We start from the raw sequence: 54343 nt of genomic DNA, 5'->3' as shown, positions 1-54343 counted from the left end.
ATCTGCGGGGGGTATCTCGCGGGCTTTGAGCTCCGTGCGGAGCTCGCCGGAGAGCTCGGCCATGGCACCGGCGCCGTCGATTTCGGATTCGATCCGCTCGCGGAGCGCCTTCGAGAGCGCCGGGCTCGCTCCGCCGGTCGAAAGCGCGACGCGAACCGGGTCGTCGTCGACCGTCGCGGGCACGACGACGCTGCCGACCGCTCGCTCGCCCGGGACATCGGTTCGATTAACGAGCGCGCCCGCGTCGAGCGCGCCCGCTTCGGCCGCCGCGTTGACCGCCGCGTCGTCCGTGGCGGCGACGACGAGTGCCGGAGCGAGGCGATCGATCCACTCCCTGACCGCGTCGGCGTCGGGAGCGGCCCGAACCAGTTCGACCGGTTCGCTCCCTTCGGCTGCCGACGACCCGCCCGCGAGGTCGGTAAGCCGCTCGTCGAACGCGGGGCTCACCACGACGACACGCGCCTCGTCGGCGAACCGGACCGCCTTCCGCGCGCCGACCGCGCCGCCGCCGAACACGAGCACCGTCTCGTCCGAGAAGTCGTGGTACAACGGGATCACGTTGATACCCCCCGGATCCGGATTCGGTGGATCACGCCGTGTTGCTGTCCGCTCGGTCGGCGATTCGGATTCCGGTCTTCTTGAGGATCCGAGTCGAGAACAGCGTGTCCCAGTCGCTCGCGCCGACGTCCCAGTACTCGTCCATGAGCGCTTTCACCTCCGCGATCCGGCGCTCGCTCTCCGCCTCCGTCCGCCCGTGCGTCATCGCGAAGAAGTTGTACTCCCAGACGCCCTCGTGGCGCGGGCGCTCGTAGCAGTGCGTGACGAACTCGAGGCCCGCGACCGCGGGGCCGACCTCGTCGAGGGCGTCCTCGGGCACGTCCCAGACCGTCATGCCGTTCTCCGTGTAGCCGAGCGCGTAGTGGTTCGGAATGACGCCGACGCGCCGCACCTTCCCCTCCGCGTCGAACCGCTTGATCGTCTCGGTCACCCACTCGACGTCCGTGCCGAGACGCGCGGCGATATCGGCGTACGGCGCCTCCGTGATCGGGAGTCCCCCCTGAATCTCCACGACGAGGTCCCGCTCCGCGGGAGTGAGCGTCGACCGGTCCGTGGGCGACACGTCGGGGCCGAGATCCGACAGATCGATATCGCCTTCCGGAACGGGTCCGTCGACGAGGAACTTCGCGCCGACGTGGAACTCCCGCTGTTTCGGGAGGTTGTACGTCTCCTGGCCCGTCGCGTCCTCGATCTCGGCGAGCACCTCCTCGACGCGGTCGCTCCCGTCTTTGTCCGGATCCGGGTGATCGGCGACGCTCACGACGAACCAGACGTTCAGATGCGGGTGCTCCCGCTCGTAGTTGTGCGCGACCTCGGTGAACTCGTTGAGGCGCTCGACGATCTCGTCGAATCGGTCGGCCGGTGCGTGCATCGCGACCAGCGACGCCGCCCCGCCGATCTCCTCGGCGTTGACCAGCGCGCCGAACCGCGAGAGCGTCCCCGCGTCGTCGAGTTCGCGGACCCGCTCGCACAGTTCCGACCCCGTGACGTCGACGCCGCGGTCTCGCAGCGCCGCCGCGGCCGGCTCGAACGGCCGCGTCGTCACCGGAAATCCGCCCTGAAAGGCGTTGATGATCGCCCGGTCGAGCGTCGACAGCTCCGCGTCGACCTCTTTCATGACTCCAGATCGGTGCCGAGCGAGAATAAGGGATTCGACCCGCGGGGAGCCGCCTGGGAAAACGGACGACGCTGGAACGCGGATCGGAACCGAGGAGCCGTGGAAACGCCCAGCTAGCCGTCCCGAGGCCCTGAGTTAGCTGTCGAGGTCCCGTGCGATATCCGACAGCGACGACGGCGGTCCGCGAGTCGCCTCGTACATCGCACGCTCGCCCGGGATCCGGAACCCGTACAGTTCGCCGGGAACCACGACATCGAGGACGACGCTGTCGCCGGGCTCGCGGTCGTTCGCGTCGAGCCACTCGACGAGCCGGTTCGCCCCCTCACCGGCTTCTCGCGCGAGTCGCCGGTTGTCGAATGCACTGCGAACCAGTCGGCCACGACTGTCCTCGGTCACGGGCGCGTGGCACTCCTCGCGGTCGATGACGACGCGGATCACGTCGCCCGCGGTCAGTGACAGCGACTCACAGGTTCCGGACTCGACGCGTCCGTCGAGCGCATCGTCGTCCGGGATCCGGACGCAGGGACGTCGAGTGCCGCCGCTCCGCGCGAGCGAGACGCGTATCGAGGCGACACCCTCGTCGTCGGAGGGGACACGGGGCATCGAAAACGGGCGTTACTCGTCGTCCGCGTCGGCGTCGTCGCCCTCGCCGAGCGCGGCGGCGACGTCGTCGCCGTCGACGACCGAGACGTTGATCTGCGCGACGTCGTTGTCGATCTCGCGGCCGCGGACCGTGATCCGCTTGCGCTCGCCCTCGCGGGACGGCTTGAAGCCGACGCCGCCCTCGAGGAGAAGCTCCTTCAGGCGGGTTCCGGAGACGTCCTCGCGCATCGGTCGACCCGTCTCGTCGGAGCCGCCGGTGATCGCGACCGTGTGTTCGGAGAGGCCGACGGCGTCGCCGTCGATCTCGTCGCCGATGTCTCGACCGAGGAACCGGTTGGCGTCCTGTCCGTCGACTTCGCGCTGGAACGTCTCGCCGGTATCGGGGTCGGCGATGACGACTTTGAATTCGGCCATGGGCGAACGGAGACCCCCGCGAATAAAAAGCACGTCGAAACCGCGGTCCGTTCGTCGCCGACGATTCGCGACCGTGTCAGACCGACCGTGGGCGAGCAGCCGCTCGTCAACCGTCAGACTCCGTCCGTCGAATTCGCCGTGCGCCGTCGCCCCACGACTCGACGAAGGCGTCTTCGAGGGCCCGAGCGACCCGTTCCACGTCGCTCGGTCCACCGGCCGCCTCGACGCTACCGACGGTCCCGGCGTCGAACGGCACGCCGAGCGCGTCGTACACCGGGTCCGTTACCGCGGCGATCGCGGCGGCGTCCTCCCGCTGGACGATGAGACACCCCGCGACCAGCGCCGCGTCAGCGCGGACTCGCTGCGCGATCCCCGAGAGCTTTCCTCCGTCAGCGACACGCACCGAGTGGTCCCCGGGACAGAACGACGCGTCCGGTTCGCCAGCGGTGACAGTGGCGCCGAGGGCCCGGACGGCGTCGACGACCGTCCGCATTGCGCAGTCGTACCGCTCGTCGATCGACGCCCACCTCGCGGTCGGCTTCTGGTCCGCGATCGACTCTTCGTCCGTGGTCGCCCCGCGGGTGGAGCCCCTCCCGAGCGGAATCGCGTGCGCGAACGCGAGGGTGGAGCCGGTGTACGCGACCGCTCGACCGCCGACATCCCGCTCGACCGGCTGGAAGCCCTTGTCGGCCGCGAGTCGCGTCGCTCGGTCGTAGCCGTCGACGCGCGCGTCGCGAGGGCCGAACGCGAACTGTTTCGGCGGCGTCCACACGCGGAGTCCCGGTGTCCCGTCCGCCGCGGCCGCGAGCAGCGACGCAGTTCGGTCCCGGTCCGCAGCGGGATCGTTCGTCGAATCCTGGGCAACGTCCCTCAACACGCGCATGGTCGAACTCATGTCGCGACGTGACAAGCCGCTTGCGCCCGTCCGCCGCATGACACAAACGTTTTGCCCGCCCTCGAAATGATACCGGTATCGATGAGTGACCTCGGCGCGTTACCGATTCAGGCATATCTCGCAGCTTGTCTGCTCGCCGGGGTCATCGGGCTGTGGCTTGGTCACGTCGCGTGGGAGGAGCGCGACCAGCCAGCCGGGACTGAGGCCGCGCTCTACCTGCTGTGTGGCGGCGGGATATCGCTGCTGTACGCAGTGAGAGTCGCCAGTACGAGCGAGGTGGTGATGATCGTCGCGCTCAACCTCGCGACGCCGTTACTTGCGGCGATTCCGCCGCTCTGGATCGCGTTCGTGTTGGCGTTCACCGGACGCGATAGCTGGCGAACCGAAGAACGGGTCATCGCGCTCACGACACCGGCGTTCGTCTGGCTCCTACTCGCGTGGTCGAGCGGGACCCACGGGCTTGCGCGGCAGGCACTCACGCCCGTCGTGGACGGTCCATTCACGCTGCTCTCGTACGGTCTCGGACCGGCCAGCGTCGCGTTCCTGCTGTACGCGTACGGGCTGTGCGTCGCCGGGGTCCTCCTCGTGATCGACCTCTATCGACGGACCGGGAACCGCTACCGGCTACAGACGTTCGTGATTCTCTTGGGTACGCTGCTCCCGTTTCTCGCCGGACTCGTGACGATCGTCGATCTCGGTAGCTACGCCAGCGTCGAGTGGTACCCGACGGCACTCGTGGTGCACGGCGTCTTCCTGTACGGGACCGTGTTCTGGCTCGGAACGCTCGACGCCGCGGTCGTGGCTCGTGACACCGCGGTCGAGGTCATGCAGGATCCCGTCATCGTGGCCGGCTCCGACGGGCGAGTTCGCGATCTCAACCCCGCAGCCGAGGAACTTCTGCCGCCAGATTCCGTCGGCGAGTCGCTGTCGGCGGTGTTCCCACGCTTGGAAACCGGTGTCGAACACCCGATCGCCATCGGAGACCGTCAGTTCGACATCCAAGAGGATCCCATCACGGATCCTCGGGGGACCGACCGCGGTCACGTGTTCCTCCTGCGTGACGTGACTACGAGAGAGCGTCGACAGGCAGAGCTACAGCAGCGCGAGGCCGAGCTTGAACGACAGAACGAGCGGCTAGAGGATTTCGCGGGTGTCGTCTCGCACGACCTCCGTAACCCGCTCGCCGCGGCGAATGCGGCCGTCGAACTCGCTCGTCACAGCGACGACGAGAACGACGACGCGCTCAGCCGCGCGGCCAACGCTCACGAGCGAATGGATAATCTGATCGAAGGGCTGCTGTCGCTGGCGACCGCGGGCAAATCCGTCGACTCGGTCGACCGCGCGTCGCTCGACGGGACGGTTCGACGGGTCTGGTCGCGGCTCGAAACCGCGGACGCGACGCTGACCGTCGACGGCCCGGACGCGATCGTACTGGCGGACGCTGATCGGCTCGAACAGCTCGTCTCGAACCTGTTCCGCAACGCGATCGAACACGCCGGGAGCGACGTCGCCGTCACGGTCGACATCGACTGTCAGGCAGGCGGCGTCGCGCTCGCGGTCGCGGACGACGGCCCAGGCATCCCTCCCGAGCAGCGCTCGCAGGTGACGGAACGCGGGGTGTCGCTCGGCGGTGGGACGGGGCTCGGGCTCGCGATCGTCAGCGATATCGCCGAGGCGCACGGGTGGACGCTCTCCGTCGAGGAGTCGGCGTCCGGCGGCGCGCGCTTCGTGATCGGGGGAATCGAGCTCGCGAATGACTGAGACCGTCACGCTGCCGACCGCGGTTCTCGATCGCTACAGCCGGTTCTCGCGGTTCAACTCGCCGTATCCCTCCCATGACGACGGGAGCGCGATCGATCTGTATCCGGGTGGTGAGGCCGGGATCTCCCCGGTGACGGGGACCGTCCGCGAGACGCGAACCGTCGGCTGTCCGAAGCGGTCGTACGCCGCCGAGACGGACCACCTCATCGTCGTCGACCTCGACGACGACTGGTGCCGCCGAGCCGGCGTCGAGTTCGGGACGACCGCTCGTATTCTCCACGTGATTCCGCGGGTCTCGCCCGGCGACCGCGTCGTTGTCGGAGACGCGCTCGGCCCGATGACTCGTTCGGGATTTTTCGGCCAGTGGGTTGACGACCACGTTCACGTGGGGTTTCGAGCCCCCGGCGTGAACACGCTCCGCGCGAGCGGATCGCTCCCTGTCGACGTGGCGGGTGACGTCGAACCGGTGTCTTGGGACGGGACGGGCGTCGTCGTCGAACGAGGGCCGACCCACGTCGTGCTCGACGGGCCGCGTCACCCGGCACCCGGAGACGCGTTCGCGGCGATCGCGAGCGACGAGGGCGTGCCGCTCGACGGCGGGCTCGCGCACTACGCCGGGGGCGGGGCGTTCGCGACGCTGGCGGCCGGGCGCGCGGTTCGTCTCTGGGGCACGCGAGTCGGCGTGGCCACGGATCGGGGGATCGCGTGGGACTCGATCGACGTGCTCGCGAACGGCGAGCGCGTCGTCGGGCTGTCGCTGTTCGCGGCGCGAGACGCGGGATACGGCGCGAAGATCGTCTGCCCGGATCGAGAGTTCGCTCTCGGCGAGACCGTCTCCGTGAGCGTCGTGCCGAGCGAGGATCCGATCCGACTCGGCATCGGATAAGCGCGAGGCGGCGGGGAGTTGGTAACTCGCATGGCGAACAGCCGGCGCGAACGGCTCCCGCGGCGGTGCGCCGGGCTCCGGCCTCGGCCGCCGCGGGCGAGCAGTCAGGTCACGGGGTGGCTGAGTCGGCATCGGTGAAAAACGTCGGCCCGAGTGCGACCGTCAAACGGCCCAGATGCGGTCGATCTAACCTCGTCGAGACGGCCGCCCGCAACCGCTCATCGGTTGTCGGTCGTTTCGAGGGGTACAAGCCGAGGGGCACTGTGGACGGGATATGGACCGGAGCGACATCGCGGCGATGGATCCCCTCCCGGCGGCGGCGGTGGAGGTCATCGAACGGCGGATCGAGGAGGAGCACGGCTACCTCTCGTGGCTGAACACGTCGGTCGACGTCGTCGAGCGCGGGCGAATCGTGCTCTCGATCCCGTTCGACGAGAAGCTGACGAACACCGACGGCGGCACCATTCACGGGGGCGTGGCGGCGACGCTGATCGACACCGCCGGCGGCGTCGCACAGCGGACCGCGTTCGAGAACCCGTACGCGGGCGGCGTCGCCACCGTGAACCTCAACGCGAACTACCTCCGGCCCGCGACCGGCGACCTCCGCGCGGAGGCAGAGGTCGTGCGCTCCGGCGGTTCGATCGGCGTCAGCGACATGACCGTCACCAGCTCGGTGAACGGCGAGTCGAGCGAGGTCGTCGTCGGTCAGGGCTCGTTCCGGCTGTTTCGCGAGTAGCCCGCTAGCCCGTCGAGTAGACCGTCCTCCTCTGTTCCGATCGCGTCGATAGCTGCTGCGAGCGCCCTGACTGACTCCCGATCGGCTCGGTCGGGCGCAGCGCGGACGACGACCGACTGCTCCCCGAGAGACACGAACCCGCACCCGAGCCGCTCCGCGGTCGCACGGAGGCCGAGACCGGCGTCAGCGTCCCCGGCTGCGACCGCTCTCACCGGACTCTCGAACGCGCGTACGGTGCGCTGATAGCCGTCGATCCGCTCCGCGAGATCGCCGCGAGGCACCGATCGCTCGGCGGCGAGCGCGTCGACCGCCTCGTCGAGGCTCCGCCGAAGCCCCGAGTCGGTCGGTCGGTTGACGAACCGGAGGTCGCGGTCGACGAGCGTCCCGAGTCCGTCGACATCCGCCGGATTGTCCGCGGGGACGACGAGCCCCCACTCGCGCGTCCACCCGCCGAGCGCGACCGAATCGACCTCGCGGTCCGTCGGCCCGGCGACGACCGCGACGTCCGGGACGCCGTCCCGGAGCCGGCGGAGCCCCTCGCGGGAACCGACCGGGAGGTAGCGGGGGCGATCGAGTCGATCGAGGAGGCGGTTCAAGGCGGGGTCGTCCTCGCCGACGCCGAGGAGGGTTGGGGGACGGACGTCCGGGGAGAACAATTGGACCGTGACCCGCTCGCCGGCGTCGAGGTACTCCGTGTCCGGATCGACGGCGACGACGCCGTCCGCCTCGACGAGGCTCGTCGTCGCGCCCGACCCCTTGTCGACGGGATACACCAACGGGAGGGAGGCGTCGCCCGCCGGCGACTCGGCCGCCGGACCCCCGGCGAGATCGAGCAGGCCGACGGGCATCAACCGGAGGCGGCCCTCGCCGTAGCGCTCGCCGACCCCCATCCGACCCTCGACCGTCGCGGCGGCGGGCTCCGGCTGCCCGGCGGCCTCGCGTATCGCGGTCGCGACGAACGTCCGAAAGATGGTGAGCGCGGACACCGGGTAGCCCGGGAGACCGATGTAGGCGGAGGAACCGGCGGGAGCGTCGTCGTCGCTCTCGGTCTCGTCGTCTGTCCCCTCGCTCCCGCCGCGGTCCAGCCGTCCGACGAGCATCGGCTTGCCCGGTTTGACCGCGACGCCGTGAAGCAGGAGATCGCCGCGCTCCTCGATGACGCGGTAGATCACGTCGACCGCGCTCGCCGACGTCGACCCCGACGAGAGCACCAGATCGCACTCGTCCGCCGCTTGGCGAAGGAGCCGCTCCATCTGCGCGTAGTCGTCGCCTGCGTGCGGATAGAGTACGGGTTCCCCGCCGGCCTCGCTCACGCCGGCCGCGATGGTCGTCGAGTTCACGTCGTAGATCTCGCCGCGCGAGGGATCGAGCGGCTCGCCGGGTCGCACCAGCTCGTCGCCGGTCGAGACGATGCCGACCCGCGGTCGTCCCCGAACGGGAACCTCGTCGACGCCGAGCGCCGAGAGGAGCCCGATCTCGCGGGGCGTGAGCCGGGTTCCGGGACCGAGCGCGCGGGCACCGGCGGCGATGTCGGCGCCGGCGCTCATCACGTGGTCGCCCGGCGCGACGGACGTCCGGACCGCGATCCGGTCTGGATCGTCTGTGTCCGCGGCCTCGTGTTCCCGCAACTCGTCGGTCCGCTCGACCATCACCACGGCGTCCGCGCCGTCGGGCATCACGGCCCCGGTCGAGATCTCGGCGCAGGTCCCCGGTTCGACGACGACCTCGGGGGTCGCCCCCGCGTGGACCGCGCCGACGAGGTCGAGCTCGGCCGGGTCCGCCTCGTCCGCGCCGAAGGTGTCCCGCGCCCGTACCGCGTAGCCGTCCATCGACGCTCGGTCGAATCCCGGCACGTCGATCGCGGCGTCGATTCGCTCCGCGAGGACGCGTCCCCTGGCCTCCGACAGCGACACCGTCTCCGGCTCCGGCGCGAGGTCGAGCGCGGCGATGGCGTCGCGGGCGGCCTCGGGCGTGGCGAGGTCACGGAACTCCTTCCGGTCGCTCATGGCGTCACCTCCCACAGTTCGACGTCGACGACGGATCCCGCGTCGAGCCCCTCCCGCGGCTCGGGGACGACGACCCAGCCGTCGGCGAGGGCGACGCTAGAGAGGATACCGGAGCCGCTCGCGCGGGTCGGCGTGGCGGACGGGAGGTCGCTCCCGTTCTCGTCTCCCCCGATCGGCTCGTCGGGTGAGAGCGTTACCCGCGCAAACGTCCGCGTTCCCGGCTCGCTCGGGATCTTCCGGTCGAGGATCGCGCGTCGGGTCGGGAAGGGGTCGGCGCTCGCCCCGGCGATCCGCTTCTGGAGCGGACGGAGGAACTGCGCCGCGTTGACGATACAGGCGACGGGGTACCCGGGCAGCGAGACGACCGGCGTGTCGTCCGCCTGGCCGAGACACACGGGGTGTCCGGGTTTCAGCGCGACGCCGTGGACGAGGACTTCGCCGAGACCGTCGACGACCTCGGGGATGAGGTCGCGCTCGCCGACGGAGGACCCGCCGGTGGTGACGACGACGTCGGCGTCGAGGTCGCGTTCGACCGCCGCCGTCAGCGCCGCCTCGTCGTCGGTGACTACGTCTCGATACCGCGCCTCCCCGCCCCAGCGCTCGACGAGCCGAGAGACCGTCAGCCCGTTCGTCTCGATCACCTCGCCCGGTCCGGGATCGGACTGGACCAGCTCCTCGCCGGTCGGAATCACGGCGACCGTGGGGGGTTCGGCGACGACCACCGAGCCGATGCCGACCGATTTCAACAGTCCGAGGTCGGACGGGCGGAGGACGTGGCCCGCCTCGAACAGCCGCTGACCGTCGGCGACGTCTTCTCCCGCCTCGCCGACGTTCTCGCCGGCGGCGACCGCGTCGAACGTCTCGACCTCGTCGCCGACCGCCTCGACCTGTTCGATCATGACGACTGCATCGGCGCCGTCGGGGAGCGCACTGCCCGTGTGCACGCGGGCGGCCTCACCGGGAGCGACCGCGTCGGCCTCGGTCCCCGCTGCGCGGAGCACCGCCGGGGAGCGGTCTGACGCGCCGAACGTGTCCTCGGCGCGGACCGCGAATCCGTCCATCGCCGCCCGGTCGTAGCTCGGGACCGGCGCCGGCGCGTCGACTGACTCCGCGATGACCCGCCCGTCGGCCTCGGGCACTGCGACCGACTCGGTCCGCCCGTGCGGGTCGGCCGCGCCGAGTAGCGTCGCCAGCGCGTCCGCGACGCGGGTCCGTCGCTTGAATCCGGCCTCGCGTCTGTCGTGGCTCATACTCGTTCGTTTCGCGCCCGCGTGCAAAAACCCCGCTCTCCGTCGGGTCGCGTCCCCGCCTCGGGACCCTCCTCTCCGGCGATCCGCGTCCCCGCCTCGGGACCCTCCGTCAGGTCATCCACGAGAGCACGCGAGCGGTACGGTGGATCCCTTGGAACGCCGCGACGCGGACCGTCGAGACTGCCTCCGTGACCGCCCACTTCGCACCGGTCGCGGTGCGGTTCGCACCGGTTCGCGCGTAGTAGCCGGACTTGCGTGCGGCGGCGATAACGTAGTGTTTCGCCGCCATCGGGATCGGCGCGCGACGGCCGTTTACAGTGGTCGTTCCCTCGCGGATCGCGTCGATGACGTCGTCTGCGGTGACCTCGCCGACCGAGTCGCACCCCTCGATCTCCAGTTCGGTGAACGCGCGCCCGACGTACTCCAGCGTGTGCGCGTCGCTGGCGGCGACGCCGGGGTAGCCGTGCTCGTTTGCGAACCGGCGAGCGCGCCGGTTTCGATACCCCGTGAACAGCCACGCGTTGAACACTTCGATGGCGTCGACCTCTGAGAGTTCGTCGCGGGCGGCGGCGGCCGAGCCGTGTCCGTCGGAGTCGCTCACGCCAGCGCTCGACGGCTCGTCCGGTACCGGAATGTTCCGCTGTCGAACGCCGTGTCGCGAGCGCTGGAACGGGTGCGGGACGATCGCTATCCCGCCGTGATCGTGGATCCACTCGATCGTCTCCGCGTACGGCTTCCGGCGAGGTGGCATGCGCTCGACGCCGATCGCGAGCAGGTGGCCGTGCGCGGTCGACACCTCGACGCCGGGGATACCGATCAAGCCGTACTCGTCGGCGATCGCGGCGGCTCGCTTCGACTCGCCGATCACGTCGTGGTCGGTGATAACGACCGCATCGAGACCGATCTCGGCGGCGTGTTCGAGGATAAGCTCGATCGGCTCGTGACCGTCGTAGCTCTCGTCCGAGTGGACGTGCGGGTCGATGGTGACGGTGACGCCAGGCACGCCCAGATGTACGGTGGCGACGGTATATAAACGTCCAGAGATGTCGGCGTCGCTCGCCCTGTTAAAAGAGGTCCTTGATCCGACCGACGAGCGAGCCGCCGTCCGCCTCCTCCGCCTCGGCCTCGCGCCGCTGTTGTTCCCGAAGCTCTCGGAGCTTCGCGGCCTGATCGTCGGTGCCGGAGCCGCTCGCGGTCTTCGCCTCGCCGCCTTGGAGTCCCTTCAACTCGGAGACCGCGTCGTTGACCGTCCCGGAGGTCGTCCGCGTCTCGGTGGCGGAGCCGGCGAGCCGTTCGCTGTCGATGTCGACGTCGTCGACCGCGCTCGTGTTCAGCTCGAGCCGCCGCGTCTCGGAGCGCTCGACGCCGCCCCACGTCAGTTCGGCGTCGGACAGCTCGCGCTCGATGTCGGCGCGGACGTCGGCGTCGGTCACCGTCTCGCCATCGGTCGCGGAGCCGTCTCCGGACGCCGCCGCGTCGCTGGCCACCGCTCCGCTCGCGCCCGCGGCAGCGGCGGATCCGCCGACTCCGGCCGCGCCGGTTGCGCGCTCGACGCGGTGGGCGACCAGCGCGCCGCCGGTGGCGGCGATGACGGCGACGAGGCCGACGGTGTACACCGCGACCACCTGCGCGCTGTAGTCGGCGCCGGTGGGGACGTTCCAGTTGTGCGGGTACACCCGGACGAACAGCCCGGTGGCGACGAGGGTGACCGCGGTTCCCGCCCCCGCAAGGTACAGCATTCGGCGGTCGACCGGCAGGAGGACGACCACGCCGAGCAGGAGCGCGGGAAGCCCGACCGCGCCGGCGACGGCGGCGACCTCGCGGACCGCGTACGTCGACAGGGTGTTCTGCGGGAGCGTCGCGCTGTAGAGGAAGACGACGACGCCCATCAGACCGAGCCCGATCCCGGCGAAGAAGAGGCCGAACCCGGCGTACACGTCGATCGTCCGGTCGGGGTCGCCGACGTAGCGGCGGTAGTACCCCATCAGGGGATTTTCCGCGTTCGGTTCGCTCATACACGAACGGTTTCGACCGACGCTAATGATTGTTACCCCGCACAGACCGAGGCACGGACGGGAGCGCAGGGGGCGCGGAACGGAGCGCAGGGGGCGCGGAACGGAGCGCAGGGGGCACGTAACGGAGCACAGGGGGCGCGGAACGGAGCGCAGACGAGAGCAGTCCCCATATCCGCCAGCGGACGCGATCGGACGGGGGCGTTTATTATTCGCCCTGCCCACGGACCGGTATGAACGAGGCGGCGGTGTTCGATCACGTGGTGACCGCGCTCGACGAGCGGAACTACGAGCCGCTCGTCCACGTGCCCGAGGCGCACAGCGAGACGTACGCTGACGTGCTCGACCGCTGTCGCCGCCACACGATCACGATCCGCGGGCGGTATCCGGACGTGCTCGGGTTCACCGAGTCCGACCGCGTGTTCGCGATCGAGGTAAAGGGGTCGACGAACCTCCTTCGGGGTATCGGACAGGCGTTGACGTATCAACAGGGCGCGCACGTCTCGTACCTCGCGGGCGACGACGACGCCGTCGCACCGCACGCGAACCTGCTCCGATCGAAGGGAGTCGGCGTCATCGGCGTCGACGAAGGCGGAGAGACCTCGTGGACGGCGCCGCCGAGCGCGGAGTCGACGGAGGAGGTCGCGGACATCGAGGGCCAGCTCTCGCTCCGGCTCCGCGGCGACGAGTTCGGCGGCGACATCACGACGCTGAGCCTCGCCCAGCCGCTGAACTACCTCGCACCGGTCGTCGCACTCGATCGGTACGGGCCGCTCGCGCGTGACGACCTCGTCGACGCGATCACCGACGAGTACACCTTCGGCGCCGCCGCAGAGACCGTTTCGAGCGCGCGGACGCTCGGGCTGCTCACGCTCGGATCGCCACACGAGCTGACCGAACAGGGGACGCTGTCGGCGACGGTGCTCCGCGGCTACGGCATCGGGGACCTCGACGACCTGCGGCTGGCGAAAGGGGACGTCTCACGGAGCGCCCTCGCCGCCGTTCACCCACCGCTGGCGGTGCTTCTCCGAAACGCGTTTACCAGACATCCCGAGTTCGGGCTGCTGCTTGACGCACTTCGGAAGGAGGGCCCGCGCGTGCACTTCCTCGATCTGGTTCAACGGCTCGTTCACGAGTACCCGAACGTCTTTTTAAGCGCGTTCTGTACGACGCGAGGCGCCGCTCGCGCCCGAGAGCTGATCGAGCGCGGCGAGACGGCCCGACTCTATCGCGATCGAGGAGTCTGGACCGACGTGATCCGCACCAACGTGCTGTTCAATTTCGTCCAGCAGCTCAAGCACGTCGGCGTGCTCTCCCCGGAGACGCGGAGCCACAGCGGAGCGATCAGCGAGTACGATCCCGGCGAGAAGCCGTGGATCGTCGCCGATGTCGGCGACCGCGTCTGAGCCCTCGTCCGACGAGCCGCTGCCGGGTGACTTCGACCGACCGCGGTCAGTTCCGAACGCGTCTCCCGTCAGTTCCGAACGCGTCTCCCGTCAGTCCCGAACAAGTTCGCCGTCAGTCCCGAACAAGTTCGCCGTCGGCCGGGACGCAGATTTCCGGCACCGCCCTCCCCAGCTCGTCGCGCGTGAGCAGACAGTGGTTGATCGCCTCCATGTGAACCACGCCGACCGTCGCGTCGGTGGCGTCGCGGACCGCGGCGACGTCGTCGACGCCCATCGTGATCGGTTCGCCGTACTCGAACCGCGCTGCGCCTCCGTTGAGCACGACCATATCCGGACGATGTCGGTTCAGCGCCTCCGCGACGCCGTCGTACCAAACCGTGTCACCGGCGACGTAGACAGTCTCCTTGCCAGCGAAAGCGAATCCAGAGACGGGCCCCATCTCCTCGGCCAGTTCTCCGTGGCCGTGCCGACCCGGCGTTCGGCTGATCTGGACCCCGCGGAACGACACCGCGTCGTCGACCGGGCGGACGTCGGTGAAGCCGTCGGCGGCGAACGCGTCCGCCTCCGCCGGTTGACAGAAGAGCGGCACCGCTGGATCAAGCTCCTCGCGCGCCGCCTCGTCGAAGTGGTCGACGTGACGGTGCGTGACGACGACGGCGTCGTGCGACAGGTCGACGTCCGGAAGCGGAACGAGGGGGTTGTCTCGGTCGTTCGGCGTCTCCGGGATCGGCGGGATCGCCCCGGGTGCGGCGAGCATCGGATCGACGAGGAACGCCGTCTCGCCGACGGTGATCGAGAGCGTCGCGTGGCGGACGAGACGGACCTCAGCGGCGGAGCTGTCGGGCATACGTCGAGCTTCGGCGCCGACGGGCAAAAGGCGGCCGCAAAGACGACCACCGCGAACGGTGGTCGGTCACGGGCTCTGCGGTAGCGTGGGGTGGGTACCGTTTCTCACAGGAGGGAGCTGATGGCTACGCTCCGTTCGCCGGGCGCCAGTGGCGCTCCCGACCACCGGCACCCGTACGTATCGCGGCCAAACCCAAAGCGGTCTTCCCGAACCAATCAGGTACTCGGCGCCCTCGCCGGTTCGAATCCCCGTCGGAAGACGCGTCGAATCGGGGTGACAGGTATGGGTGTGGTCGAGGAGGCGGAGTCACGAACCGCTGCCGACGAGCCTCTCGCGAACGCCGCGCTTGAGCGCCCCCGAAACGTCCGGCGGGAGCCCGCTGACGAGGAGGAATCCGGCGAAGATGACGACGAAGCCGACGACCGCGAGCAGGGAGATCGTCTCACCCAGCAGGACCCAGCCGCCGACCGCCGACACGACCGGGACGAAGTAGAACAGCAGGTTCGCGCGGGTCGCCCCGGCCTCGTCGATGAGCGCGAAGTAGGTGAGGTAGGCGATCGCGCCCGAGAACACGCCGACGTACACGAGCGCCGCGAGCGCGACCGGCGGCATCGAGAGTCCGACGACGGGCTCGCCGGCGGCGTAACTGAGGCCGTGCGAGAGCACGGCCGCCAGCGGGACGCCCCAGATCGTCCGCGCCGTGCTCGACAGCGTCGCCTCGCTGCGGCGGATCATCACGGCGCCGAGCGCGCTCGTCACTGCGGCCGCGAACAGGAGCGGCACCCCGAGGCCGCCGCCGAGCAACGCCGCGGAGTCGGGGTTCGCGACGAGGACGACGCCGACGAGTCCGAGGGCCATCCCGGCGAACCCGCGGACGGAGAGGCGCTCTTCGGAGAGCAGAAGCGCTGCGAACACCGGGGTCAGAATCGGATTGAGGCTGAAAATGACGGCGGCCACGCCGCTCGTCACGTGCTGTTGGCCGACGAACAACAGCGCGTTCGTCAGTCCGATGACGATCACGCCGGTCGCGAAGATCCCGACGACGTCGCCGACGGTCCGAGGGCGTAGCTCCGCCCGAGAGAGGTGTGTCGCCGCGAAGGCCGCGAGGACGACCGCGCCGATATCGAAGCGGATCGCGACGAAAAGCAGCGGCGGGATATGCGCCAACCCCGCCTTCGCCGCGACGAACGTCCCGCCGAACAGGAGAGCCGAGACGAGGAACAGCGCGCCGGTCCGTCGGGTGAACACGCTACCGCGACACCCCGAGAACGGTTTCAGACGAATGATCGGTCAGGCGCGAGGATCTCGTCACGATTTCACGTAGAAGACGGATCTATATAACGAAATTCGGAAAATATTCCGCGTTGAGAAACGATCGACACGTCTCGACAGCCTTTCACGGCGTGAAACCCCGGCGGAGCGCGAACCAGCGGTCGGCGAGGAGCGAAGCCGGTTTATCCCGGTGGGCGCTGGATCGAGTATGGAGGCCCCGCTCGAGGAGATCGAGTTCCTCGCCCGCTCGACGAACCGCGTCGAGGTGCTTCAGCTGCTGGCGACCGGGTCGCACACGCGGCGAGAGCTCGCGACGGTCACCGGGGCGTCGCAGGCGACGCTGGGACGGATTCTCGAGGACTTCGCCGAGCGGTCGTGGGTCAGACGCGAGAACGGCGGGTACGTCGCCACGGCCACCGGAACGCTCGTGGCCGACGGGATCGACGGTCTCGTGTCGGTCCTCGAAACGGAGGCCAAGCTGCGCGACGTGGTGGCGTACCTTCCGACGGCGGAGCTCGGATTCGACCTCCGTCGCCTCGCCGACGCGACGGTCACGGTTCCGACCCGGACGCGTCCGAGCGCTCCGCTCCAGCGCGTGCTCGACGCGATGGACGGCGCCGATACCCTGTACGCCTTCTCGCACACGCTCAACGAACAGAGCCTCGCGACGGCTCACGATCGCGTGACCACGGGGGATCAGACGTTCGAGGCGGTCCTCTCGGCGAGCGCGATCGACGCGCTCGCGGCCGACGATCGGCTCTGGACCCAGTTGCGGGCGCTCGCCCGGAACGAGAACGCGGAGATTCGAGTTCGTCGCGAGGACATTCCCCTCGCGGTCACGGTCACCGACGGCACGGTGCACCTCCTCGTTCGGGACGACGGCGGCATCCTGCGGGCGTCGCTGCGCACCGACGACCCGACGGTCCGCGACTGGGCCGAGGAGACGTTCACGCGCTACTGGGAGAGCGCGAGTCCGTTCGATCCGACGGCGTTCGAGGAGTGAGCGCCGGACCGGAGCCAGTGGCCGCGGACGGCCGGACCGTCCCCACGGGCGACCGAGTCAGCGCGTGTCGAGCAGCGTATCGATCAGCTCCGACAGGGCCGCTCGATCTGTGCGCTCGGTCGCGACCGTCGCGTCGCCGGTACCGAGTTCCTTGAACCCGGTCCCGGTCGGCACGAGGACGACGGACTCGTCGGCGTCGATATCGCCGCGCTCGGACAGCCGACTCACCCCCGCGAGCGCCGCCGCCGAGGACGGCTCGACGCAGAAGCCGCCGTCGACGGCGAATTTCCGTTGTGCCGCGCGGAGTTCGTCGTCGTCGACCGACACGACGGCCCCGCCCGTGTCCCGGACGGCGGCGAGCGCCCGCCCGCCGCTGGGCGGATCGGGGTTGCCGATCGAGTGAGCGATCGTGTCCGTCGTCTCCGAGGGGTCGAGCGCCGTCGGGTCGTCGGCTCCCGACTCGAAGGCTCGCGTTATCGGGTCTGACGCGGCGGTCTGCACGAGATACAGCCGCGGCGTCGTCTCTAAGAGCCCCGCCGCGTCGAGGTCGCGGATCCCGCGCCACAGCCCCGACGCGAACCCCCCGGAACTCGTCGGGAGGGCGATCGCGTCGGGCACGTCGGGAGCGAACGCCTCGCAGATCTCGAAAAGCGCCGTCTTGTACCCGCTGATCCGTGACGGTGCGTCGCTGACGAGCATCGCAATCGGGGACTCCGCCGACAGCGCGAGCGCGTCGTCGTACAGCGCCGCGTACTCACCGGTCACGCGGACGATCGTGGGTTCGTACTGGGCGATGAGTTCCAGTCGGACCGCGGAGATGTCGTCGGGGACGAGGACCGCGCACTCGCGGCCGAGACTGGCCGCGTGCGCCGCGGTGCTCATCGCCATGTTTCCGTACGAGACGGTGCCGACCGCGTCGTTGCCGAGCGCGAGCGCGTGTGGGACGGCCACCGCGCTCCCGCGGTCCTTGTACGTGCCCGTCGGATGCTCCCCCTCGTCCTTGACGAACACTCGACAGCCGGCGTCGTCGTCGAGTCGCTCGGTTCTGACCAGCGGCGTGCCGCCCGCCGCGCGAGCGACGCCGGAGGGGCGATCGATCGGGAGGAGCGCCTCGTAGCGCCACATCCCTTCGAGGTCCCGACAGTCGTCCCACGTGAACGCCTGCGCGTCGGTCTCGTACCAGAGCGGCTCGCCGCACGCACACCGGACGCGAGCGGCCGCCGTGTAGCGCTCGCCGCATCGATAGCAGACCGGCGTGAAGCCGGTCGATCGGGTGGACATGGACGTGGTGGGTGGTCCACGCAGGTATACGTTCCTCCAACCGGGTCCGATCGAGGGTGAAACAACCTTTTTGCCGCTATCGACCCTACTATGTAATGATGGTATCAGAAGGCGACACCGCACCCGACATCTCCGCAACGATCGGCACGAGCGACCACGAATCGTTTGAGCTGTCCGACCACCTCGGGGACGGCCCCGTCGTCCTCGCGTTTTTCCCCGGCGCGTTCACCCCGCCGTGTACGAACGAGATGGTGGCGCTCCAAGACCACGCCGACGCGTTCGAGGCCGCCGGAGCGACACTGCTCGGAGTCAGCGCCGACTCGCCGTTTTCGCAGGGGGCGTTCCGCGAGGAACACGGCCTCGAGTTCGACCTCGTGAGCGACATGGCGGGCGACGCGATCCGTGCGTACGGCCTCGAGATCGACATCGCCGACCTCGGGCTCTACGGGGTCGCGAACCGGGCGGTCTTCGTGCTCGACGACGACGGCGACGTCGTCTACGACTGGATCGCCGACGACCCGACGAACGAGCCGGACTACGAGGCCGTCCTCGACGCGGCCGAGGAGGCGTAACTCGCGACGCGGACCCCGCGGCGCGGTCGATCCCCTCGGCTTTTCAGTCGCCGAGCACGCCGCCGATCGCGCCCGCGAGCGCCGATTCGATCGCGAACAGGAACGTGAGGAACAGCCCGATAACTAACACGCCCGCGCCGCCGAGGAGGCTCCCGATCGGTCCGCCGGCCAGCCCGACGAGCCCGCCGAACGCGGCGAGCACGAGCGTGATAATAATGCCGCTCACAGAGCCCGCTAAGAGGCCGTGCCACGTCCCCGACAGCAGTCCGCCCCCGGCGACGTACCCGGCGACGAACCCGCCGATCAGCCCCGCGCCGATGTGTCCGATCACGGGCGCGAGCGACGCGAGCAGCCCGGCGATCACCATCACGACGAACCCGTAGCCGACGGCGCGCCAGTCAGTCATGCCGCCACGTAGCCGGTCGCGGAATATATACCCGCCGTCCGCGCCCGCCGTCCGCGAGGACGCGCCGACATCGGCCGTCGCAGTATCGGCCGACACAACACTCACCGACGCGAGTCGACCGACGATTTATGAGCGCACTGTGCGTATCGACGACGGATGCCCTCCGAGAGCGCCGTCGACAGCACCGCGGACGCGATCGCCACGACGCCGGAACCCCCTCCGACGAGTCGAGACGCGATCGAGTGGGGTCCGGTTCGCTACGATCGGATCCGCTCGCTCGCGGCGGGTGCCAGCCTCGTGATCGTCGTCGCCGTCGCGGCGTTCGTCGTGACGCTTGTCGGCATCGCGGGCGGCGGACTGCTCTCTGCGGACCTCGGTGCGCTCCTCGGGAGTGTGACACCCGGGGGCGTCTTCGTCGCCGTCGGCCTCCTCTTCGCGGTCGCGATCACGCTCCTGCCGTACGCGCTCCTTCACCATCGAGAATCGACGGTAGACATCCTCTCTCTCTACGACGGACGTCTCGCGCTCTCGTCGTTTCGTCCGCGCTGGGTCGCCGCCGGAGCGGCGCTTCCGATCGCCCTCGGGGCAGTCGCCCCGCACTGGCTCGTGTCGGGCGCGTTCGCGCTCATCCCGCTCGTGTGGCTGCTCCCGATGGCCGCCGCGCGCTCCGGCGCAGTGTACCGGCTCGATCCGGAATCGATGACTCTCGAACGAGAGGCCGTGGGTGCCGAGCGGGTACAGACGGACGACCTCGGGGCCGTCGTTCGCGCCCGACGGATAGACATGCCGAAAATCGAGGCCACGCTCTTCCTGCTCGCGTATCGGGGGAACGCCTGGTACCGCTCGACGCCGTGGGCGCTCGTCCCGGCGGCGCTCGCGGATGAGGTCGACGCAGCCCTCACGGACGTGCTCGCGCGGAGCGACGGGCCGGACCGCGCGAGCGCGGCAGAGCGGATCGTTCTCGCGGTGGTGGGGTCGTCGTCGCTCGTCGTCGGCCTCCTCATCGCGGTCGCCGCGGGCGAGGGGGCCGCGGGCGTGGCGCTGGCGCTGTTCACCGCGCCCTTTTGTCTGCTGTTTCTGGCGCTCGCCGCCCGGCTGTGACCGGCGTGTGAGGAGCAGCGGTCCCGGTGACCGGCGAGACGCCGACCGCGACACCGGACGTGGGACCCCCTATCACGCGACTCATATACTTGGAAGGCCTAGCACGAATATGGACAGAGAGCGTCTCGAGAGCGCGCTGGAGCGGGAGTTCGGTGGGACCGCGGCGGAGCGGCGCGCAGTGGCTAGAGCGGCCAGCGACCTCGCCGACTCCGGATGCCCCTCCCGCGACCGCGGTCACGCGCTGACCGTACCCGGAGTGATCACCCACCTCGGTGACGCACCCGCGGGGTCGTCGCTCGTCGAGCGCTGGAACTGGTGGCTGGGCGCGCTCGACGTCGCGTACGGCGGCTACGACTACTTCACCGTCCGGTTCGTCGAGGGCGACGAAGAGGCGGGTCTCCGACGGTAGCGGGGAGCGTGCCTCAGCCGAAACTGCGCCTCGCGACGTTCGTTCGAGCCAACAGTCGGATGTCCGACCGCGACGCGTCCACTTTCACTTTCACTCCGGGCATGGCTCGCTTATAGGGTGGTTCCGGGTTGATCCGTAGGTATGAGCGCGACCAGCCGCGATCAACCGCGGTACGCGACGTCGACGCGCGTGGACGTCACCGACTGTCGAGCAGACCGCATCGCTGACCGGGTTCGGATGAACCGCGTCCGCGGGAGCGAGGTGGGCCTCGAACGCCGCGGCGGTCGGACGTTCCTCGTGACGACACCGACCGAGTAACGGCGACGGGGTCGCCCGCACCGAACCGATCGACCGTACCAAAGCCGGTCGTCCGCGCCAGTTGACTCAGTCGTCCGTGCCAGTTGACTCAGTCGTCCGCGGGGGTCGGCGTTCGACCGGTTCCGCCGTCGGAAAGCAGACTGTCGAGCCCGATTCCGAGCGTCTCGTTCGTCCGGTCGACCGATTCCGACCGCGAGAGGTCGCTCGCGAGTGACCGGATCGCGTCGATGTTTTCAGGCACGACGTCGGCCTCCTGGTGGACGTTCTGGAACAGGTACAGGTCTCGGTCTTGGACGCTGATCGACTCCTCCCAGACGCAGTTCTCCCAGAGGTCGCCGCGCGGCCGCCCGACATCCGCCGCGTAGTCTTTGAGCGTACCGGCCCCGTCGATACCGGCGCGTTCGGGGATCAGGAACAGCCGAGACTCTCCACTGAGCAGCTCTCGGACCTCGGCGCTCGTCGGAGCCGTTTGGAGGGTGACGTTGACGCTGTGGGTGTGCATCGCCGTCACCGGCGCCTTGAGCGCGGCCGTGTCCACCGCGAGGTCGGGGAGGACCGTGTTCACGTCCGGACCGTGGTGGGAGGGGACCGTCGTCGGGTCGGGCACGATGTCGTTTATCGGGCCGCGGCCGGTCTCGCTCGGGTCACCGCCGCGGCGAACCAGCGTCACACGCGCCTTCTCGACGCCGTACGCCTCGTCGAGCGGGGCGAGCAGCCGCGAGAGACCGGTGGTGTTACACGAGACGACGCGGAGGGAGTCGGCGTCCGTGACCGACTCGTCGCTCCCGCGGGCGTTGAAGGACGCGTCGGCGACGCCGGCGTCCTCGCCGCCCTGGTAGATCGCGGGCGTGTCGTGGGCGTCGTAGAGCGGACGGTTTCGCTCGCCGATTCCGCTCGGACAGCAGTCGACGACGACGTCGACCGCGTCCAGCAAGTCGGCGACCGTCCCAGCGATTCCCAGTCCGGCAGCCTCGAACTCGTCGACCCGATCGTCGATCGCCGCGTAGAGGTCGTATCCGCGACGGAGCGCGACCTCGGCGCCGTAGTTCGGGCTCGTCTTCGTCACGCCGACGAGTTCCATGTCGGGTTGCGCCGCGACCGCGTCCGCGACCCGCTTGCCGATCGTGCCGTACCCGTTAACGCCCACGCGTATCATACGTGTCCGTCCTCCGGGCACCGGGATAATTCTTTCGAGCAATTTTAAAAGAAATTAACTACGCCGCGAGTAATCAGTCCGTTAATTCGCGAGACGTAAGCCTGTAACTGAGTTTCGTAATAGAGTTATTAGTTAGTGAAAACGCCGCGTCAGATGCCAAAAACTAACGCCCGTCGCCGTCGAAGTGCGCGCATGTCGAACGACTCACCACCCGCGCCGAGCGGTTCCAGAGCGGTCTCGTCCGCTCTCGCCGAGGCGGCCGAAACCGCAATCACGCAGTGTTTGAACGTCACCTCGGGCGAGACGGTCGTCGTCGTCACCGACGACGCACGCGCACCGATCGGCGAGGCGCTGTACGCGGCGGCGACCGATGCGACGGCCGACGCGACGATCCTCCGCTATCCGCCGGCCGAGCAGCACGGGACCGAGCCCCCGGCGCCGGTCGCGGCCGCGATGGCCGACAGCGACGTCTTCCTCGCGCCGACGACGAAGAGCCTGTCACACACCCGCGCGCGAGGGGCCGCCTGCGACGCCGGCGCCCGCGGCGCGACGCTCCCCGGGATTACGGAGGACGTGTTCGTTACCGGACTCGACGCCGACTACGCCGCCATCGACGCCGCCTGCGACGACGTTCTCGCTCAGGTCGCCGACGCCGACGAGGTCCGAGTCGCCTCGCCCGCGGGAACCGACATCACGTTCGGTATCGGCGAGCGCGAGTGGCTCGCCGACACCGGGATGGTCCACGATCCCGGCGAGTTCTCGAACCTCCCCGCCGGAGAGGTGTTCGTCGCGCCCGAGACCGCGACCGGCACGTTCGTCGTCGACGGGACGATGATGCCCCACGGGCTCCTCGACGAGGGTCAGGAGCTGACGTTCGAGGTCGAAGACGGTCTCGTCACGGCGATCTCGGACGACGCGGTCCGGGCGGATATCGAGACCGCGGCCGACGCCGTCGGCGACGCCGCGTACAACCTCGCGGAGCTGGGGATCGGTACCAACGTCGGCGTCGACGCGCTCGTCGGGTCCGTCCTCCTCGACGAGAAGGCCGGCGGCACCGTCCACATCGCGATCGGCGACAACGCCGGTATCGGCGGCGAGACCGACGCGCCGATCCACCTCGACGGTATTCTCCGGAATCCGACCGTGTACGCGGACGGCGAAGAGATCGAGCTGCCCCGGGCCTGATCCGCGCCCAACCGCCTGATCCGCGCCCGACCGCCTGATCCGCGCCCGACCGCCTGATCCGCGCCCGACCGCCTTTTCGCTGCTTGGCTCACTCCACGACCGCGAGCGCGACGCCCGCGACTCCCCGCACGCCGACGACCTGGTGCCGCCACCCGTCGCCGGCGTCGACACAGAGGGTTCCGGCGTCGGTGACGGTGACAGACAGACCGGGACCGTAGCCGAGCGCGACCGGTCGCTCGTCGACCGGCAGACCCGAATCCCGCCACGTCCCAGCGTCCCACTCGGCGTCTTCGTCCCCGTGGACGAACAGGTCGCCGTCGACGACCGCCATCGCGTGGCCGTCGCCGTCGGCGGCGACCGCGGTCGCATCGCCTTCCAGTGCCGTCATCCAGCCGTTCCCCAGCCAGTAGACACCCGCGGCGGCCGCCGCGAGAGGCATTCCGGACCCCGCCACGTCGCGGACGTCGTCGAGGCCGACCGAGACGAGCTCGCGGTCGGCGTCGCCGCCGGCACCGCCGTTCACCGAGACCCGATGGACCCCGTCCGCGGCCGCGACGAGGGGACCGTCGACGGCACGCGGGTCGGGGACGGTCCCGATTGAGGTCCCCGTCGGATCGGTACCCTCGTCACCGACCTCGAGACGGTCGATCTCGCCGTCCGAGCCGGCGACGAGGAACGCGTCGTCGTGGACGCCGACGGCGACGAGCGGTTTCGATCCGATCGAGTCGGTCGTGACGGGCTCGAACTCGGGATCGTCGTCGACGGGCGCGACGCGGAGTCCGTCCGCGGTCGCGATCCCGACGAGGTCGGGGGCGTCGTCGCGGACGAGGACCGCGGCGTCGCGAGCGGGGTCGCGCGCGACCATGTCGAACGCGCCCACCTTGTCCGCCGAGAGCGCCACCCGGACGACGCCGCTCTCGGTGGCGACGTACGCGTCGGTGCGGCCCGCCGTCCCGGCGTACACGCGCTTCTCCTCTATCGAGATGTCGTCCTCCGCGGGTGCCATTGCCGGGGGTTCGACGGCCGCCGTCATAAGCCCCGCGCGAACTCCGCCGTTCCAACGCTCCCGCGAACTCCGCCGTTCCAACGCTCCCGCGAACTCCGCCGTTCCGATGCGCATTAGGTCGGCGACAACCTATCCCCCGTCGTGCACTCGGTCGTCGCCGAACTCCTCGCCCTGCTCGCGGACGTGGCCCCCCGGATCGCGCGGATCGCGGCGTTCATCGCTGTCGGGGTTTTCGCCGCCAACGTCGCCGTCGCGTTCGGGTTGATCCGGTACGTCGCCGGCCTCGCCGGCTGGCTCACCCGCCCCGCAAACCTCCCGGACGAGGTCGGCACGGCCATCCTCACCACCGCCGCGTCGACGACCGCGGGGTACGCCACGCTCGCCGAGTACCGCGAATCGGGGCTTCTCGACGACCGGGCGACGCTCGTCGCCGTGATGATAAACACCTTCTTCGGGTTCGTCCAGCACGTGTTCACCTACTACATTCCGGTGTTGATCCCGATATTGGGGCTGCGGACGGGGACCGTCTACGTCTCCGCGCGAGCCGGTATCGCGCTGGCGATCACGATCACGGGCGTCCTCGCGGGAGGCTTCCTGCTGTCCGAGCGTAACGTGAATCGCGAGGCGCTGGCCGAGGTCGACGCGAGCGGCCCCGATAGCGACGACCGGGGCCGCCGTGCGCGCGTCAGGGCCGCGAGCGAGAAGTCGTGGTCGACGCTCCGCCGCATCGTCCCGCGGCTCGCCGTCGTGTACACGCTCGTGATCGCCTTCGTCACGTACTACGACGTGGAGTCGCTGACCAGCGTCGCCGAACCCATCACCGGTGTGTTGGGTCTCCCCGGCGCCGCGGTCCCCGTCATCGCCGTCTACACCCTCGATACGACTGCTGGCGCGGTTACCTTGGCGGGCACCACGGAGGGGATATTCACGGTTCGAACCGCCGTGGCGAGCCTGCTTATCGGCGGGATCCTCTCGTTCGCCGTCTCCACGTTCCGGCGGTCGATCCCCTTCCAGTACGGTATCTGGGGTGCCGAGTTCGGCACGAAGGTGATCGCCGTCAACACCGCGATGAAGCTCGTCTTCATCTCGATCGCGGTGGCGCTGCTGCTCGCTCCCGTGTGGTGAGCGATGCGGCGTGAGAAATACGATATCAAAACACCGCGACGACAGTGAGACGAACTGCCTACTCGAGGTCGAACCGGTCGAGTCGCATCACCTTCGTCCAGGCGTCGACGAAGTCCTGAACGAACTCCCCGTCGCCGTCGTCGCTCCCGTACACTTCCGCGATGGCGCGGAGCCGGGAGTGCGAGCCGAAGATGAGATCCAGCCGCGTGGCCTCCCACTCGACCTCGCCGGTCTGTCGGTCGATCCCCTCGTACAGGTCTCCGCCGCTCGCGTCGTCCGTGTTCTCCTCGACGGGCCGCCACTCCGTCCCCATGTCGAGCAGGTTCACGAAGAAGTCGTTCGTTAGCCTCCCGGGGCTGTCGGTGAAGACGCCGCGATCCGTGTCACCGTAGGTGGCGCCGAGCGAGCGCATCCCGCCCACGAGGGCCGTCATCTCGGTGACAGACAGATCGAGGAGGTCCGCCTTGTCCACGAGTAGCTCCTCGGGATTGTCGTCCACGCCGTCGCCGATGTAGTTTCGGAACCCGTCGACGCGCGGCTTGAGCGCCTCGAACGCGTCGACGTCGGTCTCCTCTTGTGAGGCGTCGGTCCGCCCCGGCTCGAACGGGACCGTCACGTCGAACCCGGCGTCGGCGGCCGCCCGCTCAACGGCGGCGTTGCCGCCGAGAACGATCAGGTCGGCGAGCGAGACGCGCACGTCGTCGTCGCGCGAGGCGTTGAACGCTTCCTGGACTCCTTCGAGCGTCTCCAGCACCGCGTCAAGCTGCGCCGGTTCGTTCACCTCCCAATCGCGCTGGGGATCGAGCCGGACGCGCGCGCCGTTGGCGCCGCCGCGCTTGTCGCTGTCGCGGTACGTCGACGCCGAGGCCCACGCGGTCTTGACGAGCTGTTGAACCGTCAGGTCGGTGTCGAGGATCTCGGTCTTGAGCTGATCGATCTCGACGTCCCCGATCAGATCGTGGTCGGCCTCGGGGATCGGGTCCTGCCAGATCAGGTCCTCGTCCGGGACCTCCGGGCCGAGGAGCCGCGACGGCGGGCCCATGTCGCGGTGGGTCAGCTTGTACCAGGCCTTCGCGAAGTTGATGCCGAACGCCATCGGATTCTCCTGGAACCTCTCGATGATCTCGCGGTACTCCGGGTCGCGCTTCAGCGCGACGTCCGTCGTGAGCATCATCGGCGTGACCGCTTCGTCGGGGTCGTGGGCGTCCGGGGCGCTCTTCATATCGTCGGCGTCGACCGGGAGCCACTGCCACGCCCCGCCCGGGCCCTTCTGAGCCGCCCACTCGTACTCCAGCAGGTTGTCGAGGTACCCCGTATCCCACTCGGTCGGGGAGCCCGTCCACGGCCCCTCGATTCCGCTCGTGATCGTGTCGCCGCCCTTCCCGCTGCCGTGGTCGTTCTCCCAGCCGAGCCCCTGCGCCTCGATGGGTGCCGCCTCGGGCTCCGGGCCGAGGTTCTCGTCGGGGTCGTCGGCGCCGTGGACCTTCCCGAACGTGTGACCGCCGGCGATGAGCGCGGCCGTCTCCTCGTCGTTCATCGCCATGCGACTGAACGTCTCTCGGATGTTCCTCGCCGACAGCTCGGGGTCGGGGTTGCCGTCCGGCCCTTCGGGGTTCACGTAGATGAGTCCCATCACGGACGCGCCGAGTCCCTGGTCGATATCGCCGGGCTTGTCGAAGCGCTCCTGCGTGTCCATCTCCGACTCCGGGCCCCAGTAGGTGGACTTGTCGGGCTCGAAGGCGTCTTCGCGGCCGCCGCCGTAGCCGAACGTCTTGAACCCCATCGACTCGATGGCGACGTTTCCGGCGAGGATCATCAGGTCGGCCCACGAGATGGAGCGGCCGTACTTCTGTTTGATCGGGAGAAGGAGTCGGCGCGCCTTGTCCAAGTTCGCGTTGTCGGGCCAGCTGTTGAGCGGGGCGAGTCGCTGCCGACCGCCGTCGGCGCCGCCGCGGCCGTCCGCCGTCCGATACGTCCCGGCGCTGTGCCACGCCATTCGGATGAACAGCGGCCCGTAGTGGCCGTAGTCGGCCGGCCACCAGTCCTGCGAGCTCGTCATCAGCTCTTCGAGGTCCGCTTTCACCTCGTCGAGGTCGAGCGACTGGAACGCCTCGGCGTAGTCGAAGTCGTCGTCGTAGGGTCCGACGTCGCGGGCGTTCTGGTCGAGAACCTCTAAGTCCAATTGGTTGGGCCACCAATCGTGGTTGGTCTGCTGAGACATTTAATCCATCACAATCTCCCTCCACCGCAAATAAAAATCTGTTCAATTTAGAGGGATACATCCGGCAAAAGAAACCTGTATTTTCATATTTTAAAATCCGGTTTCCATACTGCGAAAACCGTGGGATATCGTTATGTACACCAGCCGTGCCGCCGGGCGTATCGGCCGATCCCCATCGATGGATTCCCATGGGTCGGGCTCCGTGGTCGTAGCAGTCCGTCCGGACCGTGCGAATCGTCACCCATAGAGGCCGGGACACCTGAGGGGCACACTCAAGTTCTCGCCGTTAGACGACGGTGTATGGAGTCCAGTCGCTTCCTGTTTATATCCGCCGACGCCGCGCTGATCACCGACCTCGCGTGGCAGGTCCACCGTGAGGGCCACGACGTGAAGTACTACATCGAAGCCGAGAGCGATCAGGAAATCGGCGACGGGTTCGTCCCGAAGACGGACGACTGGCGCGCGGAGGTCGAGTGGGCCGACGTCGTTATTTTCGACGACATCTGGGTCGGCTCCGATGTCGGGACCGGCGCGCTCGCCGAGGAGCTCCGCGAGCAGGGGAAGGCCGTCGTGGGCGGGACGCCGAACACCGACCACCTCGAAGAGGACCGGGGGTACGCGATGGAGGTCCTCGAGGAACACGGCGTCAACACGATCGAACACCACATCTTCCACGATTTCGACGAGGGTATCCAGCACGTTCAGGAGAACCCCGCTCCGTACGTCATCAAACCGCTCGGTGAAGTCCAGAACGTCAAGCGATTGCTGTACGTCGGGAACGAGGACGACGGGAGCGATATCGTCGACGTCCTACAAGCGTACAAGAAGGCGTGGGGGCACCGCATGAAGGGGTTTCAGCTCCAGCGGAAAGTCGAGGGCGTTGAAGTCGCTATCTGTGGGTTCTTCAACGGGAACGAGTTCATCGACCGGGTCAATTTCAACTTCGAGCACAAGAAACTGTTTCCGGGGAACATCGGCCCCTCGACCGGTGAGATGGGGACCTCGATGTTCTGGGCGGGCCAGAACAAGCTGTTCAAGGAAACGTTCGGGAAAATCGAAGACTGGCTCGCCGACGAGGGCTACGTCGGGAGCATCGACATCAATTGTATCGTCAACGAGACCGGGATCTACCCGCTGGAGTTCACGCCCCGGTTCGGGTACCCGACGATCGCGTTACAGGAGGAGTCGATCGAGTCGTCCACCGGCGAGTTCTTCTACGATCTCGCCCACGGAAACAAGCCGGAAGTAGACGTGCACAACGGCTATCAGATCGCGGTTCGGGTCGTCCTCCCGCCGTTTCCGTTCGACGACGAGAAGACGTACGACGAGAACTCTCGGAACGCCGCCGTGGTGTTCGAGACGGAACGCAGAGACGGGATCCATATCGAAGACGCGAAGAAGGTCGACGGCCAGTGGCGGGTCGCCGGCGGCAACGGGATGCCGATCGTCGTGACCGGGAAGGGCGACACGATGCAGGCCGCACGCGAGCAGGCGTACGACCGCATCGACGACATCGTGATGCCCAACATGTACTACCGCGACGACATCGGCGAGCGTTGGGTCGACGGCGACGGCGACCGCCTGCAGGCGTGGGGGTACCTCGGGCCGTGAGCGATACTGAGAGTGGGTACATCGGGTTAATTAAGTAGTTATTTATAAATGGCCGGATAGTGTTGCTGTCGAGTATTTATACGAGATTGATGATTCTGCGGTAGGCACCTCCAAAGCCCCAGCCGCGACGGCTCGCGCGCCTTGCTGTCGTTCGAGACGCCGAAGGCGTCTCGTGATGACGAAACGGCGAAGCCGTTTCGAACCACGCCCCTCGCTCGCGATCGCTCGCTGCGGTGCTTGCTGCGGCGTGCTTCGCCCTCGCGGCTGCCCCTTTGAGTCCCACCCAGCACCGCAACCGCCCCTCATGCCTCCCCGGCCTCGTCAGTCGCCCTCCGCGATGCTCCGGGCGGCCGACTCCCTCGCACCGGCGGTTCGCGGCCCACCGGCCGCTCACCGGGGCGCGCCACCGAACCGCATTGATAGCCAGTTGTCGCAGTCGCTCATAGCTATTTAACTACTACATCGCCGCGGCCGGTCTGCTATACTCACTCCCGCAATCGGTCACACCACCGGGTCAAGGATCCGAGAAGCGAGCGACGTCGGTCAGTGCCTCCGATCGACGGGTTCCCCTCCACGACTTTTTAACCGTCCGGGTCTACCACTCGCGGTATGGCGAAGTACTCGACCGGCGGCGGTGGCGGCGGCGACGACGGCGACGCCTGTGAGCTCTGCGGACGCGAAACGACGGACCTCAAGCAGGCGACGATCGCCGGCGCGAAGCTGCTCGTGTGTTCCAGTTGTCGCCCGCACGACGACGCGGGCAACGCGCCCGGCGGCCGCGGCGGATCGAGCGGGAGCCGCGGCGGGAGTTCGGGCGGGAGCCCGGGCGGCGCCGGAGGCGACTCCACGGCGACAGAGAGCCGGAAGAAGGAGCTCGCTCGGAAGCAGGCGAAGGTGTACGACTCCGCGACCGGCGACTCCAAACACTGGGAAGAGGGCGGCACGAACTACGAGTCCGACCGGCTCCCGTACCTCGTCTCGGGATACGGCGACGACGTGGCGGCGGCCCGGCAGGACGCCGGGCTCACCGTCGAGGAGCTGGCCGAGGAGCTCGAGATCGACGAGGACGATCTCTTCGCGGTCGAGGACGGCCGCGCCGCGACCGCGGGCGTCGGCGGCTCCGTCGTTCGCACGCTCGAAGAGCGGCTCGGAATCGAGATCGTCGACGAGTGACCCCGAGCGATGTCGCGAATGCCCTCCACCTCCCGCCGTCATGCGCTAGCGCTAGCGGCTGGCGGAACGCTCGGCACGCTCGCCGGCTGTCTCGACTCGCTGGACTCGCTCGGTGACGACGAGCGCGGCGGCTCCGGCGGCGACAAGACAGTCACCGACACGACCGACGCGCCGGAGCCGGAGTACGGTCACTGGTTCGACGGCGGCGTCGACTACGCCGGGACGGTCGACCGACGCGGCGAGGACGAGGTCGCGATCGCGGTCGGCGCCGCCGACGGCTTCCGGTTCGACCCCGCGGCGGTGTGGGTCGATTACGGCACGACGGTCCGCTGGGAGTGGACCGGCGACGCCGGCACGCACGACGTGACCACGTACGACGGTCCCGCCGCGATCGAGTCCGCACTCGCCGACGAGGCGGGCCACGAATACTCGGTCACCGTGACCGAGGCGGACGAGGGGATCACCCGATACTCCTGTCGCCCGCATCAGGTGATCGGCGAACAGGGCGCGCTCGTCGTCGGTCCGGAGATCGAGTCGTACGTCACGGAGTACGACACGACCCCGGTCGACTACGGCGACTGGTTCGCGGAGACGCCGGGCGTCGCGGAGACGGCGAATCCGCTCCGACAGGATGCGGTCACCGTGCGCGTCGGTGGTCCCGGCGGGTACGATTCGGACGCGAGAGAGTGGAACACGGCGCCCGTCTACGACACCCCCGCGCTCCGCGTGACGCCCGGGACGACAGTCAGGTGGCGCTGGGTCCCCGGCGCGGGCGAACACAGCGTTGTCGCCGAGGACGGTTCGTTCGAGAGCGACCGCGTCGCCGTCGAGGCCGCCGACTCCCCGGAGAAACAGGAGGACGAACACGCCTTCGAACACGTCTTCGAGGAGCCGGGGATCCACGAGTACGCCTGCGAGCGCCACCGCGACGACGGGATGCGTGGCGCGGTCGTCGTCGCCGAGTCTCGGTCGTAACTCGGGGCGAGTGCCGGTCCGACCGCGACCCGAAACGACCAATTCCCCGGCGGTCGATCGGTCGGTAATGAAGGCGATCAAGGACAGCGTCCACGGGCACGTCCGGCTCGGCGACCTCGCCGCCGAGCTCGTCGACACGCCCGCCTTTCAGCGGCTTCGGCACGTCAAACAGCTGTCCACGGTCCGGCTGGTGTACCCCTCCGCGAACCACACCCGCTTCGAGCACAGCCTCGGCGTCTACCACCTCGCGTGCGGTGCCGTCGAGGGGCTCGGGATCGACGACGACACCGCCGATCACGTTCGCGCGGCGGCGCTGCTCCACGACGTCGGTCACGGGCCGTACGGCCACCAGACGGAGGGCGTCATCCGGCGCGAGACCGGTCGCGACCACGACGACATCGCGTGGCTCCTGACGGACGCCGACCGCGACGTGTGCCAGATCCTCGAACGAAACGGTCTCGACCCGGATCGCGTCGCCTCGCTCGTCGCTGGCGAGGGCGGTCTCGGCGCGCTCGTCTCGGGCGAACTCGACGTCGATCGGATGGACTACCTCGTCCGGGACGCCCACCACACGGGGGTTCCCTACGGCACCGTCGACACCGATCGGCTGGTCAGCGAGCTCCGACTCGCTGGCAGCAGAGGGGGGGCGAGTGACCCCGCGGACACCGAGCTGGTCCTCGCGGAGGGGAACGTCGCGACCGCGGAGAGCCTGCTCGTCGCTCGGTCGCTGATGAACGCGGTCGTCTACCGTCACCACGTCTCACGCGTCGCTGGCGCGATGCTCGAACGCGCCTGCGAGCGCTATCTCGACCGGAGCGAGACCGACGCCGCGACGTTCCGGCGTATGGCCGACCACGACCTCCTCGTCGCGCTGCGTGAGGCGGTCCCCGAGCTCGGTCGCCGGATCGAGCGTCGCGACCTGTACAAGCGCGCGGTGTGGGTCGGCCTCGGCGACGTGCCCGCCGGTACCGTCGACGCCGGTCACGGAGAGGAGCGCGCGGCAGAGCGCGAAATAGCCGAAGCGGTCGGCCTGGACCCCGAGAGCGTCGTCGTGGATGTCCCCTCACGACCCGGGTTAAAAGAGTCGGGCTCTACCGTGGTGGTCGACGGCGTCCCGCAGCGGCTGGAGGACGCCTCGGAGCTCGTTTCCGGCCTTCGGAGCGCCGAGCGACGCCGCTGGACGCTCGGCGTGTACTGTCCCGAAGAACGCGTCGACGCGGTGAGTGCGGCTGCACGCGAGGTTCTCGGGTTGCGGACGGCCTCGCCGACCGCGTGATCGACGAAGCGCTGTGAGCGGCGGATCCGCGTGCCACAGGGGGCGTGTGCGCCCCCACCGTCAATTCCGGTTTCGGCGCCGGTACCGTTTACTCCGGTTTCGGCGCCGGTACCGCGAACACCGGCCGATCGCTCCCGAGAATCACGTCCTGAGTCACGCTGCCGAAGACGGCCTTCCCCGTGGGGCTGCGCTTGCGCCCGGAGACGCAGATCGCGTCGGCGGCGATGTCCTCGGCGGCCGAGAGCAACTCGTCGGCGGGATCGCCGCTCGCCTCGTAGTGGACACAGGTGACGCCCGCCTCCTCCAGCCGCTCCCGGGCGCGACGCACCGCCGAGAGCTGGTTGACGGAGGCTCCCTCCGGGTTGTCTCGGAACACGTAACACAGGTGTGCAGTCACTTCGTCAGCCGACGTGGGTAGATCGGCGATCGCATCCGCCTGTGCGACCGCGCGCCGATCGTCCGCGTTATCGATGCCGACGAGTACGTCGTACATGATCGACCGTTCGTATAGGGGACGTATAAATCGTATCGGAGTTCCCGGGCCGTGACGAGCCGGTCGCACGGGTCTGTGAGCGCCGCGTGCGTCGAGTCCACACCCGCTCCTTTTATCCGATGCCGTCGAACACTCTCCCATGATCACGGTCAAGGACACCGTCCACGACCACATCGAGATCGACGGTGTCGCCGCGGCCCTCCTCGACACTCCCGCGGTTCAGCGGCTCCGACACGTCAAACAGCTCGGGACGGTCCAGCTCGTCTACCCCTCAGCGAACCACACCCGCTTCGAGCACAGCCTCGGCGTCTACCACCTCGCCAGCCGCGCGCTCGACCACCTCGGGATCGGCGGCAAACAGGCCGACCGGATCGAGGCGGCGGCGATGCTTCACGACGTGGGTCACGGGCCGTTCAGCCACAATCTAGAGGCGCTCACCCACCGGCGAACCGGCAAGTACCACGACGACGTCGACGAGCTGCTCGCGACGGGCGAGGTCGGCGCCGTCCTCCGCGAGTACGACCTCGACCCCGACCGGATCGCCGGGCTCGTCGCGGGCGAGGGGACGTACGGTCAGCTCGTCTCGGGCGAGCTCGACGTCGACCGGATGGATTACCTCGTCCGGGACGCCTACCACACCGGCGTCCCGTACGGGACCATCGACACGGAGCGATTCGTCCGCGAGCTGACGTTCGTCGACGGCGACGCGGGAGACGGTCCCGCGGAGTCGACGACCCAAGGCCCACGGCTCGCGCTCGACGAGGGGAACGTCCAGACCGCCGAGAGCCTCCTGCTCGCGCGGGCGCTGATGAACCCGGTCGTGTACACCCATCACGTCGCGCGCATCTCGAAGGCGATGTTGCGGCGAGCGGCGAGCGAGCTGCTCGACGCGACCGCGACGACGGCGCCGGCGCTCCGACGGATGGACGACCACGACTTCCTCGCCGCGATCCGCGCCTGTCCGGAGACGGCCGAGCTCTCCCGCCGCTACGACGAGCGCGACCTGTACAAGCTGGCGGTGTGGGCGGAGTACGGAGACGTCCCCGACCGCGTTCACGAGGCCGACCACACGACTGCGGTCGGGCTCGAACGGGAGATCGCGGAGGAGGCGGGCGTCGACCGCGAACACGTGATCCTCGACGTGCCGTCAGAGCCGTCGATGCGCGAGTCGACCGCTCGGGTCACCGTCAACGGCGAGGTTCGGCGGCTGGAACGCCAGTCGCCGCTGGTCTCCGCGCTCCGAACCGCCCAGCGCAACCAGTGGCGGCTCGGCGTGTACGCGCCCGCGCCCGCCACGGACCGCGTCGGGCGGGCGGCCGCCGACGTGCTCGGACTCAACCCCGACGCGCTCGTGAGCGAAGCTCGGAAGGCGATGCCGACGACCCTCGACGAGTTCGAGTGAGTCGGTACCCGGCGACCGGCGAAGAGAGCGCCGATCGGTTCCCGTGACGTTTTAACCTCGGGCTGGCGACCGTGCAGTATGCATCTTGAGGGGACGATACTCGTCGGAACCGACTTCGAACCCGTCGAGGGACGGGTCGTCGTTGACGACGGCGAGATCGTCCGGATAGAGGAGGAGGAGACGGTCGACGGCGGCGACGTGATCCTCCCCGCGTTCGTCAACGCCCACACGCACATCGGCGACTCCATCGCGAAGGAAGCCGGCGAAGGCCTCTCGCTCGACGAACTCGTCGCGCCGCCGGACGGGCTCAAACACCGGCTGCTCCGCTCGGCGAGCCACGCGGAGAAGGTGGCCGCCATGGCGCGGACGCTCCGGTATATGGAGGCGACGGGCACGGGCACGTTCGTCGAGTTCCGCGAGGGCGGCGTCCCCGGTATCGAGGCGCTCAGGGACGCGGTCGCGGGTGAGGGCGTTAACTTCGGCGAGCGGCTGATCGACGCGGTCGCGCTCGGCCGCGACGACCCCGACGTGCTCTCCGTCGCCGACGGATACGGGGCGTCCGGCGCTCGCGACGCGGACTTCGACACCGTGCGTGCGGAGACCCGCGAGGCGGGCAAGCTGTTCGGGATCCACGCCGGCGAGCGCGACGCCGACGACGTCAACCCGGCGATGGACCTCGATCCGGACTTCCTCGTCCACATGGTCCACGCCGAGCCGATCCACCTCGATCGGCTCGAAGACCGCGGAACGCCGGTCGTCGTCTGTCCGCGGTCGAACCTCGTGACGAAGGTCGGCGTCCCGCCGATCCGCGAGCTCGCCGAGCGGACGACCGTCGCGCTCGGCACGGACAACGTGATGCTCGACTCCCCGTCGATGTTCCGCGAGATGGAGTTCGCCGCCAAGCTCGCGGACCTTCCCGCTCGGGACGTGCTCCGGATGGCGACGGTCAACGGCGCCGCGATCGCCGGCGTGAACCGCGGCGTGATCGCCGAGGGTGCCGACGCGGACCTGTTGGTCCTCGACGGCGACTCCGACAACCTCGCGGGCGCGCACGACCTCGTTCGGGCGATCGTGCGGCGCGCTGGCGCGGCCGACGTGTCCCGGGTCGTCATCGGCGGCGAGCCGGTGGCGAACAGCTGATCCGCCAGCGACGCCCTGATACCGGTCCCGGCCGTACCGTCGATCGATGGCTACGTTTTCGCTGCTCGCCGGGCTCGCGATCGGCCCGGTCGTCGGACTGCTCGCGACGCTCGCCATGGATCCCGTAATGGCGCGGCTCCCCGAGGGGACGACGGCACCGAAGGTCGCCGCCGCCGTGCTCACCGACACGGCCGTCGACCGTGCCCCCGACCGGCTCGCGACGTGGGCTCACTACGTCGCCGGCGGCGGATCCGGAGTCCTCTTCGTCGGCCTCGTCGCGGCGGTCGAGTCGCTGGTGGGAACCGGTATCGCGGCGACGGTCGCGATAGCCGGGGTCGTCATGGTCGCGCTGATGGTCGGCTTCTTCGCGCTCGGTCCGCTTCCGAGAGCGCGAGGGCTCCCGCGCCAGCGACTCGCCCGAATCCGCCTGGACTGGGCGCTCTCGGCGGCGACGTACGTGGTCGTCGCGTCGGTGCTCGTCGCGGTCGCGGCGGGTGTCTGAAGCCGCCCACCGCGACGGAGAGAAACGATTTAGTCGCTGGGTCGTCCCCGTGAGTACATGCACGCGATCACTCGATCCGGCTGGATCGAGGTCATTTCTGGGTCGATGTTCTCGGGCAAGACCGAAGAGCTGCTCCGGCGGCTGCGACGCTCCGAGATCGCCGGGCAGTCGGTGGCCGTCTACAAGCCCGCGGTCGACGACCGCTACGGCGAGACGACGATCGGGACGCACACCGGCCGCCAGTGGGACGCACGCGTCGTCGCCAACGAGGGGGACGGACCGCTGGAGATCCTCGACGGCGATCCGTATCCGGAGGTCGTCGCGATCGACGAGGCGAACTTCTTCTCGAACGCCTTGGTCGAGGTCTGCAACGCGCTCGCGGACAACGGGGTTCGTGTGATCGTCTCGGGGACGGACCAGACCTTCCGCGGCGAGCCGTTCGAGCCGCTTCCGCAGCTCATGGCGACCGCCGAGTACGTCGACAAGCTGCAGGCGATCTGCTCGCAGTGCGGCGAGCCCGCCTCCCGGAATCAGCGGCTCATCGAAGGAGAGCCGGCCCACACCGACGACCCGACGATCCTCGTCGGAGCCGAAGAGTCGTACGAGGCCCGCTGTCGCGACTGTCACGTGGTGCTGACCGGCGAGCGACCGGACGGGCGATCGTATCTGACCGACGACAACGACGGGAACACGGAAGACGATGCAAGAGACGCGACCGGCGACTCAGGAGTCGGAATCGATCGGGAGGAGCCGATGGACGCGGTCGACGACTGAGTCGAGTCAGTTCAACTCGTGGCGTCGACGAGTGAACCGTCCGCCTCCGGGTCGTCATCGACGGTCGCGAGCCGAAAGAGGCCGACGAGCGCGACACAGACGAGGATCGCACCCTCGATCCGAGCCGCGACGGGCAGCCAGCCTCTCGGCTCCGCGTCGGCCGCGTCGCGGTACATCAGTCGCGTCCACAGGCTAACGATCTGCCGCGGAGCGAGCGTCTCGATCAGTCCCACAAGACCGGCGACGAGCAGGAGGAGCGCCTTCATACCTCCCATTCGACGGGCCCGAATAAAAAAGGATACACCGATTTCGCCCGGACAGGAGCGACGCGTCGGCGGGAGCGGCCGACACCCGAACTACCGCTTCCGCACGCGTCATTTCACAGCTTACAGCGGGGCGGCCGCCGCGGCGTACCGCCGGTACGTGTCTGCCGCCCACCGCCGGACTGCGGGCGCGTCGGTCCACAGCAACGCGGCGAGCCCGTCGCCGTCGAACAGGCCGACGACGGCTCGATCGCCGACGAGCAGGACGCCCACGGGCGAGTCGCCGTCGTGGGCAGACACCGAAACGTCGTGACCCGCGAGGGCCGTCCGAACCGCGCGCCCGGAGACGCCGCTGACCGTCGCCGCCGCGTCACCGGTGAGCACGAGTCGGATCTCCCCGTCGACCGAGTCGACGACCTCTCGGGCGAGCGACGCCGGTATTCGCGGGACGACGCCGACGATCGCCTCGTCGCCGGCGACGAGGTCGGCGAGGCGGTCTGCGGGACCGGGCATATCCGTCCGTCCGAGAACACGTACCCCGTCGTCGAGAGGGCCGTCGACTGCCTCCTCGACGAGACGTGTGAGCGACCTGGTCGGAGAGACGGCAGACTCGGAGTCGCTCGCGGACCCGTCACTCATCGACGAGCCCCGCGTCGGGCCGCACCGGATACGACTGGCGACCGCCGGTCGAGCGCCGTGCGAGCAGTCGCACACTCGCGCGACGACGGTCGGTCGGCCGCTCTTGGGTCGTCTCGTCGTAGTACACCACCGTCAACCCGAGCGCGGCTCGGAGCAGCTCGTTGGCGGCGAACCGGTATCGGTCGTCGCTCGGGCCAGAGGGCGTCGCGTCGGTCGACCGCAGGTGGCCTTCGACGAAGAGGTAGCCGCCCGGGACGAGCGCCTCGACCAGGTCCGCGAATCGGTCGAGGGTATGAAAGTAGCTCATCGCGATCAGCTCGTACTCCGCCGTCGGGAACGCGTAGGTCGAAACGTCTCCCTGAATCGTCTCGATGCCGCCAGAGAGCCCCGCCGACGCGGCGCGCTCGCGGACGACGGCGAGCCCCTCGGCGGACGCGTCGAGGGCGTCGACCGCGTAGCCCCGCTCGGCGAGAAACACGGCGTTTCGGCCCGTGCCCGCCGCCACGTCCATCGCCCGGCCACCGGGAATTTCCGGCTCGTAGGCGCGCAAAACGGCGGACGGCTCCGGCGCTCGCGGATACTCTCCGGCCGCGAACCGGGCGTCCCAGTCGGTCATAAGCGGAGATTGCGGCCGCCCGAGCGTAAACCCCACGGCGGTGGCGGACGGAGTGCGTATATGAACGCGGGTCACGGCGCAGGCGACGAGTCCGACAGCGACGGGAACGCGCGGGGCGGAGACTCAGCTCCCGAAGCGACGCTCGGCCCGTTGCTCACGGACCGGGAGGAGACCCTCGCGGTCGCGGAGTCGCTCACCGGGGGACTGGTCGGGTCGCGCGTGACTGACGTCCCGGGCGCGAGCGCCTACTTCGACCGGGGGTTCGTCACCTACGCGTACGACGCGAAGCGCGAGCTGCTCGGCGTCTCCCGCGAGTCGCTCGACGCCGAGGGAGCGGTGAGCGCCGCGGTGGCGGAGGAGATGGCGGCGGGCGCGCGGGACCGCGCGGGCACGACGTGGGCGGTCGCCACTACCGGGATCGCGGGACCGGACGGCGGCACCGCGGAGAAACCCGTCGGCCTCGTGTACGTCGGCGTCGCGTACGCGGCGCCGTGGGGGACCGGAGCCTCCTTCGTCCGGAGCGAGCGATTCGTCCTCGACGGCGGCCGCGGCGCGGTGAAACGCGGCGCGGTCGCCGCCGCGATCGACGTCCTCATCCGGGCGATCCGCGAAGTCGACGCCGGAGAGTCAGTGGAGGAGTCCGCGGACGAATCACCGGAGGAGTCCGCGGACGAATCACCGGAGGAGTCGAGCGGGGACCCGCCGATCGAGTAGACCGACCGCACGAGCGTTTATCCGCGTTGCGTGTGTACATGGCACATGATCGAACGCGTACTGGTAGCGATGGACGACTCAGAGCTCTCTGAACGGGCGCTACGCTACGCGCTCGACGTGCATCGAGACGCCGACGTGACGGTGTTACACGTCGCTGGCGAACCCTCCGGGATGATGGGAGCAGCAACCGGGATCGCGCTCGCGGAAGACAGCGAGGAGCGAGTTCGAGAGCTCTCCGAGGACGTGTTCGAACGGGCGGGAGAGATCGCCTCGGAGTACGGGGTCGCGGTCAACGTGGAGACCGAGATGGGGTCACCGGCGAGTCGGATCGTCGAGCGCGCCGCCGAGTTCGACGCGGTCGTGATCGGGACGCACAGCGGGTCGCTCGCCGACCGGCTCCTCGCCGGTAACACGGCGAAGTCGGTGTTCAAGAACGCTCCGGTGCCCGTAACGGTCGTCCGCTGAGCGGGCGCTCGCGGTCCAGATCGCTCTCACCCCGCGCCGTCAGCGGTCGATATACGCGTGGCCGACGACCGCCACGATCAGCGCCGCGACGACGATCCACGCGAACGGCTCGACCGCGAGCAGTCGAATCGGCCGGGTCACCGACTCGTCGAGCCCGAACAACACCCCCGCGGCGAAGACGATCGCGAGGACGAGGGCGGCGACGACCCCGGCGACGCCGAGCAGCGCGGTGTCGGTCCGGTCCATACCGCGGATCGGTTCGGGGTGTATATAAACCGATCCCGAGGGTAGCGGCGCGGGTCTCGGACGGAAGTACGAAGCCAGGGCAGGGATTTGAACCCCGGAAGTCTCGATTACAAGTCGAGTGCATGAACCGCCCATGCTCCCCTGGCGCAAGCGGCCGTACTCGGTCCTCGTATGAGTGCGTGTCGCTTTCGGCGAGCGAGACTTCCCCCTCCGGTCACCCGGTATCGTCGGGTGCGTGTGTTTCGGGTTCGGTCGCGGACACGGACTTCGTCAGCTCGACGCGGTGCGGCTCGTACCCGTGGGCGGCGTAGAAGGCCCGCGCCCGCTCGTTGTCGGCGAGCGCCTCCAGCGCGACCGTTTTCGCGCCCGCCTCGTGAAGCGCCCGCTCAGCCGCGGACAGGAGCGCGGATCCGATCCCGTCCCCTCGTCGTTCACGCACGACGAACAGGTTGCTCACGGTCCCGCGGGTCCGATCCCGGTCGTACCCGCCGCGCTCGAGCGAGAAGGCGACGAAGCCGACCGGGACGCGGTCCGCGTGGCCCTCCGTCGCCCGGGCAACGAGGAGCTCTCCGGTGACGGTCGAGCGCGCGACCCACTCGCGAACCGCGCCGCGGTTCTCCTCGGCGAGCAGGGTGGAGCCGTGTCGCCGCTGTCCGGCGGCGAGCGCGATCCACAGGTCGGTGACCGCATCGACGTCGTCGATCGTCGCGGGACCGATCGCGACCCCGGCGGCCTCGCCGTCAGTCATGAATCAGCTGTTCAGCGTGCAGCGTGTTGAGCCTGCCGCCGGCTCGGCTGGCGGCCACGCCTGAACGCGGATCCGCTCACACGTCCCGGCATTCGGGACAGACCGCCTGTCCGTTCATCGTTACCAACTCGGGCACGAGCCCGCCGCAGCTCTCGCAGACGCCCTGCGTCGGCGACCCGGAAGCGTCCGTCGAGGTGGCCTCCATCGCGGGGTCGACACCCCCGTTGGCGCCCGCGATCGGCGTGTCGGCGGCGCGCCGCTCCGCCATCGCATCCTCGTCGATCGGCGTCTCGTATGCGCCGTCTCCGGTCCGCGGTGCGCCCGCGGCGAGCGTGTCGCCCGCGGTGACGACGCCGACGGCCTTCCCGTCGTCGACTGCCACGAGCCGATCGACGCCCTCGGAGACGAGCCGCTCCTCGACTACGGCGAGCGAATCGTCCGGCGTGACGGTCGGGAGGGGCGGTCCCATCACGGAGCCGACGGTGAGGCCGTCACCGGTGGGGCCGTCGCCGGTGAGGCCGCCGTCGCTCTCGGTGTCGAGCAGCGCGCCGAGCGCGTCCCGACAGCCTAACCGTCCGACCGACTCGCCGCCGCGTAACACGACGAGACAGTTCGTCTCCTCCTCGACGAGGAGCGCCGCCGCGTCCGCCAAGGGGTCGGACTCGCTCACTCCGAGAAACTCTCGATGCATCACGTCCCGGACCGTGGTGTCTGTTCGCATACAACGTGGATCTGACGCGAGCGGCTAAAAGGTGCCCCCGATACCGTTATAGGGATTCCGGGCGTAGACGGCCGATCGGTACGGAGACAGCGCTCTACCGCCGTTCAAAGCTCGCGGTGAAAAAGCAGGCTTCAAACCGTCCGCCACCTGAACGGCGGTATGACCATTCCCTCGTTCGTGATCGGGATCGCGGGAGGGACGGGTGCGGGGAAGACGACGGTCTCCCGCCTCGTCACTCGCGATCTCGGCGACAGCGTCACTCGTATCCCCCTCGATAACTACTACGAGGACCTGTCACACCTCGATTTCGAAGAGCGGCAGTCGGTCAACTACGACCACCCGGCGGCGTTCGAGTGGGAGCTGCTCCGCGAGCACCTCGAATCGCTGCTGGAGGGGCAGTCCGTGCAGATGCCGCAGTACGACTTCGAGGTCCACAACCGCAAGCCGGAGCGCGTGACGGTCGAGCCGACGGACGTCATCGTGCTCGAAGGAATCTTAGCGCTGTACGACGAGGACATAAACAAGATGATGGACCTCCGGCTGTACGTCGAAACCGACGCCGACGTCCGGATCTTACGCCGGATTCGCCGGGACGTCATCGAGCGCGGCCGCGACCTCGAGGGCGTCATCGATCAGTACCTCTCGACGGTCAAACCGATGCACGAGCAGTTCATCGAGCCGTCGAAGAAACACGCCGACGTTATCATCCCGGAGGGCGCCAACAGCGTCGCCGTGAACCTCCTCGAAGAGAAGCTCCGCGCCGAAGTCGAGGGCGACGCCGTCCGGAGCTGGGAGCGCGGTAGTTTGGAGGAAGAGCTCGGCGAGAAGCGCTCGCTCGATATCGACGGCGACGACTGAGACTGAGCCCGGCTCTGTTGAAATTCCCAGTAGCTGATATAACTGGTTTCGGTCGCGATCCATACAGACACAGCGACGATAGATAGCGGGAGTGGGTATTGCGGATGGGTGGCGGTGATCCGGTAGTTAAATAACCGTGAGCGGCGGCGACGATCGCTTATAAATAGTTGTGCGGTGGCGCGCCCCGGTGAGCGGCCCGCAGGGCCGCGAGTAGCGAGGGACCGAAGGTCCCTCTGGCAGCCGGTGCGAGGGAGTCGGTGGTCCGGAGCGAAGCGAAGGACCACCGACGAGGCTGGGGAGGTGTGAGGTGTGGGGCGGTTGGGTGGGGCTCAAAGGGGCAGTCACCGGCGCTACGCGCCGGTTGCAAGCGAGAGCTCCGCTCTCGCCCTGTCGCGAGGACGACGCTCGGCGACGGAAGCACCGCAGCGAGCGACGCGAGTCCTCGCGACTGGGGCTTTGGAGGCTGTCACCGCAGAGTCGTCAGTCACGTATAAATAACTGATCGACCACGCTGATACACCGACTCCCGCTATCGGTCAAGAAGCACCGTCACCGACCGGCTGTTTCATACCGTATTGTATCGGATGGAGAAGGTTTCAACGGCGCCGCTTTTCACACCGCAACGCTCGTGATCCTACCGCTCACGACCGCGACAGCGTGACCGCGAACGGCTCGGTCACTCCGGTCCGGTTCGTGAAGGTGAGCCGGTCGGTGGCTCTTCGATCGGCGATTCCCAGAGCAAGATCACGACCGAGCCGACGACCAGTATCACACCCGCTGCCGAGAGGGCGATCAAGGGTGACACGGCGTCCGAGATCACGCCGCTCCCGAGCTGAAACGGGATGACGGTCACGGCGCTCACCATCGCCATCGCGCTCAACACCGTCGCACGACCGAGCGTTTCGATGCGGTCGTTCACGTACTGTCCAGCGAGCACTCGCGTCGGCTCGACACACGCCCACCCGACGAACAACGCGACGAGCGCTATCGGAGGCACGAACGGCATCGCCGTCAACAAGCCACCGACGAGGAGCGGGATGACGACGAACCACCGACGGAGTCCGACCCGCTCCCGAATGAACCCGATACGGTAGGTGATCGCCGCCGAGACGAGATTGATCGCCGCGTAGTACACCCCGAGCAGCGTTTCGACGTTATCAGTCGAAACGACGAGCCCGGAGGGACGCTCTCGACCGGGAACCGGGAGTGAGAGAGTGAGACGCATGTTCAGGCCGGTCACGACGGACTCGAAGACCGGTTGGAGGAAGATGAACACGAGATAGGTAACGGCCGAGAACAGCACGAAGTAGTAGAGGATGAACGACCGGAGGCGACGCTGGCCGACGGCCTGCGTGACGACGCCCCACGCCTCTCGGATCCCCATCTCGCTCGAACCGCTCTCCGTGTACGTCGCCGGTTCATCCAGTGTCGCGATCACGAGCAGCCCCACTCCGGTGAACAGCGCAGCCACGAGAAACGGGTACGTGAGGTCGAGTCCCCCGAGATACCCGCCGACGAGTGACGCACCGACACCGGCCGACAAGGCGACCGATTGTCCGCGTCCGCGGACCCGAGTGAACTCGTCGCTCGCAGAGACGTCCGTGAGCGTTTCGTACACCCACGCGTCTTCCGTTCCCGAGCGGAAGTTATAGCCGAGCGACCAGCAGACGAACAAGGCGGCAAACGCGAGAAACGAAGCGGCGAACGCGATTCCGACCAACGTCGCCGTAATGAGTGCCGATCCGACGAGGAGGCTATTTCGACGGCCGATTCGGTCGCCGACGTACCCCGTCGGCACCTCCCCGAGAACCGTCGCCAGGTTGTAGAGCGCTTCGATGACGACGATCTGCGTGAACGAGAGCCCCTGTGAGAGAAGGTAGAGGTACATGATCGGCCGATAGAACTCGACCGCTTCGGTCGCTTTGTAGAGGTAATATTTGAAGACTGCTCCGGGAACCGCCATATCCCCACTGTCACACCACCGAACCCTAACGACTGTGGAATACGCCAACGCCCGCCGCATCTGTATCGGTCCCCGAAACTGCCTCGGTCCCGAGGTCGTGAATACCCGCTAGCGTCCCCGAAACGTGGGAATTACTGGTAGGGTTAGATGAGGTCGCGACGTAGCGTCACCCATGATCCGAGCGATTATCGGCGTCCTCGGCGGCGTCACGGCCGTGACTCCGAAGCGGATAGTCGACGCGTACGAGACCGTCGCGATCGAGAACGCGGCCGAGACCGAGATGCGCTCGGGTGCGGAACCGGCGATCCGGGCCGAGAGCGCGTTGGTCGCCGCCGTCTGTCTACTCGGCGGGCGCGCGTACGCCTGGATGCTGTACGTCACTGGCGGGTTCGGCGCCGTCCTACTGATCGCGCCGCGAGCGTACCGCGAGTTCGCGAGCCGACTGCTCTACGCCGATCCGGACGCCGTGGTGTGGGCCGAGCGGTTCACGCCCGCTCTCCGACTGCTCGGTGCGCTGTACCTCCTGTTCGGACTGCGTGAGTTCCGATCGCGCCGTCGACGAGACGGAGCGTGACGGGAGCGTGCCAGTGGTCGGACTGTCACCCCGCCGTCAGCGAGACTCGCCCCTGCCTCACCGCCGTCGACTCGCCACGCGTTCCTCGGCCGTCTCCGTCGAGACCACCTCGTAGAGGATCGCCCGTCCGCCGTCGTCCTTCGGACGGAGTACTCGGCCGAGCCGCTGGGTGAACTCGCGCTCGCTGCCGGAGCCCGATAGCACGACGGCGACGTTGGCGTCCGGGACGTCGACGCCCTCGTCGAGGACGTTGGCGGCGACGACGCGGCCGTACGTCCCCTCGCGGAAGCGCTGCAGTATCTCGCGACGCTCCGTTGCGCCCGTCTCCGCCGTGATCGCGGGCAAGAGGAACCGCTCGGAGAGCCGGTAGACGAGGTCGGTGTGAGCGGTAAAGACGATCACGCGGTCGTCGCGGTGGCGGTCGAGGATCGATTCGAGCCGGTCGACCTTCCGGCTCGCGTTCATCATGATCTCTCGGGCGTCGTTTTTCGCCAGGAGCGCCTCGCGCGCGGCGGGGTCGTTCCCGGAGCGCTTGACGAGCTCTCGGTAGTCGCTCCCGCTCGTGAACGTGATCCCGGCGTCGCGGACGTACTCGACGAACGTGCCTTGCTTCTCGTCGTACCGCTCGCGTTCGTCGGGAGTCAGCTCCACCTCGATCCGCCGGATGTCGTACGGCGCGAGGTGATCCCCGGCGAGGTCGTCGACGTCGAGTGCGTAGGCGCGCTCGCCGATCAGTTCGGCGACGGTCTCGTGGGCGCCGTCGGGTCGCTCGAACGTCGCCGTGAGCCCGAGCCGAGCCGGTGCCGCCAGCAGGCGGGCCACGTCCCGGTATCCCTCCCCACCGAGGTGGTGGACCTCGTCGAAGACGGCGAACTCGAAGGCGTCGCCGATCGATTCGGCCTTGAGATACGCGGAGTCGTACGTCGACACCGTGACCGCCTCCTGCCGTTGCTCGCCGCCGCCGAACCGCCCGATCGGAACGTCGAACTCCGTCTCCAACTCTCGCTGCCACTGGTCGAGCAGGTCGACGGTCGGAACGACCACGAGCGTGGGTACACCGAGCTCCACGATGGCCCGGATCGCGATAACGGTCTTTCCGGCCCCGGTCGGGAGTTCGAGGACGCCGCGGTCGTTCGCGTCACGCCAGGCATCGAGCGCCTCTCGTTGGTACTCGCGGAGGTCGTAGTCGGTCGAGAGCGTCGCCGGGAGTCCCGCGTCGTCCGCGGCGCGGTCGCTGGCGTCCAACACCCGGTCGTCGACGCTAACGCCCGCGACCTCGAGCGCCCGGCGGATCGCGGCGTAGCGGTAGGCGGGTGCCCGAGCCGTCCCGGATCGAGGGTCCGTCTCGACGCCCGGTAGCGGCGGGAGCGACGGAGGCTCGGTATCGACGCTCCCAGCACCACCGTCACCGCCGGCGTCGACTCGGATCGTCCCGTCCTCGTACGTCAGCCGGACATCCATCAGGAGCGGTAGTCGGCCGAGTTACAAAGGGCCACCGTCTGCGTTGCCCGCGCCCGAGCGACGACTCCAAGTATCCGGACCTGAAACGAGGAGGTCATGAGTCTCATCGGATCGGTCGCCACGTTCGTCGTCGGACTGCTCGTCGGCGGGTTGGCCATCTTCATCGCCGCCGCCGTCGTCACCGGCACGCGGGATTACGGGCACGCGGTGTTCACCGCGCTGTTCGGCGCGATCGTCTGGGGGCTGTCGGCGCTGTTCCTCTCGTGGATACCGCTCATCGGGGAGTTCATCCCGCTGCTCGCGTGGGTCTGGCTGATACGGCGGCGGTACGGCACCTCCTGGGTACACGCCGGGATCATCGGCTTCATCGCGTGGGCCTCGGCGATCCTCGTGCTGGCGGTGCTTCCGTTCGCGGGAATCTCCGATGCGGTCGGCGTCCCGTTCGTCCGAACGCTCGCGATAGTGTAGCGACCGACGAGCACGCGGACCGGTACCGGGTCCCTAATTCTCTCGTCTAACGGTACCGAACCGTCCGCTGCTGTGCGATCCCGGACTCGCAGCCGTAGTATCGACCGACGTACCATCTCCAATCTCGCGATGAACGTACCTTTTAGGTCGTCGCCGGATGCGAGTGTGGTATGATCGACAGGCTGCTCGGGCGCGCCGGGCTCAAAGAGCGGATCGAGGAGCTCGAAGAGGAGAAACGGCACCTCGAACGGCGCGCGTCGGCCGAAGAGGAGCGCCGCGCTGACGCCGTCGCCGACCGCCAGCGGGCCGAAAAGCAGGTCAACGAGCTCGAACACCGGATCGAGTCGTTGGAAGAGCGGCTCGACCGCACGAGGGGCGAGGAGGAGGCGGTCGAGTTCCGACGGGTGAGCGACGTGCGCGGTGCACGACTCGACGACGTGCTCGGGCGCTTCCGCGGCGTCGCGAGCGACGACCCGGAGGGGCTGCTCACCGCGTTCGTCCCGGACGGCGACGCCGTGCCCGCGACCGTCTCGGACTGGTTCGGCGACCGAACCGCGCTCGTCCGCCGGGCCGCGCCCGCGGTCGTTCTCGCCGATGACGCCGGCGCGGTGAGCGCCGCGATCACTCCGTCGATCCACCCGGACCCGTTCGACGGGTGGGACGACGCGTTCCGGCTCGACCGGAGTTGGTTCCGACCGACCGGGCGGTTCGCGTTCGCCCTCGTTCGTTCGGACACCTTCGCGCTCGGAACCTACGAGGGCGACGAGCGCGTCGGCTTCGAGGGGTTCGCCTCGGACGTGAAAGAGGCGCACTCGAAGGGCGGGTTCTCACAGGGCCGTTTCGAGCGACGCCGCGAGGGACAGATCGACGACCACCTGAAGCGAGCGAACCGGGCCCTGTCCGCCGTTGCCAGCGCAGACGACGTCGACCGCGTGGTCGTCGTGGGGGAGCGAAGCGTTCTCGGAGGCGTACGCTCACACGCCGACGTGACGGACGTCTCCGACGCGACCGGGAAGCCGGAGTCGGCGCTTTCGGACGCGTTTCGCGACTTTTGGACGGCGCGGATTCACGGGATATGAGGCCGAAAACCGGCTGTTGAGCGGGAAGAAGCCTCAGACGTTGAACGAGAAGAGGGCCCACATTGGGCGAAAGGGGCTCCGCGTTGAACGAGAAGGGACCGTATACCAATACGACCCGACGCCGTGGCCCGAGATGGGGGGGCCTGTCACACGCTCCCTCCATCCCCGACGTTTCATCGGTCTAACACACAGCACTAACTACGAGCGGGAGCCATCGAACACATGACGCGGCTCCTTTCCCGGCGCGACTCACGCGCGTCCGGGCCTCTCGTTCTCGTCGCCGTCGCATCACTCATCGCTGTCGCGCTCCTCGTGGGTGTCGTGGTTCCCGGGGCAGCCTCGGTCGTCCCCGGTGCGACGGACGTCTCCACGGCCGGTCCGGAAAGAGGGGAGCACCCCGTGTCCGCAGCCGAAGCGGCGACGCGCTCTGCGGTTCTCGGACCGTCGGACGCGGTGGCGTCGCCACGCGGCCCGGGATCACCGCGCGACGCTGCCGCGTCGCGCACGGGGGCGACGACAGCTGCGACGCAGACCGAGGACACAGATGCGATCCACCTCGAAAACGGCCTCTCTCTGACCGACGATCCCGGTACCGTCGGCGTCACGACCCGGGCGGAGATCCCCGACCGCGTCACGGAGCTGGAAGTTACGCTGTACAGCGCGACCGACGCCCCGATCGACGCGGAGGGCTTCGAGCGGGTCGACGACGCCGACCGTGACGGGTCGGTTTGGGCCTGGGACGGCCGGACGGATTCCCCGTCGCTCACCTACGCGATGGCCGCCAACGACACGGTCGAAAACGACGACGGCGGACCGATCGCCGCCGGCGGCACCTACCGCTTCGTCGACGCCGGCGAGTGGGCGCTCGTCCAGACGCCGCGGACCGCCGCCGCGTGGTCGTACACCGGACGGTTCAGCGGACAGGTGCGGCTCGAACGCGAGACGGTCGTCGACGGCGAGGGCGTCGCCTCTCAGTCGATGGCCTTCCTCGGGCCGTACGAGGAACGAGTTCACGAGGACAGGTACCGCCTAATCATCCCCGAGACGGCCGATCTGACCGTCGATCCGGACGCGGTGTTCTCGGCCTTCGAGGGCGCGGAGACGGCTCTCGGCTCCGACCCCGCAGGCGGGGCGGTGTTCGCGGTGGCCGCCCCGACGGGAGACGTGTCGTGGGGCGTTCGAGGGCTCCAGACCGGCGACGCCGACCTCTGGGTCCGCGACGGGGAACCGGTGGACTCGGCCGACGACGTCTGGACACACGAGTACGTCCACACGCGTCAGTCGTACCGCGCGGAAGCGAGCGGCGCGTGGTTCACCGAGGGATCGGCCACCTACTACGCCGCCCTGTTCGCGCTCGACCGAGGCGACGTCGACTTCGACGACTTCGAGCGGACGCTCGCGCGGGGGGAACGGGAGCCGGGGGCGTCGGCGGTCCTCGCCGATCCGAGCACGTGGAGCGGCAACGCCGAGTACGTGAAGGGAGCGCTCGTCGCCGCCGAACTCGATCGTCGGATCCGACTCGCCTCCGACGGTTCGGCGTCGCTGGCGACGGTCCTCCGCGAGCTGAACGACGCCCCCGAGCCGATCGCGAACCGCGACGTCCTCGGCGCGGTCGAGTCGGCCGCCGCGTCGGGCGGCGACGAAGACGCGGCCGCCGAGGTTCGCGCGACGGCCGAGCGACTGACGAGCACGAGCCAGACGCCGACGACGTGGGACCGAGCGGCTCACGCCGAGGCGTTCGGCGAGACGCCGGCGCGGATCGGCTACGGTCTCGACGCGGACGGCGTGCAGGCGACCGGCGCGTTCCGAAACCGTTCCGTCGAGCGCGATCCGGTCGAACTCGTCGCGAACGAGACGCTCGCGCTCTCGGTGGGGGTCTCGAACACCGGCGGTTCGACCGGCAGCTACGACCTGACGCTCCGGGTCGACGGCGAGTCGGTCGCGGAGCGGAACGGAACGGTCGAGCCCGGCGGGGAGACCGCCGTGCGCTTCGAACGCGCCTTTCGCGAGCCGGGCGAGCACGAGGTCAGGGTCGGAAGCGAGACGCTCTCGGTCGTCGTCACCGAGCCCGCCCCGGTGCTGGTCAGGGGCGTCACCGCCGACCGCGACGCCGTCGAGGCTGGAGAGTCGGTGCGCGTGACGGCGACGGTCGGCAACGACGCGGCGATCCCCGCCGAGGGTGTCGTCGAGTTCGTCGCCGACGGCGCGGTGCTCGCGACCGAGCGCGTCCGGCTCGACGCGACCGCCGAGACGACCGTGTCGCGCGACCTCGCGCTCGACGCGAGCGGCGGCTCCGGACCGGTCACGGTGCGCGTCGTCGGACCCGTCGACGAGGCGTCCGCGACGGTGGACGTGGCGGGTGGCGTCCCCCTCGGCGGGGTCACCGACGGGGAGGTTCCCGGATTCGGTCCGGCGACCGCTCTCGTCGCAGTTCTCTCGGCTCTCGCAGTTCTCGCGTCTGGCGTGCCGAGCGTGCGGAACGGTCGTCGCCGGGAATAATTAGAATGGGGCGTCGGAGGCGTCGGGGCCGTCGTTCGCACTCGGAGACGCGTCGGCGGCGGCGTCCGCGGAGCCGTCGCCGTCCGGCGGGGTGGCCTTTAGTTCGCCGACGTCGCGCTCCCACGCTTCGATCCCGCCGCGGAGGCTGTCGACGCGGGCCTGCTGGGTCCCCGCGTAGCTGCCGACGAGCTGTGCCGCCTGTCGGCTGGCGACTCCGTGCGGGCAGACCGTGACGATCCGCGAAGCGCCCGCAAGCGCCGCGACCCGGGTCGTCAGCTCGGGGAACGGAATGCACTCGCTGCGGGGGATATGTCCCCGATCGAAGGCCCGCTGATCGCGGATGTCGACGATTCGGATATCGGACTCGCCGTCGGCATCTCCATCCACACCGAGCAGCGCCGCCAGCTCGTCGGGATCGATCTCGCCGTCCATTATCGGGGGAGGGGACAGAGGCTCGCCGTGAGGACGGCCCGCTCGTCCGTGTCGTTCCGCGCGCCGTGGACGGTGCCGCGCTCGTTGTGGACCACGGCGGGGGCGGCGAGCGTCTCCGTCTCCTCCCCGCTCGTCACCGTGAGCTCGCCGGCAACGACGTGAAAGACGTTGGTGGCGTCGGCGTGGGCGTGGGGCTCGACGGCCGCACCCGGGCCGAGAACGAACGCCTTGACGAGCACGTCGTCGCTGACGACGAGTTCGGTGCTTTCGACGTCTCCGGCGGCGGGGTCGAGGTCGTCGACGGCGGCCGCGTATCGATCGATGGGCATACAAGCCGGTCGCCGCCGCGACACAAAAACTGTGCGGCGCGAGCCCGTCACTCGCGTGCGCCCGGCGGCAGGGGGTCCGCGTGGTCCGCGATCGCTTTGGCGACGCGGTGCGGCTCCTCGTGGACGACCCAGTGCGTTGCGGTGTCGATAGTGAGCAGCCGGCCGTCGGCGCAGTGGTCGACGCTTCGGCCGGCCATCCGCTTCGTGAGGAAGCGGTCCTGTGCCCCCCAGATCACGAGCGTGGGCACCTCGACGCGGGTCGTCTTCGGCGTCGGACGGTCGCGGACGATCGCCCGGTACCAGTTCACCATCGCTTCGAACGCGCCGTCGCGGTTCCACGCCCGGCGGTACCGCCTGAAGTCCTCCTCGTCGAACGTCCCGGGATTGCTCGATTCCCGGAGCCCCCGCACGGCGAGCCGCCAGTTGCCGGCGCTGGCGACCGCTTCGGGGAGAATCGGCAGCTGAAACGCGAGCACGTACCAGCTCTTGAGCCGCTGGTCCCACGAGTTTCGGAGGGCCTGCTCGAAGACGGTCGGATGCGGGACGTTGACCGCGACGAACTCGGAGACGCGGTCCGGGTGGTGGAGCGCGAGCCACCAGCCGACCGCGGCCCCCCAGTCGTGTCCGGCTACCGCCGCCGTCTCGTGGTCGTACGCGTCGATCAGGCCGACGACGTCGCGCGCGAGTTCGTCGATCCGGTAGTCGCTCACGTCGGGCGGCTTCTCCGAGAGGTTGTAGCCGCGCTGGTCGGGGACGACGACGCGGTAGCCCTCGTTCGCCAGCGGGAGAATCGCCTCGTGCCAGCCGTACCAGAACTCCGGGAAGCCGTGAAGTAGAACGAGCAGCTTTCCGTCTTCGGGACCGGCCTCGACGACGTGGAGACGGACGCCGTTGGTCTCGATCAGTCGCGACTCGCCCGGGACCTCCTCGGGGATTTCGTCGGCCGGATTCGATTCGGTCGAGGCCTCGTCGACATCACGGCGATCGTCCGACTCGTTGCTCATGCACGGTCTTCGACGGCCGCGGGCAAATAGCTAGCTCCGCCCGCGTTCCGTGACCGGAATCCTCAAGCCGCTCGCGGGCTGGATATGAGCTATACGCGTGACGCAGTCCCTCAACGCAAGCCGGACCGCACGTCGGACCGCCAACCCCGCGCCGCGCACGGGGTCCGTCCGTCCGCGGCTCGGCCTGTCCTCACTCGAGTCTCCCGCTTTCGGACGCGTCACTGCCCGCCCTCTGCTCCCTCTCAACTATCATGGTACCGGATACACCGCCTGCGTCTGATCCGTCGGCTCGGTCGAACGCGTCTCGTACGGACGCGTCGGCGTCCGTCTCGAACGTCGTGCTCGTCACGATCGACTCGCTGCGCGCGGACGCGCTCGGCCCGTACGACGACGACCGACACTCGCCCGTCATCGACGGCCTCGCCGCCGACGGGACGGTGTTCGAGGGGGCGTTCGCGACCGGAAACTGGACGCCGTTCTCGTTCCCCTCGATTCTCGCGTCCGAGCCCGTGTTCGCGCGAAACGGCGACATCGGCGTAGACGGTGCCCGGACGCTCGCGTCCGTGCTCTCGGCGGCCGGAGTCGCCACGGGCGGGTTCAACGCGGCGAACGGCTTTCTGACGTCGCACTGGGGATACCCCGACGGGTTCGACGCGTTCGAGCCGTTCATGACGAACGTCGGATCGAGTCGGTACAGCCGATACCTCGCCGCGCACCCGACGGTGGAGGCGTGGATTCAGCTCCTGACGTCTCCGGCGCGGCGGCTCGGTGCGAAGCTCCGCGGGGGGACCGACGAGCGCCCGTTCCTCGACGCGTCGCGGATGTTCGACGTGGAGGACGCCGCGACCGCGTTCATCGACGAGACCGAGGGCCCGTTCTTCCTGTGGACGCACTACATGGACACGCACACCCCGTACGTCCCGTCGCCGCGGTACATCCGGGAGGTGTCCGACGGGCTCGTCGGCACGCATCGGATGCTCCACGCGCACACCCGTACGAGCCTCGGGCTAGAGGTCGGCGAGCGGACCTTACGCGACCTGCGAACGCTGTATCAGGCCGCGGTGCGGCAGGTGGACGCCAGCGTCGGTCGCGTGCTCGACGCGCTGGAGGCGGCCGGGGTCGCCGACGAGACGGCGATCGTCGTGGCGGGCGACCACGGCGAGGAGTTTCAGGAGCACGGCCACCTCGCGCACTACCCGAAGCTGTACGACGAGCTGATACACGTCCCCTTCATCGTGAACGTCCCCGGGGAGGACGGCGGTCGGGTCGCCGAACACGTCGGGCTCGACGCGATTCCGCCGACGATCGCCGACCTGCTCGGCGTCGAGTCGCCCTCGGAGTGGCGCGGGGAGTCGGCCGCGCCCGCGGTTCGCGGGGAGGCGGACGTGACGGGCGAGGCGGACGTGACGGGCGAGGCGGACGTGACGGGCGAGGCGGACGTGACGGGTGAGGCGGGAGGCGAGTCGGCGCGGGACCCGGTGGTGTCCGTCAGCGTTCGCGGCGAGGAGATAACCCAGCAGCCGATCCCGCGGTCGATCGACGACGGCGACCTGCTCGTGAGCGTGCGGGACGCGACGTGGACGTACATCGAGAACACCGACACCGGGGCGACGGAGCTGTACCACCGGCCCTCGGACCCGACACAGCAGGACGACCGGTCGGATGACTCGACCGCAGAGGAGCGGGCGGTCATCGACCGGTTCGCCCCCATCGCGGCCGAGCACGCCGCGGCGTTGCACGAGCGGGCGGCGGAGCGGGCCGACGCGGAGAGCGGGGACAGCGAGGGGGATAAAGCGGGAGACGCGGACGAGGTCGGCGAGGACCTCGAAGCTCGGCTGGAAGCGCTCGGCTATCGCTGATGGTCCGGGCCGTCCTCCGCAACCTCGCGGGCGGGCCGATCGCGGTCCAACTGCGGCGGTTCGTCGTCGTCGGCGCGGTCACCGCCGGGATACAGATGACGCTGTTGTGGCTGTTCGTCGACGGGATCGGGATGAACTACCTGATCGGCGCGACGGTCTCCATCGAGATCACGATCGTCCTGTCGTACGTCTTCAACAACGCGTGGACGTTCGAGGCGAGCCAGAACACGGGCGTCAGAGCCTACCTGACCGGGCTGCTCCAGACGAACGTGGTTCGCGGGACCGCGATCCCGATCCAGCTCGGCGTGCTCTACGCGTTCGTCGAGTGGGGTGGGATGATGTACCTCGTCGCCAACGTCGGCGCGATCCTGATAAGCGGAATCTACCGGTTCGTGTTGGACTCGCAGTGGACGTGGGGGTGAGGGTGGGTTTTCGTGGGGATGTTTGAGTGGAAGTTGCGTGCGAGGTGTGTCTGTACGAGTAGTGGGAAGACCGAGGCCTCGCGGTCGAGGG

General features: G+C 69.0%; 55 protein-coding genes, 1 tRNA gene and 1 pseudogene (1 of these 57 running past the window's edge). 28 read left to right on the top strand and 29 right to left on the bottom strand.

Annotated features, from left to right (window positions below; genetic code table 11):
• The 5 genes from ACNSN4_RS12475 to ACNSN4_RS12455 all read right to left on the bottom strand — a co-directional run.
• Positions 1-558: the 5' portion of a precorrin-2 dehydrogenase/sirohydrochlorin ferrochelatase family protein gene (locus ACNSN4_RS12475; RefSeq protein WP_418286139.1), read on the bottom strand. It extends 120 nt beyond the left edge of the window; 558 of the gene's 678 nt are visible here — the first part of the coding sequence; its start codon is at positions 556-558; its stop codon lies beyond the left edge, outside the window.
• A gap of 31 nt (positions 559-589) precedes the next feature.
• Entirely contained in the window at positions 590-1675 is a 1086-nt protein-coding gene (gene ahbB / locus ACNSN4_RS12470; protein ID WP_418286138.1) for a siroheme decarboxylase subunit beta, read from the bottom strand.
• 135 nt (positions 1676-1810) lie between these two features.
• Positions 1811-2278, bottom strand: a complete 468-nt coding sequence (locus ACNSN4_RS12465; protein ID WP_418286137.1) for a DUF7112 family protein — start codon at positions 2276-2278, stop codon at positions 1811-1813.
• Positions 2279-2290: 12 nt separating this feature from the next.
• On the bottom strand, positions 2291-2692 hold the full coding sequence (locus ACNSN4_RS12460; RefSeq protein ID WP_418286136.1) for a 30S ribosomal protein S6e: 402 nt from the start codon (positions 2690-2692) through the stop codon (positions 2291-2293).
• 106 nt (positions 2693-2798) lie between these two features.
• Entirely contained in the window at positions 2799-3575 is a 777-nt protein-coding gene (locus ACNSN4_RS12455; protein WP_418286369.1) for a lipoyl protein ligase domain-containing protein, read from the bottom strand.
• Between the two features lie 93 nt (positions 3576-3668).
• Between ACNSN4_RS12455 and ACNSN4_RS12450 the strand changes: the two genes are divergently transcribed.
• The 3 genes from ACNSN4_RS12450 to ACNSN4_RS12440 all read left to right on the top strand — a co-directional run bounded on the left by ACNSN4_RS12450 (position 3669) and on the right by ACNSN4_RS12440 (position 6970).
• Positions 3669-5348: a sensor histidine kinase gene (locus ACNSN4_RS12450; RefSeq protein ID WP_418286135.1), complete on the top strand. Its 1680-nt coding sequence runs from the start codon at positions 3669-3671 to the stop codon at positions 5346-5348.
• Positions 5341-6234 (top strand): DUF8155 domain-containing protein, encoded by an 894-nt coding sequence (locus ACNSN4_RS12445; protein WP_418286134.1) that lies wholly within the window; start codon positions 5341-5343, stop codon positions 6232-6234. The genes ACNSN4_RS12450 and ACNSN4_RS12445 overlap by 8 nt, the downstream gene beginning before the upstream one ends.
• A 274-nt stretch (positions 6235-6508) precedes the next feature.
• Complete coding sequence (locus ACNSN4_RS12440) at positions 6509-6970, top strand: PaaI family thioesterase (protein ID WP_418286133.1); 462 nt, start codon at positions 6509-6511, stop codon at positions 6968-6970.
• Here the strand turns inward: ACNSN4_RS12440 and ACNSN4_RS12435 are convergent.
• From ACNSN4_RS12435 to ACNSN4_RS12420, 4 genes are all read right to left on the bottom strand, one after another.
• Positions 6940-8976: a molybdopterin biosynthesis protein gene (locus ACNSN4_RS12435; RefSeq protein ID WP_418286132.1), complete on the bottom strand. Its 2037-nt coding sequence runs from the start codon at positions 8974-8976 to the stop codon at positions 6940-6942. The two genes, ACNSN4_RS12440 and ACNSN4_RS12435, sit on opposite strands and share 31 nt — an antisense overlap.
• The gene (locus ACNSN4_RS12430; protein ID WP_418286131.1) at positions 8973-10226 is read right to left on the bottom strand and encodes a molybdopterin molybdotransferase MoeA; all 1254 of its coding nucleotides are present in this window, start codon (positions 10224-10226) and stop codon (positions 8973-8975) included. Before ACNSN4_RS12430 ends, ACNSN4_RS12435 begins: the two co-directional genes overlap by 4 nt.
• Positions 10227-10335: 109 nt before the next feature.
• Positions 10336-11229, bottom strand: coding sequence for a CehA/McbA family metallohydrolase (locus ACNSN4_RS12425; protein WP_418286130.1), 894 nt, complete (start codon positions 11227-11229; stop codon positions 10336-10338).
• A gap of 61 nt (positions 11230-11290) precedes the next feature.
• Complete coding sequence (locus ACNSN4_RS12420; RefSeq protein WP_418286129.1) at positions 11291-12241, bottom strand: cell division protein CdpA domain-containing protein; 951 nt, start codon at positions 12239-12241, stop codon at positions 11291-11293.
• A gap of 230 nt (positions 12242-12471) precedes the next feature.
• Between ACNSN4_RS12420 and ACNSN4_RS12415 the strand changes: the two genes are divergently transcribed.
• The gene (locus tag ACNSN4_RS12415; RefSeq protein WP_418286128.1) at positions 12472-13644 is read left to right on the top strand and encodes a hypothetical protein; all 1173 of its coding nucleotides are present in this window, start codon (positions 12472-12474) and stop codon (positions 13642-13644) included.
• 112 nt (positions 13645-13756) lie between these two features.
• On the opposite strand, the gene ACNSN4_RS12410 is transcribed toward ACNSN4_RS12415, so the two are convergent.
• Both ACNSN4_RS12410 and ACNSN4_RS12405 read right to left on the bottom strand, forming a co-directional pair.
• A complete protein-coding gene (locus tag ACNSN4_RS12410) occupies positions 13757-14491 on the bottom strand; it encodes an MBL fold metallo-hydrolase (RefSeq protein ID WP_418286127.1) in 735 nt (244 codons plus the stop codon).
• A 306-nt stretch (positions 14492-14797) separates the two neighbouring features.
• Complete coding sequence (locus ACNSN4_RS12405; RefSeq protein ID WP_418286126.1) at positions 14798-15739, bottom strand: DMT family transporter; 942 nt, start codon at positions 15737-15739, stop codon at positions 14798-14800.
• 232 nt (positions 15740-15971) lie between these two features.
• On the opposite strand from ACNSN4_RS12405, the gene ACNSN4_RS12400 reads away from it, so the two are divergent.
• The gene (locus tag ACNSN4_RS12400) at positions 15972-16766 is read left to right on the top strand and encodes a helix-turn-helix transcriptional regulator (RefSeq protein WP_418286125.1); all 795 of its coding nucleotides are present in this window, start codon (positions 15972-15974) and stop codon (positions 16764-16766) included.
• 57 nt (positions 16767-16823) lie between these two features.
• Here ACNSN4_RS12400 and ACNSN4_RS12395 read toward each other — a convergent pair whose 3' ends face one another.
• A complete protein-coding gene (locus ACNSN4_RS12395; RefSeq protein WP_418286368.1) occupies positions 16824-17891 on the bottom strand; it encodes a threonine synthase in 1068 nt (355 codons plus the stop codon).
• 254 nt (positions 17892-18145) lie between these two features.
• Here ACNSN4_RS12395 and ACNSN4_RS12390 point away from each other — a divergent pair, with 254 nt between their 5' ends.
• On the top strand, positions 18146-18619 hold the full coding sequence (locus ACNSN4_RS12390) for a redoxin domain-containing protein (protein WP_418286124.1): 474 nt from the start codon (positions 18146-18148) through the stop codon (positions 18617-18619).
• A 43-nt stretch (positions 18620-18662) separates the two neighbouring features.
• Here the strand turns inward: ACNSN4_RS12390 and ACNSN4_RS12385 are convergent, their stop codons facing one another.
• Complete coding sequence (locus ACNSN4_RS12385; RefSeq protein ID WP_418286123.1) at positions 18663-19025, bottom strand: DUF5518 domain-containing protein; 363 nt, start codon at positions 19023-19025, stop codon at positions 18663-18665.
• A gap of 156 nt (positions 19026-19181) precedes the next feature.
• Between ACNSN4_RS12385 and ACNSN4_RS12380 the strand changes: the two genes are divergently transcribed.
• The 3 genes from ACNSN4_RS12380 (at position 19182) to ACNSN4_RS12370 (ending at position 20853) form a co-directional block, all read left to right on the top strand.
• Positions 19182-20126: a hypothetical protein gene (locus ACNSN4_RS12380; RefSeq protein ID WP_418286122.1), complete on the top strand. Its 945-nt coding sequence runs from the start codon at positions 19182-19184 to the stop codon at positions 20124-20126.
• A 109-nt stretch (positions 20127-20235) separates the two neighbouring features.
• Positions 20236-20535: a WNWW family protein gene (locus ACNSN4_RS12375; protein ID WP_418286121.1), complete on the top strand. Its 300-nt coding sequence runs from the start codon at positions 20236-20238 to the stop codon at positions 20533-20535.
• 141 nt (positions 20536-20676) lie between these two features.
• Entirely contained in the window at positions 20677-20853 is a 177-nt protein-coding gene (locus tag ACNSN4_RS12370) for a hypothetical protein (RefSeq protein WP_418286120.1), read from the top strand.
• Between the two features lie 88 nt (positions 20854-20941).
• Here ACNSN4_RS12370 and ACNSN4_RS12365 read toward each other — a convergent pair whose 3' ends face one another.
• Positions 20942-22009, bottom strand: a complete 1068-nt coding sequence (locus tag ACNSN4_RS12365; protein ID WP_418286119.1) for a type II glyceraldehyde-3-phosphate dehydrogenase — start codon at positions 22007-22009, stop codon at positions 20942-20944.
• Positions 22010-22201: 192 nt separating this feature from the next.
• On the opposite strand from ACNSN4_RS12365, the gene ACNSN4_RS12360 reads away from it, so the two are divergent.
• Complete coding sequence (locus ACNSN4_RS12360; RefSeq protein WP_418286118.1) at positions 22202-23194, top strand: aminopeptidase; 993 nt, start codon at positions 22202-22204, stop codon at positions 23192-23194.
• A gap of 88 nt (positions 23195-23282) precedes the next feature.
• Here the strand turns inward: ACNSN4_RS12360 and ACNSN4_RS12355 are convergent, their stop codons facing one another.
• Positions 23283-24200 (bottom strand): HVO_0234 family beta-propeller protein, encoded by a 918-nt coding sequence (locus ACNSN4_RS12355; RefSeq protein ID WP_418286117.1) that lies wholly within the window; start codon positions 24198-24200, stop codon positions 23283-23285.
• A gap of 141 nt (positions 24201-24341) precedes the next feature.
• On the opposite strand from ACNSN4_RS12355, the gene ACNSN4_RS12350 reads away from it, so the two are divergent.
• Positions 24342-25325 carry a nucleoside recognition protein gene (locus ACNSN4_RS12350; RefSeq protein ID WP_418286116.1) on the top strand — a complete coding sequence of 328 codons (984 nt, stop codon included), beginning with the start codon at positions 24342-24344 and terminating at the stop codon, positions 25323-25325.
• A 58-nt stretch (positions 25326-25383) separates the two neighbouring features.
• Here ACNSN4_RS12350 and katG read toward each other — a convergent pair whose 3' ends face one another.
• A complete protein-coding gene (katG, locus tag ACNSN4_RS12345) occupies positions 25384-27546 on the bottom strand; it encodes a catalase/peroxidase HPI (protein WP_418286115.1) in 2163 nt (720 codons plus the stop codon).
• Positions 27547-27846: 300 nt separating this feature from the next.
• Between katG and ACNSN4_RS12340 the strand changes: the two genes are divergently transcribed.
• From ACNSN4_RS12340 to ACNSN4_RS12325, 4 genes are all read left to right on the top strand, one after another.
• Positions 27847-29157, top strand: coding sequence for a phosphoribosylamine--glycine ligase (locus ACNSN4_RS12340; protein ID WP_418286114.1), 1311 nt, complete (start codon positions 27847-27849; stop codon positions 29155-29157).
• A gap of 609 nt (positions 29158-29766) precedes the next feature.
• On the top strand, positions 29767-30330 hold the full coding sequence (locus ACNSN4_RS12335) for a helix-turn-helix domain-containing protein (RefSeq protein WP_418286113.1): 564 nt from the start codon (positions 29767-29769) through the stop codon (positions 30328-30330).
• An 18-nt stretch (positions 30331-30348) separates the two neighbouring features.
• Positions 30349-31305 (top strand): halocyanin domain-containing protein, encoded by a 957-nt coding sequence (locus ACNSN4_RS12330; protein ID WP_418286112.1) that lies wholly within the window; start codon positions 30349-30351, stop codon positions 31303-31305.
• Positions 31306-31372: 67 nt separating this feature from the next.
• Positions 31373-32581: an HD domain-containing protein gene (locus tag ACNSN4_RS12325; protein WP_418286111.1), complete on the top strand. Its 1209-nt coding sequence runs from the start codon at positions 31373-31375 to the stop codon at positions 32579-32581.
• A gap of 88 nt (positions 32582-32669) precedes the next feature.
• Here ACNSN4_RS12325 and ACNSN4_RS12320 read toward each other — a convergent pair whose 3' ends face one another.
• Positions 32670-33074 carry a universal stress protein gene (locus tag ACNSN4_RS12320; RefSeq protein WP_418286110.1) on the bottom strand — a complete coding sequence of 135 codons (405 nt, stop codon included), beginning with the start codon at positions 33072-33074 and terminating at the stop codon, positions 32670-32672.
• Positions 33075-33213: 139 nt separating this feature from the next.
• On the opposite strand from ACNSN4_RS12320, the gene ACNSN4_RS12315 reads away from it, so the two are divergent.
• The 4 genes from ACNSN4_RS12315 (at position 33214) to ACNSN4_RS12300 (ending at position 36892) form a co-directional block, all read left to right on the top strand.
• Complete coding sequence (locus ACNSN4_RS12315) at positions 33214-34476, top strand: HD domain-containing protein (RefSeq protein WP_418286109.1); 1263 nt, start codon at positions 33214-33216, stop codon at positions 34474-34476.
• 78 nt (positions 34477-34554) lie between these two features.
• On the top strand, positions 34555-35616 hold the full coding sequence (locus tag ACNSN4_RS12310) for an amidohydrolase family protein (protein WP_418286108.1): 1062 nt from the start codon (positions 34555-34557) through the stop codon (positions 35614-35616).
• A gap of 46 nt (positions 35617-35662) precedes the next feature.
• Complete coding sequence (locus ACNSN4_RS12305; protein ID WP_418286107.1) at positions 35663-36118, top strand: hypothetical protein; 456 nt, start codon at positions 35663-35665, stop codon at positions 36116-36118.
• A gap of 57 nt (positions 36119-36175) precedes the next feature.
• On the top strand, positions 36176-36892 hold the full coding sequence (locus ACNSN4_RS12300) for a thymidine kinase (RefSeq protein ID WP_418286106.1): 717 nt from the start codon (positions 36176-36178) through the stop codon (positions 36890-36892).
• Between the two features lie 11 nt (positions 36893-36903).
• Here ACNSN4_RS12300 and ACNSN4_RS12295 read toward each other — a convergent pair whose 3' ends face one another.
• The 3 genes from ACNSN4_RS12295 to ACNSN4_RS12285 all read right to left on the bottom strand — a co-directional run bounded on the left by ACNSN4_RS12295 (position 36904) and on the right by ACNSN4_RS12285 (position 38410).
• Complete coding sequence (locus ACNSN4_RS12295) at positions 36904-37158, bottom strand: hypothetical protein (protein WP_418286105.1); 255 nt, start codon at positions 37156-37158, stop codon at positions 36904-36906.
• A 120-nt stretch (positions 37159-37278) separates the two neighbouring features.
• The gene (locus ACNSN4_RS12290) at positions 37279-37794 is read right to left on the bottom strand and encodes a transcriptional regulator FilR1 domain-containing protein (RefSeq protein WP_418286104.1); all 516 of its coding nucleotides are present in this window, start codon (positions 37792-37794) and stop codon (positions 37279-37281) included.
• The gene (locus ACNSN4_RS12285; RefSeq protein WP_418286103.1) at positions 37787-38410 is read right to left on the bottom strand and encodes a class I SAM-dependent methyltransferase; all 624 of its coding nucleotides are present in this window, start codon (positions 38408-38410) and stop codon (positions 37787-37789) included. Before ACNSN4_RS12285 ends, ACNSN4_RS12290 begins: the two co-directional genes overlap by 8 nt.
• A gap of 60 nt (positions 38411-38470) precedes the next feature.
• Here ACNSN4_RS12285 and ACNSN4_RS12280 point away from each other — a divergent pair.
• Positions 38471-39037: pseudogene (locus ACNSN4_RS12280) on the top strand (CinA family protein); the annotation flags it as partial.
• Positions 39038-39169: 132 nt separating this feature from the next.
• Complete coding sequence (locus tag ACNSN4_RS12275) at positions 39170-39589, top strand: universal stress protein (protein ID WP_418286102.1); 420 nt, start codon at positions 39170-39172, stop codon at positions 39587-39589.
• A 39-nt stretch (positions 39590-39628) separates the two neighbouring features.
• Here ACNSN4_RS12275 and ACNSN4_RS12270 read toward each other — a convergent pair whose 3' ends face one another.
• From ACNSN4_RS12270 to ACNSN4_RS12255, 4 genes are all read right to left on the bottom strand, one after another.
• Positions 39629-39835, bottom strand: a complete 207-nt coding sequence (locus ACNSN4_RS12270; protein ID WP_418286101.1) for a hypothetical protein — start codon at positions 39833-39835, stop codon at positions 39629-39631.
• 72 nt (positions 39836-39907) lie between these two features.
• Positions 39908-39981, bottom strand: a tRNA-Thr gene (locus ACNSN4_RS12265).
• 68 nt (positions 39982-40049) lie between these two features.
• On the bottom strand, positions 40050-40583 hold the full coding sequence (locus tag ACNSN4_RS12260) for a GNAT family N-acetyltransferase (RefSeq protein WP_418286100.1): 534 nt from the start codon (positions 40581-40583) through the stop codon (positions 40050-40052).
• 76 nt (positions 40584-40659) lie between these two features.
• Positions 40660-41304, bottom strand: coding sequence for a CBS domain-containing protein (locus ACNSN4_RS12255; protein WP_418286099.1), 645 nt, complete (start codon positions 41302-41304; stop codon positions 40660-40662).
• Between the two features lie 159 nt (positions 41305-41463).
• On the opposite strand from ACNSN4_RS12255, the gene udk reads away from it, so the two are divergent.
• Complete coding sequence (gene udk, locus ACNSN4_RS12250) at positions 41464-42162, top strand: uridine kinase (RefSeq protein ID WP_418286098.1); 699 nt, start codon at positions 41464-41466, stop codon at positions 42160-42162.
• Positions 42163-42838: 676 nt separating this feature from the next.
• On the opposite strand, the gene ACNSN4_RS12245 is transcribed toward udk, so the two are convergent.
• Positions 42839-44125: an MFS transporter gene (locus ACNSN4_RS12245; RefSeq protein WP_418286097.1), complete on the bottom strand. Its 1287-nt coding sequence runs from the start codon at positions 44123-44125 to the stop codon at positions 42839-42841.
• 172 nt (positions 44126-44297) lie between these two features.
• Between ACNSN4_RS12245 and ACNSN4_RS12240 the strand changes: the two genes are divergently transcribed.
• Positions 44298-44699, top strand: coding sequence for a hypothetical protein (locus tag ACNSN4_RS12240; RefSeq protein WP_418286096.1), 402 nt, complete (start codon positions 44298-44300; stop codon positions 44697-44699).
• 57 nt (positions 44700-44756) lie between these two features.
• Here ACNSN4_RS12240 and ACNSN4_RS12235 read toward each other — a convergent pair whose 3' ends face one another.
• Positions 44757-46160, bottom strand: coding sequence for a DEAD/DEAH box helicase family protein (locus tag ACNSN4_RS12235; protein WP_418286095.1), 1404 nt, complete (start codon positions 46158-46160; stop codon positions 44757-44759).
• A gap of 96 nt (positions 46161-46256) precedes the next feature.
• Between ACNSN4_RS12235 and ACNSN4_RS12230 the strand changes: the two genes are divergently transcribed.
• The 3 genes from ACNSN4_RS12230 (at position 46257) to ACNSN4_RS12220 (ending at position 50206) form a co-directional block, all read left to right on the top strand.
• Positions 46257-46628 (top strand): hypothetical protein, encoded by a 372-nt coding sequence (locus tag ACNSN4_RS12230; protein ID WP_418286094.1) that lies wholly within the window; start codon positions 46257-46259, stop codon positions 46626-46628.
• Between the two features lie 170 nt (positions 46629-46798).
• Positions 46799-47707, top strand: coding sequence for a Vms1/Ankzf1 family peptidyl-tRNA hydrolase (locus tag ACNSN4_RS12225; protein WP_418286093.1), 909 nt, complete (start codon positions 46799-46801; stop codon positions 47705-47707).
• 222 nt (positions 47708-47929) lie between these two features.
• Positions 47930-50206, top strand: coding sequence for a hypothetical protein (locus tag ACNSN4_RS12220; RefSeq protein WP_418286092.1), 2277 nt, complete (start codon positions 47930-47932; stop codon positions 50204-50206).
• Here ACNSN4_RS12220 and ACNSN4_RS12215 read toward each other — a convergent pair whose 3' ends face one another.
• From ACNSN4_RS12215 to ACNSN4_RS12205, 3 genes are read right to left on the bottom strand one after another with little or no spacing between them, the layout of a single operon-like run.
• Complete coding sequence (locus ACNSN4_RS12215) at positions 50207-50638, bottom strand: rhodanese-like domain-containing protein (protein ID WP_418286091.1); 432 nt, start codon at positions 50636-50638, stop codon at positions 50207-50209. It lies immediately after the preceding gene.
• On the bottom strand, positions 50638-50967 hold the full coding sequence (locus tag ACNSN4_RS12210; protein ID WP_418286090.1) for a cupin domain-containing protein: 330 nt from the start codon (positions 50965-50967) through the stop codon (positions 50638-50640). The genes ACNSN4_RS12215 and ACNSN4_RS12210 overlap by 1 nt, the downstream gene beginning before the upstream one ends.
• Positions 50968-51014: 47 nt before the next feature.
• Positions 51015-51971, bottom strand: a complete 957-nt coding sequence (locus ACNSN4_RS12205; protein ID WP_418286089.1) for an alpha/beta fold hydrolase — start codon at positions 51969-51971, stop codon at positions 51015-51017.
• Between the two features lie 251 nt (positions 51972-52222).
• Here ACNSN4_RS12205 and ACNSN4_RS12200 point away from each other — a divergent pair, with 251 nt between their 5' ends.
• The gene (locus ACNSN4_RS12200; protein WP_418286088.1) at positions 52223-53830 is read left to right on the top strand and encodes a sulfatase; all 1608 of its coding nucleotides are present in this window, start codon (positions 52223-52225) and stop codon (positions 53828-53830) included.
• On the top strand, positions 53830-54252 hold the full coding sequence (locus ACNSN4_RS12195) for a GtrA family protein (protein WP_418286087.1): 423 nt from the start codon (positions 53830-53832) through the stop codon (positions 54250-54252). The genes ACNSN4_RS12200 and ACNSN4_RS12195 overlap by 1 nt, the downstream gene beginning before the upstream one ends.
• Positions 54253-54343 lie beyond the last annotated feature (91 nt).

Origin of the sequence: Halorubrum marinum (assembly GCF_048381195.1) — an archaeon.
In the GTDB taxonomy this organism is placed as follows: Archaea; Halobacteriota; Halobacteria; order Halobacteriales; family Haloferacaceae; genus Halorubrum.
This window is presented reverse-complemented; position numbering and strand designations above follow the sequence as displayed.

Excerpts from the sequence above, each read along its gene's own strand:
- ACNSN4_RS12355 (WP_418286117.1), bottom strand. The coding sequence starts at position 24,200 with ATGGCACCCGCGGAGGACGACATCTCGATAGAGGAGAAGCGCGTGTAC.
- ACNSN4_RS12230 (WP_418286094.1), top strand. The coding sequence starts at position 46,257 with ATGAGTCTCATCGGATCGGTCGCCACGTTCGTCGTCGGACTGCTCGTC.
- ACNSN4_RS12235 (WP_418286095.1), bottom strand. The coding sequence starts at position 46,160 with ATGGATGTCCGGCTGACGTACGAGGACGGGACGATCCGAGTCGACGCC.
- katG (WP_418286115.1), bottom strand. The coding sequence starts at position 27,546 with ATGTCTCAGCAGACCAACCACGATTGGTGGCCCAACCAATTGGACTTA.
- ACNSN4_RS12380 (WP_418286122.1), top strand. The coding sequence starts at position 19,182 with ATGCCCTCCGAGAGCGCCGTCGACAGCACCGCGGACGCGATCGCCACG.
- ACNSN4_RS12260 (WP_418286100.1), bottom strand. The coding sequence starts at position 40,583 with ATGACTGACGGCGAGGCCGCCGGGGTCGCGATCGGTCCCGCGACGATC.
- ACNSN4_RS12440 (WP_418286133.1), top strand. The coding sequence starts at position 6,509 with ATGGACCGGAGCGACATCGCGGCGATGGATCCCCTCCCGGCGGCGGCG.
- ACNSN4_RS12325 (WP_418286111.1), top strand. The coding sequence starts at position 31,373 with ATGAAGGCGATCAAGGACAGCGTCCACGGGCACGTCCGGCTCGGCGAC.
- ACNSN4_RS12315 (WP_418286109.1), top strand. The coding sequence starts at position 33,214 with ATGATCACGGTCAAGGACACCGTCCACGACCACATCGAGATCGACGGT.
- ACNSN4_RS12255 (WP_418286099.1), bottom strand. The coding sequence starts at position 41,304 with ATGCGAACAGACACCACGGTCCGGGACGTGATGCATCGAGAGTTTCTC.
- ACNSN4_RS12225 (WP_418286093.1), top strand. The coding sequence starts at position 46,799 with ATGATCGACAGGCTGCTCGGGCGCGCCGGGCTCAAAGAGCGGATCGAG.
- ACNSN4_RS12415 (WP_418286128.1), top strand. The coding sequence starts at position 12,472 with ATGAACGAGGCGGCGGTGTTCGATCACGTGGTGACCGCGCTCGACGAG.
- ACNSN4_RS12465 (WP_418286137.1), bottom strand. The coding sequence starts at position 2,278 with ATGCCCCGTGTCCCCTCCGACGACGAGGGTGTCGCCTCGATACGCGTC.
- ACNSN4_RS12365 (WP_418286119.1), bottom strand. The coding sequence starts at position 22,009 with ATGATACGCGTGGGCGTTAACGGGTACGGCACGATCGGCAAGCGGGTC.
- ACNSN4_RS12335 (WP_418286113.1), top strand. The coding sequence starts at position 29,767 with ATGGCGAAGTACTCGACCGGCGGCGGTGGCGGCGGCGACGACGGCGAC.
- ACNSN4_RS12330 (WP_418286112.1), top strand. The coding sequence starts at position 30,349 with ATGCCCTCCACCTCCCGCCGTCATGCGCTAGCGCTAGCGGCTGGCGGA.
- ACNSN4_RS12285 (WP_418286103.1), bottom strand. The coding sequence starts at position 38,410 with ATGACCGACTGGGACGCCCGGTTCGCGGCCGGAGAGTATCCGCGAGCG.
- ACNSN4_RS12210 (WP_418286090.1), bottom strand. The coding sequence starts at position 50,967 with ATGCCCATCGATCGATACGCGGCCGCCGTCGACGACCTCGACCCCGCC.
- ACNSN4_RS12320 (WP_418286110.1), bottom strand. The coding sequence starts at position 33,074 with ATGTACGACGTACTCGTCGGCATCGATAACGCGGACGATCGGCGCGCG.
- ACNSN4_RS12375 (WP_418286121.1), top strand. The coding sequence starts at position 20,236 with ATGGACAGAGAGCGTCTCGAGAGCGCGCTGGAGCGGGAGTTCGGTGGG.
- ACNSN4_RS12290 (WP_418286104.1), bottom strand. The coding sequence starts at position 37,794 with ATGAGTGACGGGTCCGCGAGCGACTCCGAGTCTGCCGTCTCTCCGACC.
- ACNSN4_RS12200 (WP_418286088.1), top strand. The coding sequence starts at position 52,223 with ATGGTACCGGATACACCGCCTGCGTCTGATCCGTCGGCTCGGTCGAAC.
- ACNSN4_RS12300 (WP_418286106.1), top strand. The coding sequence starts at position 36,176 with ATGCACGCGATCACTCGATCCGGCTGGATCGAGGTCATTTCTGGGTCG.
- ACNSN4_RS12295 (WP_418286105.1), bottom strand. The coding sequence starts at position 37,158 with ATGAAGGCGCTCCTCCTGCTCGTCGCCGGTCTTGTGGGACTGATCGAG.
- ACNSN4_RS12305 (WP_418286107.1), top strand. The coding sequence starts at position 35,663 with ATGGCTACGTTTTCGCTGCTCGCCGGGCTCGCGATCGGCCCGGTCGTC.
- ACNSN4_RS12370 (WP_418286120.1), top strand. The coding sequence starts at position 20,677 with ATGAGCGCGACCAGCCGCGATCAACCGCGGTACGCGACGTCGACGCGC.
- ACNSN4_RS12430 (WP_418286131.1), bottom strand. The coding sequence starts at position 10,226 with ATGAGCCACGACAGACGCGAGGCCGGATTCAAGCGACGGACCCGCGTC.
- ACNSN4_RS12195 (WP_418286087.1), top strand. The coding sequence starts at position 53,830 with ATGGTCCGGGCCGTCCTCCGCAACCTCGCGGGCGGGCCGATCGCGGTC.
- udk (WP_418286098.1), top strand. The coding sequence starts at position 41,464 with ATGACCATTCCCTCGTTCGTGATCGGGATCGCGGGAGGGACGGGTGCG.
- ACNSN4_RS12215 (WP_418286091.1), bottom strand. The coding sequence starts at position 50,638 with ATGGACGGCGAGATCGATCCCGACGAGCTGGCGGCGCTGCTCGGTGTG.
- ACNSN4_RS12270 (WP_418286101.1), bottom strand. The coding sequence starts at position 39,835 with ATGGACCGGACCGACACCGCGCTGCTCGGCGTCGCCGGGGTCGTCGCC.
- ACNSN4_RS12460 (WP_418286136.1), bottom strand. The coding sequence starts at position 2,692 with ATGGCCGAATTCAAAGTCGTCATCGCCGACCCCGATACCGGCGAGACG.
- ACNSN4_RS12275 (WP_418286102.1), top strand. The coding sequence starts at position 39,170 with ATGATCGAACGCGTACTGGTAGCGATGGACGACTCAGAGCTCTCTGAA.
- ACNSN4_RS12245 (WP_418286097.1), bottom strand. The coding sequence starts at position 44,125 with ATGGCGGTTCCCGGAGCAGTCTTCAAATATTACCTCTACAAAGCGACC.
- ACNSN4_RS12420 (WP_418286129.1), bottom strand. The coding sequence starts at position 12,241 with ATGAGCGAACCGAACGCGGAAAATCCCCTGATGGGGTACTACCGCCGC.
- ACNSN4_RS12410 (WP_418286127.1), bottom strand. The coding sequence starts at position 14,491 with ATGCCCGACAGCTCCGCCGCTGAGGTCCGTCTCGTCCGCCACGCGACG.
- ACNSN4_RS12435 (WP_418286132.1), bottom strand. The coding sequence starts at position 8,976 with ATGAGCGACCGGAAGGAGTTCCGTGACCTCGCCACGCCCGAGGCCGCC.
- ACNSN4_RS12390 (WP_418286124.1), top strand. The coding sequence starts at position 18,146 with ATGGTATCAGAAGGCGACACCGCACCCGACATCTCCGCAACGATCGGC.
- ACNSN4_RS12400 (WP_418286125.1), top strand. The coding sequence starts at position 15,972 with ATGGAGGCCCCGCTCGAGGAGATCGAGTTCCTCGCCCGCTCGACGAAC.
- ACNSN4_RS12360 (WP_418286118.1), top strand. The coding sequence starts at position 22,202 with ATGTCGAACGACTCACCACCCGCGCCGAGCGGTTCCAGAGCGGTCTCG.
- ACNSN4_RS12310 (WP_418286108.1), top strand. The coding sequence starts at position 34,555 with ATGCATCTTGAGGGGACGATACTCGTCGGAACCGACTTCGAACCCGTC.
- ACNSN4_RS12385 (WP_418286123.1), bottom strand. The coding sequence starts at position 19,025 with ATGACTGACTGGCGCGCCGTCGGCTACGGGTTCGTCGTGATGGTGATC.
- ACNSN4_RS12240 (WP_418286096.1), top strand. The coding sequence starts at position 44,298 with ATGATCCGAGCGATTATCGGCGTCCTCGGCGGCGTCACGGCCGTGACT.
- ACNSN4_RS12220 (WP_418286092.1), top strand. The coding sequence starts at position 47,930 with ATGACGCGGCTCCTTTCCCGGCGCGACTCACGCGCGTCCGGGCCTCTC.
- ACNSN4_RS12455 (WP_418286369.1), bottom strand. The coding sequence starts at position 3,575 with ATGCGCGTGTTGAGGGACGTTGCCCAGGATTCGACGAACGATCCCGCT.
- ACNSN4_RS12340 (WP_418286114.1), top strand. The coding sequence starts at position 27,847 with ATGGAGTCCAGTCGCTTCCTGTTTATATCCGCCGACGCCGCGCTGATC.
- ACNSN4_RS12395 (WP_418286368.1), bottom strand. The coding sequence starts at position 17,891 with ATGTGGCGCTACGAGGCGCTCCTCCCGATCGATCGCCCCTCCGGCGTC.
- ACNSN4_RS12205 (WP_418286089.1), bottom strand. The coding sequence starts at position 51,971 with ATGAGCAACGAGTCGGACGATCGCCGTGATGTCGACGAGGCCTCGACC.
- ahbB (WP_418286138.1), bottom strand. The coding sequence starts at position 1,675 with ATGAAAGAGGTCGACGCGGAGCTGTCGACGCTCGACCGGGCGATCATC.
- ACNSN4_RS12445 (WP_418286134.1), top strand. The coding sequence starts at position 5,341 with ATGACTGAGACCGTCACGCTGCCGACCGCGGTTCTCGATCGCTACAGC.
- ACNSN4_RS12450 (WP_418286135.1), top strand. The coding sequence starts at position 3,669 with ATGAGTGACCTCGGCGCGTTACCGATTCAGGCATATCTCGCAGCTTGT.